The sequence below is a fragment of the Pseudobacillus wudalianchiensis genome, assembly GCF_001685015.1.
In the GTDB taxonomy this organism is placed as follows: domain Bacteria; phylum Bacillota; class Bacilli; order Bacillales; family Domibacillaceae; genus Pseudobacillus; species Pseudobacillus wudalianchiensis.
Window position 1 is genome coordinate 230,687 of record NZ_MAYT01000023.1, and the last position, 57,671, is coordinate 288,357.

Consider the following 57,671-nt stretch of genomic DNA (forward strand, 5'->3'; position numbering starts at 1 on the left):
ATGGCATGATCGCCGGCATCTCCACCTGTTGTATCACTTAATAGTTTTACTTTATCGATATACTTTGGCGTATGGAATAACTCAATTTCCTTTCTCGTTGCTGGTCTAGGGTCAATTTTTTGCAGTTTTTTCATTAATCCGCATCTTTCTAATAAATTGTTGACCCGTCTTTTTGTTGCTGGATCTTCAGAAAAAACATCTTTCTCCAAGTACCCTCCAGAAGGAAGGTAAAGTGTACCGCTCCCAGTATCATGCCAAAAATAGCTTTCGTCATAAATATAACCTGTCTTCATTTAGATTCCCCCTAATTCTTAACTTTAATTTGTGATACTATCTCATCCCTTTGATGCATCAACAAACTTCTCTGTCGGCTCTATAAATTCCTCTTCTGTTGGCTTGCTATATCGAGATCGTATCAGATAAGCGACAAGAATCACCCCAAAGCTAATCAAACTCAAAAACACTTGTGAACGTGTGCCTGGAATCCAAATCATAGCTGCAATGACGGCCAGCATCCAAACGATTGTTGCATAAGATAAATAAGGAAATAGCCACATTTTCAGCTTTAATTTTTCTGGTTCTTCCTGTTCTAATTTACGGCGTAAGCGGACTTGGGCAAAAGCCAAAATCAAATAGTAGAAAAGCATGACAGCTCCCGCGGAATTAATCAAGAACAGAAAAACAGTCTCTGGAAAAAAGTAATTTAAAACAACGCCTATATATCCGAAAACCGTTCCTGCAAGGATGGCTCTTACCGGAACACCTCTCCTGCTTAGTTTGACAAGAAATTTTGGTGCGTCGCCTTGTTTAGTTAAAGTGAATAAACTTCTAGATGTGATGTAGAGGCAAGAATTAAGTGAGCTAAGCACAGCGGTAAGGACGACCACTTCCATGAGCATCGGGGCAAAAGGAAGACCTAATCGCTCTAACGCAATAGCAAAGGGACTTTGAATCGCCACACCGGCAAATTCGAAGTTCCATGGCACGATGGCTACGATGAAGAAGACAGATACGACATAAAAGAAAAAGATTCGGTACATTACTTGATTTGTTGCTTTTGCAGCATATTTGGCAGGTTGATCCGATTCAGCAGCGGCAATGGTAGCAATTTCCGCTCCTCCCATCGAGAAAAGAACCGTTACACTTCCAATTAGAGCCGCCACGGTCCCATTAGGAAAAAAGCCGCCTGAGGTATAGAGATTTGATAGACCAGGTGATTCACCAGGCCATAATCCAAGAAGGTAGACCGCCCCAAAAGCGATAAAAAAGATAATCGCAAATATTTTAATCGAGGCGAACCAAAATTCAGTTTCAGCAAAAGATTTGACTGAATAAAGATTTGTTAAAGTGAGGACGACTAGCAGTACTAAGCATAAAAACCAAGCTGGGATATGGGGAAAGTAATTTACGAGAATACCAGCCCCCGCTACAGCTTCAATTGCAGCGACGATGACCCACATGTACCAATAGAGCCACCCTACACTAAAGCCAGCCCAGTTGCCTAATCCGGACCTTGCGTACTCAGAAATGGAACCCGCTGTTGGATTAGCTACCGCCATTTCACCAATCATTCGCATGACTAAAAACATCAAAGTCCCTGATAAAATATAACTCACGACAGCCGCTGGACCTGTTGAATTAATTACAGCCCCACTTCCGACAAAAAGTCCAGCTCCAATGATTCCTCCGAGAGCGATCATCGTAACATGACGGTTCTTTAATGTGTTTTGCAATTCTCCTTGCGTGGATGAGCCATGCTGCATGTGATCATTTGCCATAGTTCCACCTCTTTTTTTCTATAGTTATTTATCCTTTGGCCTTTGCTTATCTACAAGACATACGAACAGCTATTGGTGCATTCTCTTTCTCACGTGTTTATTAACAATTCCACACTCAAGCTTCCCTCGTCTTGCTATTTTTCGAATCCGCTTACATAAGGGAATGTTGTATGGATGCTCATCTTTTGCTTCTCTACTTGTACTTTTATAGATTAAAGATCCAAAAGGAATTTATCCCTAAATATTCCTTAATTAACTCTTTATTGAAAGAATACAATCTGTTTTTAAGCCTGTCAATAACATTTCTAAATATTTAGAATATTTAATCCGCATTATTAAGCCGCTCTCATCTTACGTTCTTTTCTTTAAAGTCCCGATTTTAAAATTTCGTAAACATTCCATATCAATGGGCTCTTTTCTGCGACTCAACCATCTTATTGGAAACTCTCAATTCTCTATTAGCCACATAGAAGCTGCTTTATCGCCAGACAAAAGAAGGAGCCCGTTTGCTTAAAAACCATCGGCCTCCTCCCGTCAGCAGCAATAAATAATCAAAATTATTTCACTCTAATAAAGTTCCATGATCTTGCCCGTTATTCATCTCCTTTTACTCCATAAGAAGGGGCAAGTTCAGGTTCAACGGCCCGAATTTTATAATCTTTTGCCTGCGGACCGTAAATTTCCCATACTTTTTTCAAATCAGCAAGTGGATCGTCGCTATAATCTACACGTAAATCAACATAAGCAAATGGAGCATCCGGATGATAGACTAGCAGGGCAATAGAATGCTCTTGATCAAGCTCCCCTCCCATATGAAACCCAAGCTCGATCGCTGAAATTAACCGTTCCGGCAAAGAAAGGTCCGTCCTTTCTAAGAAACGCTGCCCCATCGCTTCTGGAATAGCCCGATCACTTAATAGATTGCCGATACAGGCTACATTCTCTGCATAAAACTCTCCGTGTACACCAAGTGCTCTTTCACCAGTAAACACACCGGATTTTCCCTTCGCATCTACGACAGCCAGCTGTCTAAATTCAGGAAATTCAGAAGCTGCAATCATTGTCCGAATAGCTGATTGCGCATCATACCCTTTTTCTAGAGTGGATAACCCTATATCGGCAAGTCTTGGATCTGTCACATTCTGCGTCAGAATCACCCCTACATTCGACCTAACCCAAGGACACCGTGCACCAACGGACGGGCTGCTAGAAGTCACGACAGCTCCTAAAGCGCCCGTTGCTGCACATCGCCCTGCTACCGAAAATGTGTTTGTTATTTTCATATAAAATTCCTCCTTGAAAATAAGAAGCTGCAGACAGCATCAATGCCGCTCCGTTTACTCAATAAACCATATAAAAAGCTTATTCCTTTAACCACTCATCGATATATCTGCTGCATAGGATTGGAGCGATCGGAAAGAGTCTAGGCACTCCTCTCCCAGCAGCTCTTTCGCTCGGGAGTAGTGACCCTGCTGTAACAACTTTCGAATGCGGGTAGAAGAAATTTTTTCGCCTTCCTTACACATTAAAGGATTTACAATTCCTACGTAGAAATAACGGCGCAGCACTTCGATTGTCCCTTTTTTATTTTTACCAAATAAAAAGTCAGGACCTTCCCAAATTTCAATTGGGTTCATTTCCTGCAGCTCTGCAATAAAGTCTAGAACTTCCTTTTTCGTAAAGGCTTCATCAAAAGGCCCCACAATCACATGATCAGCTCCGATTCTTTCAAGTGCCTGTAGCTTCTCTTCTACCGACATTAACTGTTGACACCCTTTGAAAAAGACCTTGGGAGGAGGATCAAAGGTATAGACAACAAAAGGAACTTTAAGCTGATCAGCCCGCTCTTTTGCTTTTGATAGTAATGCCTGATGCCCCTTGTGAATGCCGTCAAGCGCACCAATCGTTAGAACAGATGCAGAAAGCTGTAAAGTACCTGGTGTATGAATATCCAATGAAACCTTCCCCTTTCTATTTTAAAAATTGGCTCTGTTGTACTTAGTTGTTGGTCTTCGCTGCATTCAGATGCCTTCTATAAAAACAACTTTCGCCTTTAACAGAGACTAAAAATTAAAGATTGGTAACTGGTACAGCTGGTTTTAAATCTGCTGCTTTTCGAACTAATTCTCGTTGAGCTTCTGCATTAAAGTTGTTAAAAACGGCCATTTGCTGAGCGAATGGCGGACTTTGAGCGAACAATTCAAACGTTGTACGATGGCCTGCATAAGAGGAATTCAAAAGATCTCTTGCGAAATAAAGCAGCTTTCCTCTTTCTTCGGCGCTCCACTCGCTAACAGAATAATATTTATCCATGTATTCTTGAATCGCTGGATCAGCCATCGTAGCAGAATCCGGCGTTACCGCTAATTGTCCTCCAACAAGCTCTCTCGTTAAATGAGCCATAGCTGGGAAATTAGATAAAGCAAAGACCCGTCCAGTGTAAAGCAGCGATTGATTTGGCATCATCAAGCCGCCCGGACTTATTTCTGCATTCGCAACAGCTGCGGTCAAATGAGCATTGATGCCTTCACGGTAATTAATGAGTTCAGATATTTTTTCTTTTACTGCTTGCAGCTGTGTGAGACCTGTTTGTTCAACGTTTAATAACGCCACTCCAATTAAATAATCCGCTCGACGCAGCATTCTAAGTGTATAGTTGAAGCCAGAATAACGATGAAGAGTAGAACGAATATAAGCAGCAGATTCTAAAGAGCGGTGAAATAAGACATTTTCCCATGGAATTAAAACGTTATCAAAGATAAGAAGAGTATCAATTTCTTCAAATTTAGTAGCAATTGGATAATCGGTTTCAGTTTTATTCGTTCCGAGAGAAGTACGGCAAATATGCTTTAATCCAGGTGAGCCCATATCACAGATAAAACCACAAGCGAACGGAGCCATTTTTTCTGAGCCGGCATTCCAATCTAAAATGGTCGGCTTCACAAACGCTTGGTGGGCATAAGCAGCAGCTGTTTCAAACTTTGCCCCCGTAACCACAATTCCTTTATCATTTTCTTCAACAACATGAAGCAATGTTCCGCCGTCTTTCCCGCTGAATAATTTGCTGCGGTCACCTTTTGGGTCCGTGTTAGCCGATACGTGGAATAAATCTTCTCGTGCGACACGATCGATATGATAATCAATATTTTTGGCGTAAGTAGGATCAATTTCCTTTAATCGATCTTTGGCATCATATAAGGACCACATTTCACCAATCGTTTCATCCCCAACGCGGTACACGACTCCGCCTAAATCATCAAGAACAGTTTCTACGTGCGTACGAATAGCCGTTAAGTCTTCTTTTGTTGTCGGTGCCTGATAGGCGCGGGAAACTCTTTCTCCATCTTCAAGTGTTGTCGTTAAGATGTCTTTGTACTGGTCTTCAAAAGCCATATCGTACATTCTAGCTTTTACATCTATAATCGGTTTAAAAGACGGATGCTCTGCCAAATTTGTTACTCTCTCGCCATCAATGTAAACTTCCCGACCATCATTCAATGATTCACGGTATTGCTTGCCCGTCATTAAAGCCATATTACTTCCTCCTTTTCATTTCCTGGTTTTTTGAAAGAGCTTACATATGATTAATTGGTTTTTACACTTTCCTTAAGATTGCTTAAACTGTCCAAATTTTCCTTTGAAGTACACGAGAGGATCTCCGCTTGCTGCTTCAGCTTTTTGAACTTCTGCAAGAAAAACGGAATGAGTACCGCCTGTTACCTCTTCGACCACCCGGCATTCAATCTGCGCAAGCGTATCATGTAACACAGGGTTCCCAAGCTCTCCATAAGACATATTGACATCTTTAAACTTTTCCGTGTTCGCTCTAGCAAATTGCAGGGCCAGTCCACCTTGATGTTCAGCAAGAATATTGACCGTAAAGGAACCAACTTTTGAAATAGTGTGGCATGTGCCTGTACTCTTGTTAGCGCAAACAAGAAGCATAGGCGGTTCCAGAGAAACAGAGCTTACAGCGCTGGCTGTAATACCGTAGTCAACGTCATCTTCTCTCACAGTAATAATGGACACGCCGCTCGTAAAGTGACTTATCACGTTCCTGAATTCTTCAGAACTTACTAACTTTGAAGAGTTATTTTCTTTAGAAGAAATCGTACTCATTTAACTCTCCTCCTTCTTCGTTTTTATTTAAGGATTTTTTCTTTAATTATTCCTTAAATAAACTATACAAACTTCTTTTCTAGAAGTCAACAAAATTTTCTAAAAATTCTTTTAATAGTTTTCTCCTTTTAAACTCTAAATAAAAAGCGGCACATTCAAAAATAGCCCTCTTATTTAAATAACAGAGCGCTGTCATTTAGATAAGAAGGCTATGATAGAAAGAGGTTAACATCATTATGAATGATTTGCTGTTATATTCAGTCCTACTCGATATATTTTTCTTGGTCGTCCTCTTGAGGTCGGGGCTTCTTCGCCTATCTCTTCGGCAATCCCTACTTTTGTTAAATCGGTTAATATACGGCGGGCGTTTCGCTGAGTCATTTTTAGCCACTCCGCAATTTCAGACGCCGTAATGGCATTTCTTCCGAGACTTTTTTGGACAGCCATAATTTTATTGAAGGTTGTGATCGAGACCCCGCTCTGCTTCAATTTATCTCCTATTTCTTTATTTTCATTTCTAAATCCAAAAGAGATACTTTGTTTGTCTTCAAGAGGACCTTTCACTACCCCATTGTTTTCCACGACGAATACCGAAAACTTCCCATAGTTTTGGGCGTGATGCAAAGCGAGGCGGGCATTTTCTTCAGCCGCTAAAGCGGTATCCCCATATCCAATGCCGATATTTGAAGGTAAATCGGTAATAAGAGCGATTTTTTCTAGCAATTGAACACTTTGTTCCCCAGCTTCTTGCAGTGAGCCTCTCGTGGAAAAAATAATATACGTTCCAATGCCAATGGCTACGAATGATCCGGCTATCGTTTCACTAAAATCTAAAATGGCTGATTGCAATTCGAGATTCAATCGATGGAGCTCGTATGATAAAACATGGGGACTTTCAATCTTTTCCATATTATCCATTTTGATGAGCATAACGGTAATTTGGGATTGCTTAAAATGAACAGTCTGCCAGTACTGAAGAGCTAAGCTGATCGTGGATCTTATATTGGCACGTGTGGGGGTACTGCGATACACAGGAATTCCTTTTACGCGAAGGTTCTCAAAAACATCACTTAAACATGTCACACACACAGAGACTTTTCCTTCATTAAATAAGTTAATGTGAAAATCACTAATCTCCTGAATCGGCGTGTACCCTTTATATTCATACCAGTAAATATTGTCATGTGTAATTTGCAAGTCTCCGTACGTTTCATAAATATCTTTTTCATCCAACATATCTATACTAATGTTATTTAAACACTTTTGGTCTTTGTAACCTGCTTCTAGAAGGGCCTTCATAAAGCTTGAACCATTTAACTTCAGGTAAAAGAAAGGTTGATTGGATGTGCTTTTTTTGGCCAAAGTGTATGGGGTAAGACCCGAAAAAAGCCAGATATCGACTAAATGCTGATTCTCTTCCACGATGCTGGTTGTTTCTTCTGCACGACTATACACAAATGGAACAAGATCTAATTGGTTTTCATACTCTTTTGCTACTTCTTTAATTAACTGGATAGAATCCCTTGGTCCCACCACTCCAACTCTTGTTTTCATTCTCACTCCTCCTTTTTATCAATTCAACTAACATGGAGAACGGAGCTAATTTCCATATTGACAACACAGCTGGCTAGTGTTTTGACTGCAATTGGCATAACTGCTTCATCAAAATCAAACTTTTCGTTATGATGGCCCGCAGCAAGCCTCGTGCCGAATACAACGTAAGCTGCCTGCCCGCCCAGTTCCTGAACACGCGCCATCATGTAAGTTGCATCTTCAGAACCACCTGATTGAAACGTATCTCTCACCGTATGTATTTCCTCAATATCATTTGCTTGATTACGCAGAAAACCGAGCAGTTCGTCACTTGATTGGCTTGTTTTTGCTTCACCGACAATTTCTACGCTTGACGTGACTCCGTACATATCTCCTGCTGATTGAATAATCTTAATTGCTTTTTCGTACATAAATTCATTGATCTCCGTTGTCTCACCACGGGTTTCTACTTTAAGGAATGCTTTGTTTGGAATAATATTTCTTCCACTGCCAGCCTGCAATACTCCTACATTGATCCTTGAATGGCCGCCACTGTGCGGAGAGATCGCATGCATATTTAACGAGGCCGTTGCCGCAGCCAAAAGCGCATTATTCCCCTGTTCAGGATTGGCACCGGCATGAGCTGCTTTACCCGAGAATGCTACGTCGAACTTTGTAGTAGCCAAAAAGCCTAAATCACTGCAAACAAACTCCCCTAGCTCAGCGCCCAGACCAATATGCAGAGCAATAAAAATATCCACATCGTCTACAACTCCGGCCTGGACCATCGACTTTGCTCCGCGCACTCCTTCTTCCGAAGGCTGGAAGATCAGCTTGAAACGGCCCTTTAATTGGTCTTTCATATTCGCTAGCACATAAGCGATCCCTAAACCAATCGCCATATGAGCATCATGGCCGCATGCGTGCATCATGTTCTCATTTACTGAAGCAAACCCTTCTCTCGCAGGACGATGGCCTCCATCGTAGGATTCTTGTATATCCAAAGCGTCAATATCAAAGCGCAGCCCGATTGTCGGTCCAGGGTGTCCCGTATCCAAAACTCCAACAACTCCTGTAAAACCTCCAGAAAACTGTTCAACCCAATTTAGGTCTGCCCCTTGGATAGACGCTCTTCTCTTTTGCCGCTCCAACGTTTCTGCATTAGGTACCCCCATCCGTGATTTCTCATCCACGACATCTTGCCCCGTTGCAAGTTCATACCCCCAGCTAGACAGCTTAGAAGCTATGATAGAAGCAGTCCGAAATTCTACCCATCCAGACTCCGGATGTCTATGAAAGTCTCGGCGCCATTCGACTAACGACTGACTAATTTCTTTCGTCAAACTTGAAACCCGACTCATCACGTTCCTCATCCCCCAATATGTATGATTTGATTAAACGGCTAGTAAGAGAATTTTACATGAGAACTTTAACAGATCTACTAAATAAGACAAAAAAGGAGAACGTTTTCGCACGCACTCCTTTTCTCTCTCTTTCATTATAATTCAGACTAGTTTGTCAAAACAAGTCTGTAAAAAAATGGACAAAGAATTCGAAATTAAGAGTTTATTTGTGTTATTAATTATTCTCTCCATGTAGATCGATCCGTTCTGGACATGTATAGACGTTCAAAGATCGATCACGGATGAATCCAACCGTTGTAATGTTTAATTCCTCCGCTAACTGTAGAGCAAGCTCTGTAGGAGCCGACTTCGTTAACACAATTTCACAGCCGATTTTGGCAACCTTCGATAAAATTTCTGAAGACAGGCGTCCACTGAATACGAGTACTTTATCGCTAATAGAAATGCTGTTTCTAATACAATATCCGTAAATTTTGTCAAGGGCATTATGACGGCCAATATCCATCCGACTCAGCATCATTCCATTTTTATCACATAAAGCAGCGTTGTGAACGCCGCCCGTCTCATGAAAAAGAGCAGCAGACTGCTGCATGTCATTCATTAGCCGAAAACAATCTTCCGGGGAAAGCTTAACATGAATTCCATCCATTTTTTTAGCTGTTAAGGCATCATTCACAAAAACAAACCCCTGCCTGCTCATCCCGCAGCAAGAGGTGATGTATCGTTTACTTTGAAAGCGCTGGGAGTAAGGGTTCAACTTACTCGTTTCCACGTAGACATAGCCTTCTTTTTCTTGTAAACGAATATCTTTAATATCTTCATAGCGGCGGACGATTCCTTCCGAAGCTAGGTAACCAATGACCATGTCTTCGATATATTCCGGCGTACAGACCATTGTGACAAACTCTTCGCCATTTATTTTAATCGTCACGGGGTATTCTGTTACGACGAGGTCTTCCGTATATTGAACCTTCCCGTTTGTAACACGAAGAATACTTCGCTTTACCTCTGTCTTATTCACTATGTTCACCTTCTAAACAATATTTTTATCGAAGACAAATACAGAAACAGCGATATCTTCTTCTACCTTAATATCTGAAAATAAATGAACCAGTTTCGCGCCAACAAGCTCTTCCAATCCTTCTGGAGGACTAGAGGCATACACCTCTTGAATGAGCCTTGTTCTAGCCGCATGCACCATTTCTTTTCCTTCTGGGGTTTTAGCGATAAACTTTTCGGTTGGAGTTAAATTGCCGTACAAAGTGGAAATAGCCATATTTTCTACGAATACGCTATGAATTCGCTCCGGACCTTTCCCGAGCAGATCCTTGCGAAGCTTGCGGATAATATCATTAAATGCATGAACTTTTTTGGACATACGTTTACTCTCCCTGCTGTTCACTTTTTTAGTAAAGGAATAATAACCAGCGTTTTTTCAATTATCCTAATATTCCTAATTAAACATTGTGTATCTTGTCTATTTTTTATCCAGACCTTATAATAGGGAAGAAGGACGCAAAATAATAGTCATTGTTTTGGCTCTTTCCTATTTTAACATTTAATTGGATTGGCTGTTTAGTAGGAATTGCTAAATAACTACTCCACCATGAGCATATTATGTCTAGTACCGAGGCATAGTTTCATGGTGGAGTTTTTTATTTTTTGGCGCTGTTATATTGGTTGTTGATTTTCGCTACAGGCGGACACTTTCCTCCGCTAGAATCAATTATCGGAAAACAATATTCATTTATTTTTTAGAAAGGGAGGCAACGATAATGGTGACCATTACAATTAATGAAAAAGAATACATAACTACGCCCGGCTCAACCATTCTAGAGGTTGTGAATGAGCAAAAGATCCCCCATCCACAAATTTGTTATGTCCCTGAAGTAGATCCTATTCAAACGTGCGATACGTGTATTGTGGAGGTAAATGGAGAACTCGTCCGCTCTTGCTCCACTATTGTACAAGACGGCATGAATGTTCAACTCTCCTCTTCTCTCGCAAAGAAGGCACAAACGGAAGCGATGGATCGCCTTCTCGAAAACCATTTACTTTATTGTACCGTATGTGACAACAATAATGGCAACTGTAAGCTTCATAACACGGTTCAGCAAATGGAAATTGAGCATCAAAAATATCCGTACAAGCCAAAAGCAGCTGCCTGTGAAGTCGATATGTCTCATCCATTCTACCGCTATGATCCTAATCAATGTATTGCTTGCGGACAATGCGTAGAAGTGTGCCAAAATTTACAGGTGAATGAAACGTTATCGATTGACTGGGAAGCGGAACGCCCTCGTGTTCTCTGGGATAAAGGCAGCCCGATTAATGATTCTTCCTGTGTCAGCTGCGGACAATGTGTCACCATTTGTCCATGCAACGCGTTAATGGAGAAGTCTATGCTTGGCGAAGCTGGCTTTATGACAGGAATGAAAGAGGAAATTCTTACACCAATGATTGACCTGGTGAAAGCTGTTGAACCAGGATATAGCGGTATTTTTGCCGTATCTGAAGTGGAAGCTGCTATGCGAGAAACCCGGACAAAGAAAACAAAAACGGTTTGTACTTTCTGCGGAGTCGGCTGCTCCTTTGAGGTTTGGACAAAAGGCCGCAAAATCCTGAAAGTTCAACCAACCTCAGAAGCACCTGTGAATGCCATTTCTACATGTGTAAAAGGAAAGTTCGGCTGGGATTTCGTCAATTCAGAAGAACGTCTCACTACCCCTTTAATCCGTAAAAATGGGGAGTTTGTCCAAGCAACCTGGAAAGAAGCGTTAAGCCTCGTTGCGAGTAAGCTTGGCTCTATCCAACAAGAACACGGTCCGGGCTCTGTCGGCTTTATTTCTTCTTCAAAAATTACAAATGAAGAAAACTATCTAATTCAGAAACTGGCACGGCAAGTATTTGAAACGAATGATGTCGATAACTGCTCCCGTTACTGCCAATCTCCGGCGACAGATGGGTTATTCCGAACAGTTGGCATGGGCGGTGACGCTGGAACTATTCGAGACATTGCGAAGGCTGGACTCGTCATCATCGTTGGCGCCAACCCTGCCGAGGGACATCCTGTTTTGGCTACCCGTGTCAAACGTGCCCACAAGCTGCATGGACAAAAGCTGATCGTAGCCGACGTACGCAAGCATGAAATGGCCGAGCGTTCCGATATCTTCATCAGTCCAAAACAAGGAACAGACCAAGTATGGTTAATGGCTGTTACGAAATATATGATCGATCAAGGATGGCATGATCAAGCATTCATTGAGGAGAACGTTCACTTCTTTGAAGAATTTAAAAGTGTACTAGAAAAATATACATTAGAATACGCTGAAACCGTCACCGGCATTGCTCAAGATACATTGATCCGGGTGGCTGAAATGATTCGCGATGCAGATGGGACTTGTATTCTTTGGGGAATGGGTGTCACACAAAACACCGGCGGCTCCGATACCTCTGCTGCAATTTCAAATTTACTGCTTGCCACAGGCAACTACCGTCGTCCAGGTGCTGGTGCTTATCCACTCCGGGGTCACAATAACGTTCAAGGCGCCTGTGATATGGGAACCCTGCCAGGCTGGCTTCCAGGCTATCAGCACGTGACCGACGATGCTGCCCGCCAAAAGTTTGAAAAAGCTTATGGCGTAAACATTTCTGCTGTGCCAGGTTTGGATAATATTCAAATGTTAAAGTCTATTGAAGCTGGTAACATGAAAGCCATGTATGTCGTAGGTGAAGACATGGCTCTCGTTGACTCTAATGCCAATCATGTTCATGAAATATTATCATCACTTGATTTCTTTGTTGTTCAGGATATGTTCTTTTCAAGGACGGCCCAGTATGCAGATGTTATTTTACCTGCCTCTCCATCTCTTGAAAAAGAAGGAACCTTTACGAATACAGAACGCCGCGTACAACGTTTGTATCCAGTTCTTCCTTCACTAGGCGATTCCAAGCCTGACTGGTGGATCGTCCAGGAAATCGCTAACCGCTTAGGCGCCGGATGGAATTACAGCGGTCCAAGTGATATTTTTAATGAAATGGCAAGCCTTGCTCCTCTATTTAGTCAGGCAAGCTACGAAAAATTGGAAGGCTGGAATAGTTTCCTTTGGGGAAGCCACGACGGAGCAAGTACTCCCCTTCTTTATACAGACGGGTTTAACTTCCCAGACAAAAAAGCGCGCTTTGCCTTGTCTGAATGGGTTCCGCCTGTTGAGTTTCCGGAAGAATTTGATCTGCACATTAACAATGGCCGGATGCTCGAGCATTTCCATGAAGGCAATATGACGAATAAATCGAGAGGCATCCAGGCAAAAGTTCCGGAAATCTTCGTTGAAGTATCTCCTGAACTAGCGGAAGAAAGAGGAATTCAAGACGGAGCACTCGTACGCCTAATTTCTCCGTATGGCGCCTTAAAGCTCCCTGTCTTAGTAACTAGCCGCGTTAAAGCGAATGAATTATTTTTACCTATGAACTCTGTCGATAAAGAATCCGCGATCAACTTTTTAACGGGGCCTGCTGTTGACCAGCGTACAAATACCCCTGCTTATAAACAGACAAAAGTGCGAATGGAAATACTCACGACTCAAGGGGAAAGACCGCTGCCAAAAGCGAACCCGCGCAATAAAAAGAGGCATCCGCAAAACGGCGTAGAAGTACAGCGTAAGTGGAAGCGTTCAGGATATGTACATTTAACTACTAAATAAGTAGAAAGGAGAGGAATTGAATGGCTGCACCGATTACTTCTATTCGAAAACATGAATATATCGGAGAAGAACAGGCACAGCAAAAGCTGACCGATCTGCAAAAACAGTTAGCAGAGCACGAAGAGGCTCTAAACAGCATTCTAACAATTGTTGGTGAATTAAATGACATGGGAGCACTTGAAGCCGCCAATTCTATGCTGCAGGCGAAAGAAAAAGTCGCTAGCATTGCTATTCACCAGGCATCCCGTGAGCCGATCACGAACCTGATCAATCACTTTTTAAGTGCAACGGATGCACTAGCTAATATGGACCCCAACATGATGAAAAAACTAACAGGAAGCATCACAGCCGGCGTAGAAGAAGCAAATGAACACCTTCATAGCGGCAAACCGCTTGGAATGATAGATCTCTTAAAAGTCCTAAAAGATCCTGACATCAATCGCGCTGTCCGATTTGGGGTTCACTTTCTAAAAGGAATGGGAAAAGAGTTAAAGAAAGAATAGAAAGCTTTAAAAAGGTTAATCAAACTTATTATTATTATGGGTGTTCCAAAGGAAAGGATGCGGAACACCCTTTTTTATTGTGAAGCAGGCATTTTGTCCTTTCTTAAGAATAGAGATAATTAAAAGAGGAAATTCTCCTGCAAACTATAAATATATAAATCAGAGTATAATAAAGGCACTCGCCTATTAAGATGAGAAACCGTTTTAAAAGCAGCTCGTTATAGGAGGATTTATACATGTTGAGGGAGAATAAAGTGATTGAGTTGGAAAATATTACTTGGAAGAGAGAAGAAAGAGAGATTCTAAATCATATTTCATGGAGTGTAGCGAAAGGAGAACACTGGGCGGTTCTTGGTTTAAATGGTTCAGGAAAAACTTCTCTTCTAAAAATCATTACGGGCTACCAATGGCCCACTAAAGGAAAAGTGTCGGTATTAGGCCAGCTTTTTGGCAAGACGAATATTCCTGAACTTCGTAAGAGCATTGGGTGGGTAGGCTCTTCGCTTGAAGAAAAGTTTCACACTCGTCCAAGTGACTCTGTCCTTGAAGTGGTGTTAAGCGGAAAAAATGCCTCGATTGGCCTATATGATGAAATCAGCCAAGAGGATGTTAAAAAAGCGGAGGAACTGCTTACACAGTTTAGAATTGACCATTTAGCCGATCAGACTTATTTTTCGCTTTCACAAGGAGAAAAAAGAAAAATGATGATTGCTAGAGCACTCATGCCCTCCCCGAAGCTGCTCATCTTAGACGAGCCTTGTAATGGGCTCGACCTATATTCAAAAGAAGAGCTGCTTTCTACCATTGAAAAGATGAGTTATTTACCAGAAGGGCCAACTTTATTGTACGTCACCCACCATATCGAAGAGCTCGTTCCCTCTATTACCCATGCCCTCTTAATAGCTAATGGGCGTACGGTGGCGGCTGGTCCAAAAAAAGACGTTTTAACGGAAGACGTACTTAGTCAAACTTTTCACCTGCCGATTTCATTAAACTGGGAAGATGATCGTCCCTGGATTCGTGTCAAATCAAGAAATTAAATTTTATTCCATGCAGCTAATGCGCATGATAACTATCTCTTCTACTCCGGATCATTTCCTAATAGCTCCGGAGTAAACAATGTTTATGTAAACGCTTAATAAAAATATGTTTCTTGTCTCGTTTATTACTGGTTTGATAGCTTCTATTTCATCTTTATTCCAAATAAAAATTCCTAGGTCGCAATCCATTAGTTTGTTTGTCGAAAAGAACATTTATAAAGGGAGGGTTTTTCTTGGAAAGAACAGCTTACCGCGGTGTCAGTTATGGAGAAGCTCAAAGGGTCGTTCTAAATCAAAAATATGAGCGTAATGAATTAAGAGAGTTTAATAACAGGGTAGCTGCCCGCTCTCTATTCGGACAAGGTATTTATCTCATTAATGATCCTGCCCTGGCAGCACAGTACGCATTTTGCCATGCCGAAGTTGAAGGTGATGAATCAGCGGTTGTATTAAGCCAAAAGATTTGTTTTCAAAACCCCTTTATTCTCAATTATCAATTTAGCGAAGCCCGCTTAAGGAAGGAAGCCCTTCGTTGGAAATATGCCGGTAAGCACTTTCCAGATCCTACAGATGACCAGAGCCCATTAGAACTTTTTAAACAAATAGGAAATACGATTAAAGAATTTCTTCTATCTCGCTCTAACGACGGTATCATTTACCATATAGATGATGAAATTATTTATTATGTTTTATACGACCAGGAAAAACAAATTAAAGATATTAAAGTCGAGTTAGTCTTTAAGATTCAGGACTCTCATCCAGGAAAAAGAATAAACGAACTCCACCTTTAGTCAGGCAGCTCCAACTAGCCCTGCACACGACAGGTGAACAAATAGGCACCCCGCCAAAATAACACATAAGATAGCAGACAAAAGATCTTTTCAATGTCTTCAGCATTATTTTAGCGGGGGAATCGTTCATTTTATTACGCCCTTATACTAGCTTTTTTTGATTAGCTATCAGTAAATTGGAAAAGTACTTCCGGGCATCTGCTGTTAGGATTTGAAGCTCTTTTCTTTGTTCTTTATTCTTTAAGTCTAATTTTGAACGCTCGAAAGTTAGAAAAGCTCCGCTTAAATCTTCTCGAACATGCGTGATCGTATAGCCATTTTCATATAGCTCATCAATTTTTTCTTTCTCTTTTAAAAACTCTTTATAAGATGACATCTTTTCTCCCCCTGCTAGCCAATAGGCTCTTTTATATAGTGGCTTGTTCCTTATCCGTCAGATTTTTCTCTTTCCCTTCACTGTCAATGACCCAATCACGTCCTGCGGTAATCCCCAAATAGCTCTCGTCATTGAGATCTTGCAATTCCGCCTGTTTATATTTCGCGAACCACCAATACTTAGCTAACACATAGTAACTGGCTGCAGAAAGCAGAAACCCGACGATGAAAGAGTACTCTGAAAAGATCACGGAAGCTCCTCCTCCGATTGACCAAGCGATCATTCCAGCCCAATTTACTCCCATATGATAACTGTATTGGCCAGCTTGCTCATACAGATCTGGCACATTGACCCTGCGTTTGCGTATAACATAATAGTCGGCGAACAAGATTCCGACGATTGCTGATAACAGGCCGCCGCTAATGAGCAGAAACGGCATTAATGCATCAAAGAGGCTCCACGGCTGCGTGACCATCCCAATAATCCCGGCTGCTACCACCCCTACGTAAAAAGGCACTTTCGGTCCGCCGATATTGGAAAAAACAGTAGCTGCCGGAACTAAATTGGCTGCCGTATTCGTTGACCATTGGGCAAACACAATCATAAGAAGCAATACTCCCAATACAATTCCGCCTGCCGCTTCCTGCAAAGCAACAATGGGATCGTAATTCCCCACGGCAATGTAGGCAACGCCTCCAATGGCTACAACAAAAGTTTGCGTTAACGGCATCGCTATGACGCTTCCCACTAAAGCCCCTTTGTTTCTCTTAAACCAGTTTTTCTCATATTTTGGAGCTTTAATATACCGGGAAATGGAAGAAATATCTGCACATAATGTCGACCAATACCCCATATTGCCTAATACGACCGTTAAGAAGGCAGCAGACAAGGCAGCACCTGATACAGGATGTTCAATCCATGTCCATACGTTCTTATCGGCGGCGCTTGCCCGATCAGCCAAAGTGTAATACATCCAGATAGAAATCAAAATAATAGTCGGAGCTGCTAGATTGGCAAACTTCTCTATTGCTTTAATTCCAATCGATGTATTGATCACCTGCGCCGTTACAAATACGAGCAGGCAAACAAACCAGTTATCGAACCCCGTCAGGATATTTAGAATTCCATTAATAGCAGCAGCTCCGAAATAAGAATTGATCCCGAACCAAATGGAAGCAGCAATTCCACGGAGAAGAGAGGGAAAATGAGTCCCTAGTGTACCAAAAGGGGCTCTTAAATAAATCGGAAATGAAATTCCGTGTTCTATGCCGATATCTGCGATCAGAGTGATCAAAAAACCAATCACGATACAACCAACAAAAGAGGCCAATAGAACCCATGTCAATGGCATAGACTGTACTCCCGCTCCGCCAATAGCAAATGCCGCCAGGACAACGGCCATCCCTATCCACATGACCGAGAATCCAAGCGTACCGATTTTTCTATCACGATGAGCAATTGGAAGAAGATCCGGCGACTTTAAATAGTCACTATTCTTTTTCATCACATATCTCCTCTATTCATTCTCTTAGTTTCACGAATAGCAGTGATGACAAATGAAAGGAAGGACCCCCTCCCTTTCATGAACAAAGCAGCATTCCACGGATAGCATACGTTCGGACGTCTTATTTACTCATTAACGTACTTGTTCAGCCGGCTTCTTTGCACTCCCAAAACGGTCTCGCTTCAAATATTGCCCCTTTCCTGGCTTCCCAACGAATTCTTTTTCACGGATAACGAATTCGCCGCGAGATAAAACGGAAATCGGTTCCCCGGTCACCTTCATGCCTTCAAAAGCGCTGTAGTCGACATTCATATGATGAGTTTCAGCTGATATCGTTCTTTCTTTATTTGGGTCAAAGATGACAATATCGGCATCACTGCCTACAGCAATCGTTCCTTTTCTTGGGAACAATCCAAATAGCTTAGCAATTCTCGTTGATACGATATCAACAAATTGATTAATGGAGATCCGTCCTTTTTTCACGCCTTCTGAAAATAGAATGCTGAATCGATCTTCGATGATTGGCCCGCCGTTCGGAATTTTAGTGAAGTCTCCTAATCCCAATTCTTTTTGGCCTTTAAAATTAAAGGAACACTGATCAGAGCCAAGCGTCTGTAATTGCCCGTTTTTCAAGGCGTTCCATAATACATCTTGATTCCACTTTTCACGAAGAGGCGGAGACCACACGTACTTGGCGCCTTCAAAATTCGGCTTTTCTAAATAAGACTGGTCTAGTACAAGGTACTGCGGGCACGTTTCTCCCCACACTTGATAGCCTTTCTTTCGGGCTTCTTCAATTTTTTCTACCGCCTCTGCACACGATACGTGAACGACATACAGCTGGGAATCTGCAAGGCCGGTTAATTGAGCAGCTCTTCCAGTCGCTTCTCCCTCTACCTCTGGCGGCCTCGTTAAAGCGTGGTAAATAGGATCGGTGTTGCCTTCTTTTAGCGCCTTGTTCACTAAAAAGTCAATCACATCCCCATTCTCCGCGTGCACCATTACGAGCGCCCCATGCTCTTTTGCTGTCAGCAAGGTGCGAAATAGCGTTTCATCATCTGCTTGGAATACGTTTTTATACGCCATAAAGACTTTAAATGACGTAATCCCTTCTTCCTCGATAATTTTAGGGATTTCTGCTAATACACTGTCATTAACCTCGCTAATCATAAGATGAAAACCATAGTCGATTACAGCTTTCTCTTTTGACTTTTCATGCCATGTTTGGATCGAATTCTTTAATGGTTCTCCTTTGCTCGTTAAGCAAAAATCGATCACCGTTGTTGTCCCCCCGTGAGCTGCAGCAATCGTTCCTGTTTCAAAATCATCACTCGTCACGGTGCCGCCGAATGGCATATCCAAGTGAGTATGAGGATCGACCCCTCCTGGGAATACGTAAGCCCCTTTCGCATCAATTACTTGAGCGGCGCTTTCATCTAAATTCCTGCCAATAGCAGCTATTTTTTCCCCTTCAATTAAAATATCTGCTTCATAAAGATCTGATGCGGTGACGATTGTTCCATTTTTTATTAATTTTTTCATTCATTCGTTCCCCCTCTTCATCTAAGAATTGCAGATTGGAAGCTTAATAGCTGCTTGACGCTCATTCCACGTCATCGGTTCACCGTTCGGAATTTCAACCATGTCGATCGCTCCGTCTACAGGGCAGACAATGGAACACAGATTACAGCCTACGCAGTCTTCCTCACGAACCTCAAGATAGGCATTTCCATTTTCCGATGTGAGCATATCAATACATTGATGAGATGTGTCCTCACAGGCGATATGGCACTTGTTGCAATTAATGCAAACGTCGTTATTAATGCGGGCAACAATCTTATAGTTAAGATCCAAATTCCCCCAATCAGAATACTTCTCTACTGATTGGCCAATAAGACCGTCAAGTGCAGCGATGCCTTTGCTGTCGAGATAGTTATTTAATCCATCTATCATGTCTTCAACGATACTGAAGCCATGATGCATAGCTGCCGTACAAACCTGGACGCTGCCTGCTCCCATTAACATAAACTCGACGGCATCCTTCCAAGTGGAGATGCCTCCTATTCCTGAAATCGGAACGTTAATTTCAGGGTGTCGTGCACACTCAGCCACCATATTCAAGGCAATCGGTTTCACAGCTGGTCCGCAGTAACCGCCATGCGCCCCTTTTCCTGCAACGTGCGGAATCGTGTTCCATGAATCAAGGTCAACGCCAGCCAAACTATTGATCGTATTAATCATGCTGATCGCGTCTGCTCCCCCTTGTACAGCTGCGTAAGCAGTCGCAGTGATATCCGTAATATTGGGTGTCAGTTTCACGATAACCGGTACTTTTGCTGCTTCTTTTGCCCAATATGTTTGCTTTTCGACTAGTTCTGGCACCTGTCCAGAGGCCGACCCCATTCCCCGTTCCGCCATGCCGTGCGGACAGCCAAAGTTTAATTCAAAACCGTCCACCCCAACGTCCTGGACTCGTTTCACGATCTCGTGCCATTTCTCTTGTTTCGGCTCTACCATTAGGGAGGCGATAACAGCATGGTTAGAAAATCTCTTTTTTGTTTCATAGATTTCTTTTAAATTCTCTTCAAGCGGCCTGTCAGTAATCAATTCAATGTTATTAAAGCCTGCCACACGCTGACCGTTAAAATGAGTGCCTGCAAAACGGGAGGAGACATTCAAAATTGGTTCCCCCAACGTTTTCCATACCGCGCCGCCCCATCCTGCTTCAAATGCCCTTTGCACTTGATAGCCCGAGTTTGTCGGCGGAGCTGAAGCCAGCCAAAAAGGATTAGGCGATTGAATGCCCGCAAAGTTAACACGTAAGTCTGCCATTTGTATTCCCCCAGTCTTCATTATGAATTTCTCAGGCCATTGGCAAACGCCCGCTTTCTTCGTTACTCGCCTGCCTGCGGTACTCATGACCCTGATAGTCACTCCGCCTCTCGCCAGTTTGCTCCTCGAAAGATAAACGTGTTCAATCAGCCTGATGGTATATAAAGCAGCCTTTGTCTACAGTCTCTTTCTTTACACACTTTCCAATGTGGCTTCATTTGTAATGAATTGCTTATGAATAGCATGGGCAGTCAATTTTCCTTGCTGGGCAGCCGTAACAACCATCGCCTCACCTTGGCCGTCTCCAAAAATAACGTCCCCGGCTGCATATACTTTTGGATTGGATGTTTGATGGGTAGCAGCATCAATTTTGACAATTCCTTTGTTGTGTTCCAACCCAAATTCTTCAATTAAATGAACATAGCGAGTCTGTCCAATAGCTTTAATGACGGCATCCACTTCCATTGTAAATTCCGATCCAGGGATTGGGGTTGGGCGGCGGCGTCCAGAATCATCGGGCTCTCCTAATTCCATTCGAATGCATTCCAAGGCTTTTACTTTACCAGCTTCATCTTGAATGATTCTCTTTGGCTGTGTCAGCCATCTAAATTCCACCCCATCTTGCTTAGCAAATTCGTATTCAAATTCATAAGCTGTCATTTCTTTTTCTGTACGGCGATAGATCATTTTTACATCCCCTGCCCCTAAACGAACCGAGCATGTAGCCGCATCAATAGCTGTATTCCCTGCTCCGATCACGACTACTTTTTTCCCGATAAATTCCTGATCAAGAGGCGGTGTTTTTGTTCCTTCCACGAACTCAATCGCATCTAATACCCCTTCTGCCTCTTCACCTTCAATGCCAAGCATCGGCACCTTTGACATTCCTATCGCTAAAACAACAGCGTCATAATTACTGATGATCTCTTCTGCTTTAATATCCTTTCCTACCTTTGTGTTCGTTTGAATCTTCACTCCTAGTTTTTCTACCTGCTCTACTTCCCATAACGAAATTTCCTGAGGAAGTCGGAATGAAACGATTCCATACGTATCGAGACCTCCTGCTTTATCTTTTGCTTCAAAAATGGTGACTTCATATCCGAGACGAGCCAGTTCACGAGCGGCTGATAATCCGGCAGGTCCTCCTCCGATGATCGCTACGCTTTTCCCGGTTGCTTCACCAGCTTGGAACAGCTGCTCGTTATTTTTGATCGCCCAGTTTGTGGCATGACGCTGTAAATTTCCGATCATGATAGGCAAAGAAGCGTTATTCAATACACAGGCTCCTTCACACAATTCTTCTGTTGGACAAACACGGGCACAACTCGCTCCTACTGGATTAGACTCCATGATGACACGAGCAGAGCCTTTTAAATTTCCAGAGGCAATTTTTTTAATAAATGATGGAATGTTGATGCTTGTCGGACAAGCTTTAATGCAAGGAGCATCATAGCAGTAAAGACAGCGATTAGATTCTTCGATCGCTTCTTTTGGCGTCAAATCTGGTTCAATTTCCTGAAAGTTCGTCCTTAAGTTGTCCAATGAAATGGTTTTGTTCTTTACTCTGTTTAAATTCATGCTTAATCCCCCCTCACTTATTTCCAAGCGGCTTCATGAATACTGTTTTTTATTTCACTTAAACGGTATTCACTTCATTCTCTACAGGTAAAATGATCAGAAGCATTGCTTTCTTGTTCACCTTAAGCCCCCCTTCAACATTCGGTTTATCCATTACATACTCCAGTCAATCAAACTATTTAATTATTCTAAATATTGTTAAAATAAATAGTATGATACTAAAAAATATTTGTCAACATATTGATTGCATTTTTACTTTTAATATAATGCATTCACTTTTAAATATATAACCTTTTAAAACTCATTTATTTCGTTTAATTTTTCATGCAACTTAATTTATTTATAGTATTAAAATAGTGTAAAATAAAAATATCTTTTGATTTATCTGACAGCATGGGATAGGAAGGCGGGAACATTTTTGAAAAGAGAAGAGTTAGAAGCGATGCTAAAGAAAACAGAAGAAAAAATAAAAGAGCAGCAGCTGCTTCTCAAAGACCTATCTGAGCGCCTAGAGGCGTTAAATAAGCAAGAAAAAGAACGAGAAAAATATATTTCTTCAAAAGAAATCGTTGAGCTGATTTTCAATAAAATCGGTAAAACCATTAATATGTCTACCATTAAACGCTGGGCAGATGAAGGATATTTAGGAGAAGTCATTGATGAAAAAGAAAAATTTTGGGCGCTGCAATCCAAACAAGGGAAGAAACGTTTTTTGTATCCTAAAACCAACACTTATGACTTTTTATATGAAAAGGGCTATTTGCTTCCTGAGTTTGAAGTATTGGACCGCGTGCTCGTAACGAATCAATCCAGTGAGCCCATTGTTGGCATCGTCATTGACTCACGTTTAATGAAAGGGCAATTCTTATACACTATTCAAATTGAAGGCTCTTTCGAAACGATTAAAAACGTCAAAGAGGATATTTTAAAAGAAGCCTCAGAGGAGCTGATCAATGAATGAAAGTAAAAATGAAGCTGCCCAATACTGTTGCCAATCAAGAAATAGCTCGAAAAATTAAACAGGCTAATCAAAAAGCGAACAACACTCTCGACATTTCATTTGAAAAAGATTTAACTACCATCTATTTTGAGGGAGATTGGATATTGATTCCTGACAAGTCCTGGTTTTCCGATCATATAATCGTAGAAGGACAGGCAAAAGAACTTAAAGATAGCTATGAAATTAGACCGAAGAACAGAGGAAAGACGATTAATCTTCATCTTGATGCCGAGTTAGTTGCTGAATTAAATGAAATTAAAAACCACGTAATGAGCAAAACACAGCATGACATCATCCTCGACTTGTTCAAAAAAGGGCTCGATCAATATAATAAAGAAAATCAGTAAAGAACCTATTTCATTTTATCCTTCTCCATATTGGCTGCTCCTGCTTAGTAGCATGCTATGCTTTATTCTGCTTTCAGCTGCAGCCTCTTCTTTCAATCAATCCTCTTACATCATCCTATCACCTCATTTCGAAGCTCATCTAAATGTCTACAAAGTTATATATTCACTTTCCCGCAAAAAAATCATTTTATAAAAGAGGAGAAATTAATATTTTATAGAATTATTCAATCAATCAAAGCATTATCTAGTTATTGATAACATTTTTTACTTTAACTACATAAGGAGGTATAGACAATTTGTATAAACAAAAGCTGGCAATTAACGGAGAGAGATTAAAAGACACGCTTGAACGTTTTGCTGATTTTGGCCGCACAGACCATAACGGTGTTACTCGGCTAGCTTTATCTGAAGAAGACCGCTTAGCAAGAGATTACTTTCGTTCCTGCTGCGAAGAATTGGGGATGACCGTTCAAATTGATGATATGGGAAATATGTATGCCACTTTGGCTGGTATTGAGAACAAACCGCCAATCGTAGTCGGTTCTCACATGGACACAGTAAAAAAGGGCGGACGGTTCGATGGAATTTTAGGCGTTGCGGCTGGCCTGGAGGTGGTTCGAACATTAGTAGACAACCAAATCAAACCACAAATTCCACTTACGATCGTTAACTTCACGAACGAAGAAGGTGCCCGCTTTGAACCGTCTATGATGTCCTCCGGTGTTCTGTCCGGAAAATTTGAGAAAGCGGCCATGCTGAAAAAAACAGATGTGAATGGAGTTACGTTTGAAGACGCCTTACATTCAATTGGGTATGCAGGCGATGCTGCCTCCCGTTTAAAAGAAGCGACAGCTTTTTTGGAATTGCATATTGAACAAGGCCCTATTCTTGAAAAAGAAACTTTAACCATTGGAGTAGTGGAATGCGTAGTTGGGATGGTATGCTATGAAATTGAAGTAACAGGAGAATCAGATCATGCGGGAACGACCCCTATGGATATGAGAAGAGATGCTCTCTTTGCTGCCAATGATCTCATAACGAAAGTACGCCAACAGCTGGGTGCGCTTCATTCTGATCTTGTCTTCACGATGGGAAGGATGAATGTATTCCCTAACATCCATACAGTGATTCCTAATAAAGTGGTCTTTTCATTAGAAGCAAGACATAAAGATCCTGCTGTTATAAAACAGGTAGAAGAAATCATTCAATCGCTGACGAAGCTCCCATCAGAACAGGGATGCATGATTAAATCCAAAAAACTGTGGGGACGGGATACCGTTTGGTTTAATGAAAACATCTGTCATGCACTTGAGCAATCTGTACAGTCACTGGGTTATCCATTTAAACGAATGGTAAGCGGCGCTGGTCATGATGCCCAATTCATTGCTAGTTATATCCCTACTGCCATGATATTCGTGCCAAGCATTAAGGGAAAAAGCCACTCCGAAGACGAATTAACTACATGGGAAGATTGTGAAAAAGGAGTTAATGTACTGCTCGAAACTGTGCTCTCCCTTCAATCTTAATAATTATGGTGAAATTTCGATGCCTCACTTTATCGAAATTTCACCTTTTTTGTTTGGATCTGTCCCTCAATATTTCCCGGGAAGGAACCGTCTATATTGATTTTATTAATGAGGAGGCTTCATTAAGTTAAATAAGCTGCGCAAAGCCAATAAGATGGACAAGCCAAATAGACACCTTTATAATTACCTGAGTAATTATCGAAAAAATAAAAACTCTTAAGAAAGGCGGCATACATATTGAACAAAAAATGGATTGTATACGTCGTTGCCTTTGCTGCTTTTTTCGGTCCCTTTACTCAGACTATTTATGCACCGCTCATCCCGGAGGTACAGCGGCAGTTTCATACTTCTGAGTTCGTTATCAACTTGACCATTTCCATCTTTACGCTCGTGCTTGCCCTTATGCAAATTGTCTACGGCCCCCTTGCAGATCGGTTAGGCAGACGAAAAATTATGCTTCCTGGAATTTTAATTTACATAGGAGCTTCCATTGGAGCAGCTCTTTCCCCTTCTATCCCGGTTCTTATTTTCTTTCGTGCTCTTCAAGCGGCCGGAATTGCTGTTGGTTCAGTTGTAGCCACTACTGTTATTGGTGATTTATTTACCGGAAAACAGCTCGGCAGATCAATGGGAACCTTTCAAATGATGGTTTCTCTTGGACCAGTTGTTGGCCCTGTAATTGGGGGAATTGTTGGAGAAATTTCAGGATTTCATGGTGTCTTTTGGGTGCTTGCCGCAACAGGAGTGATCATGTGGCTATTAACTTATAAGTTTTTGCCCGAAACAAAAACAGCAGACAGCGGGGGCTCCCGGATTTCCATTCGCGATTTTTATTTGATTCTTAAACATCCAGTTGGTTCATCCGTCATTTTGCTAGGGTTTGTTCAATACTTTACCTTTTATAACTTTTTAGTCTTCATGCCTCACCTGCTATCTGAATTCTATCACTTATCAGCTAGCGAGAAAGGAATTATTTTTCTCCCTATGTCATTGGGAGTTGTAATAGGGAGTTTTGCGGGCAGCCGGCTGCAAGAACATTTCAATTCGAAAAAGTTTCTTATTTTTAGCTCTTCCTTAAATGTGATCGCTACCCTTTTGTTTGTTATGATGTCATCTGTTTCATTAACGATGCTCATTGTCAGCATTTCATTATTCGGTCTTTGCCTCGGGCTTTCGCTTCCTGTCCAAACGACACTGCTCAGTCTGGCTTTTCTGCACAATCGGGCAACCGCAATCGGAACATATAACTTCTTCCGCTACCTCGGTATGGCAGCCGGCCCCATGATCGGCGCTATATTTTATAATCTAGGAAATCGGATTGAATTTATCTTTGCTGCATTTGTCTTCACACTGGTTGTTTTATTTGCTGCCCGTCAATTTGTCCGAACACGGCAAAATTTAACCACTTAATTCGTTCGTTCATTTATAGGCCCTCTTGGAAAGAATTTTTCTTTACAGAGAGCCTATTATAATTTTAAAGAGTAAATTTGCGGACTAAGCCGCTAAGATCCTCGGCCAATGTAGAAAGCTGAAGGGCATTTTCTGCAATCTCCTCCATCGAACTGCTCGTTTGCTGAATGGAAGCAGACGTTTCTTCAATTCCCGCAGCTGATTCTTCCGAAACCGAAGCAATATTTTCAATGGACCGATTCATTTGTTCGCTTCCGATAACTATTTCATTTAAATTCTCCGAAACCATCTGAATTCTCTCAGCCATTTCAGACACAGAACCATTAATCTTGTCAAACATGTCTCCAGTTGTCCTTATTTGTCCCATGCCTTTATCTACTTCCGTGTATCCTGTTTCTAAAGAAATAACGACTTCAGCTGATTCTTCTTGAATGCGTGTAACAATCTCCGTTATGTCTTTTACAGAAATAGACACTTGTTCGGCCAATTTGCGTACTTCATTCGCCACAACCCCAAATCCTTTTCCATGCTCTCCTGCCCTTGCTGCTTCAATCGCTGCATTTAATGCTAATAAGTTAGTCTTTTCGGCAATCTCATGAATCACGGCTACTAACGTGGAAATAGCCTTGGATTGGTGGTCAAGACCTCTTACTCTTTCAACTGCTGTTTGTACAATCTGATCAATTGTATTCATTTGATTAATAGAAGAGCCCATTAACTGGCTTCCTTCGTTTGTTAAGCTTAAAATAGCATTTGATGCTGTATGAATATGTTCTCCATTACTATTAGCCTCTTGAATCTTCCCAATATAATTGACCATCGCTTCTGAAAGCTCGTTCGTATCGTGCGCTTGGGATTCGGCCCCAGCGGATAGCTGCTGCATAGTAGCTGCTGCCTGCTGACTCCCTTCTCTTACTTCACTAGCTGACTGTGTCAGCTCTTCACTTTGACTCGTTACGGTTTCAGATGTAGCGATAATTTGCTCAATCATTCCTCTTAAACTCTCCATCATTTTGTTCATTGCCGTACTGAGCAAAGCAATTTCATCTTCCCCTTTATAATTGCTTTTTTCCACATTCAGATTTCCCGATGAAATATCTCCTGCCATTGCGATTACTTTATTTAAATGATGCCGTACGATGCGATTAATCATAAACACAATAGCAGAACCAATGAGGGCAGATAAGACGATAGAGAAAATTAACACCGTAACAGATTCATTTAAACTGCGTTCCGCCTCTTTAGCCGCTGACTGCCGCTGCTTATTAATCGAATCTTCGAGCTCAGCCAATTTTTCGACTGCCTCGCTTCTTAAAGCCTGAGTCCTCTGTCTAGCAAGCAATGCTCCTAAGCTATCTTTACTTTGAACAGCAGGAATGATTTTTTCATAAAAAAGTTTGTTTACCTCTTCATCATTCGCACTAATACGTGCAAAAAGCTCTGCTGCTTCTTCCATTTTGATGGCAGCTTCTAGTTCTTCCTTAAGAATATTGAAACTTTCCTTTCTTTCCTCAAATTCTTTAATAAACCGGTCATCCTCACTATTCATGTAATCCGCAATCCGAATGTCTTTTCCTCTAAATAAGGAGGCCATTTCCGTCGTTTTAATCGCCAGATCTCCTTTTCGCTCTAGATTGGCAATATCCTCTTTGACATCCGCCAGCTTTACATAAACAATTGTGGCAGACAAACAGAAAAGAAGCATCACCACTCCTAACGCCAGGGCATATTTTTTACCGATGTTTAAGTTTCTAAGCAGCTTTGACAGCAAGATTTCTCCCTCCCCTTAACCTTCTGCAGAAAAAAGTAAAAGAGCTCTTCCCATCAACGTAAAGACAAATCGTTTTACGCGGACGGCCAAAAGAGCTCTTCTAAAAAACAGTTCGGCAGCCCAGCCGTCATAGCACTGTTCATGCTTTAGACCCGTGGCTTTGCGTCCCCGGCTTTCACCGGGTTTGCCAATATTGATTTTTAGATAAATAGACTTACTTCCATCATACATATTTTCGCCAATTTAAGCAATTATAACTATTTTATATATTCTGCTTTTTTAGGAGGAATGTTATAATTTAGGTTATATATACTTTAGTCAGGAGGGGTGTTAATGGAAAACAGAGTAAATAAATCTATATTGCCTGTGGATCACACATTAGAGCAACTGCAAAGAGATATCATTCTAACAACTAAAAAGGGTTTTCCGATTTTACTGGCAGGGGCTATCGTCTTTTTGCTATTTGCTTTTCTGCCGTTTTTTCTTCCTATGGATACCATTTACTTAGTATGGGTGTGGGGGCTGAGTGTGATCTTTCCACTCGGAATTCTTATAGGCAAGCTAGTAAAGGTCAATTTATTAACACGTGATCATCCGTTAGGCATACTAGGCGGCATTATAGCAGCCCCCCAGGCTTTTTACATTCCTGTCTTCATTATCGTCTATATGCATATCCCCGAGTATCTTCCTTTTGCGATCGGTTTATTAGGAGGCTCTCACTTTTTACCTTATATGTGGATTTACAAAAGTAAAGCTTACTTATTTGTCACGTTGGGCACTTGTCTTTCCTCGCTCATTTTAGGGGGCTTTTGGATAAACCAGGCTTTTATTCTAGTCCCTCTCGCCATCTCCATTGTATACAGCACCGGTGTTCTATTAATTTTTAAAGAATTAAAACTTTTTAAGTAAGCTTCAAAAAGAAAAGATTCAGCCTATGACAACGTGGCTGAACCTTTTTTTTAGCAATTCCCTCTTCTATTTTGTTAAATAGAAAAATAATAAATGATTTCATACTATCCTCCAGATTTCTCTTTCATTCGCTCTGTTACTTCCATAAACCAGTCTTTTTGATTTAAATCAACTGTTAATCTCGCTAGATCAAAAAGCTCCTCTGCTGTTAACTCATCATTCATCAGCACTAACTGATGATAACTGTATCTGTGTTCCCCAACCGGCTTGCCGTTTCGAATAACAAAAACAACAGCGCCATGGTAGCTTGCTTCCAATACAAACCCGACTGCATTTCTATTTTTAATTTCTACCCAAACGCCTGCTTTATACAAGTGAATGCCCCCATATCCCGCCTTCCGCGAGTTTGTTTTCCCGTCTAATTCCCGCGACATGATGAGCAGCACAAACGAAAACATTGTTTACACTTATTATATTCAGCTAGCTCTCCCGATGACAACCTAGCTCATATATTTCCTATTCCCGTTGAGCAGTAAAGTTATTATAGGTTCTTTCTATCTTGAAGAAAATCTGTGCATTCAAAAAAATAATGGAGATGCATGCTAAAGCTGCATCTCCATAAAAATATTAGCTAGTGGCACCGAGAGGGTTTTCATTAGGATCGGCTGCCTTCTCATTTTTCTTTGCTCTATTTTCTAAATTCTCAATCCGCTCAAGTTCCAATGCTTTCGGAATCGAAATCCAATAGCAAAGAAGGATGGCTAGAACAGCACCGAGGAATTTACCAGCCATTACGGGAATAATGATCGTCGGCTGGAAATTTGCCGGGAAAGCTAATTGGTCACCGATCATCCATCCACCAGAAATAGCGTAGGCGATGGTTAATACTTTATCCTTCGCCGGCATGTCTTTAATGATTTTAAAAAGGGCCAGCGGGTTAGCTGTTGCCGCAATGACTCCAGCGCTGCCGATGCTGCTTAAACCAAGCAGCTTACCAAAAAATTGTAACGGCTTTGCCAAATACTTTTGAATTGCATAGACCATTGGAAAAGCACCTGCTAGCATAATTCCAATATACCCGGCAATTTCAAGCCCTCTAAATTGGTCCTTCGCATCGGCGATAATTGGATCGAATCCCCAATGACCGAATATGGCCGTAAATACACCTGTGAAATACTCGACGATTGTACAAGCTAGAACGAGCTTCATCGCTGTGCTCATAAACCAGCCGATTGCCATGAATCCTTTGATCATAAGATTAGGAAACATTCGCAAACCGACAGCAATAAAAATCCCAACTGCTGTTAAAGGAATCAAGTTAATTAAAATAGTGCCAATCGACATAGACAACTGATAAGTTGGCTCGGCTGTCGTACTAATCGTGTCCCGTATTTTTGTCTCTGTCAATGCTAGAATACTTGTCGTTATGAACACACTAATCGGCACAGTGAGAACACCCGACATCATACCAAGCGCCAAATATTTATGATCGCGTTTTTGCAGCATGGCTAGCGCTACCGGAATAGTAAAGATAATATGAGGCCCCATAATAATGCCATTCACTGTAGCGATAATCCAATTTTCACGATCACTGGCTAACACATCAGCAAGCTGATAACTTCCCATGTCACTTGAAATAAGCGTGGTTGCTGCCATCGCCGGATCAGCCCCGATCGCTGAAAAAAGCGGGCCAAAGGCAAATTCAATGAATTTAGATAAGTACGGAATTGACGCTAATGTGGCGGCAATCGGAATAAAGATCGGACCAATCGTATGAATCCCTTGGATAAACTCCTTCCCCATACCTTCTTCCTCATTACGGACAGCAGCAATGGCGCCTATCATAACAAAAGCCATAATAACATAAATAACATAAGTGCCTAAATGCTCCATAGACATCCTCCCTTTCACTCTAAGTTGGTTACGTGTAAACTCACATTCCTACGCATGTAAAATAGAAATTTTGACACCGATTTTAAAATATTTGCAATTTTTATGCCATTTTCACAAAAAAGACACTAATTTGTTAATTATTGTTTTATTTAGGATTTGCAGGGCTTTTGCTTGCTATAAACGGCCCTGTGAATTTAATAAATAAGGATCGGTTATTCAAGAATGAAATTTTCAAATGATAAATGAAATTTCATCTTGATCTGAATTTTTTATGAAAAATTGCATAAAAAATGCGCTATAACATAATTTTCTTTTACTCGCATTGTGCCGTTTACAAGATGATGTCCCCAAAGAGTTCGCCCGTTCAAAAACATAAAAAGACATGCTAGCATTTAGCACGTCTGAGATTGTAGACAAAGTCTACTTCATCTTCCATCAGGCTGATTGAAAACTTTGTCTTTCGAGGCGCTAAACCTGACGAGGAGCGGAGTGACCATGAGGGTCATGAGCACCGCAGTCAGGCGAGCAACGAAGAAAGCGCGCGTTTGTCAACAGCCTGAGACATGCTAGCATTTAGCACGTCTTCATTTATTCAGCCGCTCGATAAAGTCCTGCAGCTTATCCAGTGACGTTAAATTTTGATTGCATTTTTCACTGTCCTGGCAAATGTAGTTCCCTCTCTTTGTGAAAGTTCCTTTTTCTGTTCTTTTTCCTTTTACTTCTGCAATGAACATCCCAATTTCCTCATAGCCATTGCATAGGGCGCAAATTCCTTTTTGATTGGCACTAGTAAAGGTTCCTTGTACTCCTATAAGATTCTCATCAAAATACGTTACTAAATATTTTTTATTGGAGCCTTTATCGTGCCATCCAAGGTAGGAAGTCTCCTTTAAATCGATGCTTTCTAAGTCAGGCATTTTTAGTTTTTTGGCTTTTGGGAACAGTTTTTTAAGGCTCTGTTCTGTTATTTTCTTAAAAGGAATCACATAGGGTTTTAGGCTGGATAAGAATTTTTCTGCCTGTTCTTTGTTCTCAACTGTCGTGATCGGGCTGAGTAATTGCCGCTGTTCTTCATTTAATTCAGTAAATACTTCAGTTACATTTTCTTCTGCCATTGCCTTTAATGCCTTCAATACCCCTTCGTGTTGAGCCGCCGTATGCCCATTAACCAGGTTTTTAGCCTGCCTTTTAATTAAATTGTATTGGTCATTCCTTATAAAAGCTTCCATGTTTCTCACTCCTGTTCGTTCTTCCTCTTACGTTACTCGATTAAGCTGTTTCTTGAAAGGCAAAGAATGATTAGGAAACAAATTCGCCATAAAAAAGCGCTGATCCTCTTGAAAAGGTCATCAGCGCTGTCAGTTAATAGGCTATTTGGAATAGACGATTTTTTTAACCGTTTCGGTTGAGAGATAATACGTATCGGCCAACTGTTGAATCGGCTCACCGTTTCGAAAAGCTTCTCGAATCGCAGCATTGCGATCATCGATACTTTTTCTTCCTCCAGAACATGAACCCCACTTTTGATGCGCCTCTTTCGGTTTCGGAATGTAAATCGTCTCTCCTTGCACATATTTTTGAATCTCGATAATTAATGTTTCTGGTAAAACAGCGGTTGCTTTTACATATTTCACTTTTGCCAGCTCCTTATTTTTTTGAATATCAAATAAGGTGCAAAGCCAAAGGATAGGGCAACTCACTTAGGCGATGATTTTAACGAATCACCCCATGCAAAGTATCGCCTTTCTAACCCCAGGCTTTGCATGAGACGCTGCAAACTTTGGCAATCTGCTCTCAATCGCCATACCATCACCTCCCCACTAATTTATTGTACTTTCTTTCGATAGTTAGATGCCAGTTTTTCTTTTAAGTTTTAGCTCTGTTGTATTTGATTGTTGATTTTCGCTGCAGGCGGACTCTTTCTGCGGGCGGTCCGTAATCCTTCTCGTCGCATACGCTTCCGCGGAATCTTCCCTGGAGTCGCCGCCTTTCGCTTTAATCAATTATTGAAAAAACAACCTTCACCTTTAACAAAGCATCCTTTTAATAAGCACTCCAGCCAGCATCTGCTGCAATGGCTACTCCATTAATATAGGCTGATTCATCAGAAGCCAGGAATAACGCAATATTAGCAATATCTTGTGTTGTTCCGGCTTTCGGCATTAAATTCACACCACGTGTGGCGATTTTCATGCCAAACTCATCGACATTCGTCATGCTTGCGGCAAAGTTCGTTTGAACATGCGCCGGGGCAATGGCATTACAGCGGATATTTTGCGGGCCATATTGAGAAGCGATATTTTTGGTTATCCCTACTACTGCATGCTTAGCAGCTGTATAAGCTAATCCACCGCGGCCGCCAGTTAAGCCGGCGATAGAGGCCATATTGACGATCGTTCCGCCTCCGTTTTCGATAAACACTGGAATCACTTTTCGAAGGGCACGCATTACACCGGTTACGTTAATGTTCATGACACGCTCCCATGTTTCATCTTTTACGTTAGCTGCTGCCTGCATATTGTCACCGACGCCAGCATTATTCACTAAAATATCAACCTTGCCGAAAGCCTTTACGGTGTCCTCTACCATTATTGAAATATCTTCTTCATTCGCTATGTTCACCTTTACACCGATCGCTTCTTTTCCTAATTCCTTTAATTCTTTTACCGTTTGCTGCAGTGCTTCCTCGTTAAAATCAGCAATTACCACTTTTGCTCCCTCTTTCGCATAAGAAAAAGCAATTTCCTTTCCGATACCGGCTGCACTGCCAGTTACGATCGCTACTTTATTTTCAAGACGTCCCAATATCATCACCTCATCCGCTTTTTTGATTTATGGATTCTCCACAAAATTCCAATCCAATCACTACAGATAAAGTATAGGTTATCATTTACGTTGAATCAAAGATTGCGATTCGTTAAGCATTCAGTAAACTAAAAAGGCAAACCGGCCACTTCGACAAGCGAAGCGCCAGTTTGCCTTCCTTTAATCCAGCCATCCTTTTTTCTTCATAAACATAAATCCCGCTATAGACAGACCAGCAGTCGCAATCCAGCCTGTTTTGCCTTTTTTTTGCTGCTTTTTCTCTGTTTCCGCGACTCCTTTTAAAAAAGAGAGCAAGAATAGCAGCGTTTCTTTCCAATTTGTCTTTCCAAGAATCTGAGCGAGGGAGCGGTCCCCTTCACTCCATTGCGCAACCTGATCAAGGCCGCTATTCATTCTTTCGATGACAGGTCCAAGTTTTTCGACGTCCAACTGGCCGAGTGTTCCTACTAAAAGCAGGCCATTTTTCAATGTTTTCGCGGCCCCTGGGTTGTCTACTGCTTTGACAAGCACATCAAGCACTCGGTCGCCTTGGTCGAATAGGCCAACCGCTAAATCCATGCCGCCGCTTTTATACACTTTGTCCAACACATTCATAAGGGCTTGAAGGGATTCTTTATGTTCGATCAACATCGCTTCGATTTCTTGTAAATCCCGCTGCCGCTGCTCTTCTTCACTTAGTTCCATTCGCCGAACTTGAGTAATTGCTTTAGCCACGCTTTAACGCCCCTTTCTTTACAAGATCACCAGGGAATATATAATCGGGACGTGCCCACTTCTTCTCTACTTGTACACCAATCTGCGGGTTCGGATTGCCTCGTCTGTGGTTAATACGCGGAAGTGGGTCTTCACCTGTTTGTTGTATGATCTCCATTTTCGCTTTCACTTCTTTATATGCTGGCGTGTCTGTATCCTTATCGGCACGGCTGCTCGTTAAGTAGTTAATGGCTCCTTCTCCTGAGTCATTCATTGGAAGGTATACCTCTTTTCCTTTCACCCGGTCGGTGATATGACAAGGGACCTTCACACTTCCATATGGTGATGTGAGGCGGACGACTGTTCCATCCTCAAGTCCTCGTTCTTTAGCCAGCTCTGGTGATACTTCCAAAAAGACGCTTGGCGTTTTGGACGTAATCCCTTTTGATTTATACGTTAGGTTTCCTTCATGGAAATGCTCAAGGAGACGGCCATTATTCACTTGAATATCATATTCTTCTTCATATTCCATCGGCTTCGTCCATTGCACAGGGAACAATCTCGCCTTTCCATCCGGGAATGGGAACTCTTCTTCAAAAAGAAGCGGCGTATCTGTTCCATCAGGAGCTACTGGCCATTGCAGTGTATTGTATCCTTCCAATCGTTCGTACGTCACTCCCGCGTAAAGCGGCATCAAGCTTGCGGCTTCTGCCATAATTTCGCTTGGGTGCTCGTACTCCCAACCAGCGCCGAGGTGATTCGCAATTTCCATAATAATCTGCCAATCCGGCTTTGATTCACCAAGCGGCTCGAAGATTTGGTACAACCGCTGAATACGGCGTTCTGTATTTGTAAAGGTGCCTTCTTTTTCAAAAGAAGGGGCCGCCGGGAGTACTACATCTGCAAATTGCGCTGTCTTAGAGAGGAAAATATCTTGAACGACGAAGAAATCTAACTTCTCAAACGCTTCATGAACGTGGTTAATATTAGAATCCACCATCGCCATTTCCTCACCTTTTATATACATGACCTTTACGTTTCCGTTATGAATCCCTTCCACCATTTCATGATTGTTCAAGCCTGGCTTTGCCGACAGCTTTACGCCCCAGCCTTTTTCATATTTGGCACGCACGTCATCGTCCTCTACCTTTTCATAGCCTGGGAATCTATCGGGCATGCTGCCGAAGTCACTCGCTCCTTGCACGTTATTATGGCCGCGTAAAGGATAGCTCCCTGCTCCTGGCTTTCCGTAGTTGCCCGTTACAAGCAATAAATTTGAGATGGCTGTACTCGTATCACTTCCGCCAAGATGCTGAGTGACCCCCATTGCCCACAAGATACAGGTAGAAGAAGCTTCATGAACCGCTTTCGCAATTTCGATAATCTGCCTTTTCGGCACACCGGTGATCTTTTCGGCATATTCCATGGTGTACGGTTTGAGACTTTCCACATACTCTTTAAAACCATTGACACGTTTTCTGATAAACTCTTTGTCTGCCCAGCCCTTATCAATGATATATTTCGTAACAGCTGAAAGCCAAACGAGGTCCGTCCCGGCTTTTGGCTGAATGAATAAATCCGAACGCTCAGCCATTTCGTGCTCACGCAAGTCGGCTACGATTAATTTTTGGCCTTTTAACTTATGAGACCGTTTGACTCTCGTCGCGAGCACTGGATGCGATTCAGACGTGTTTGATCCAACGATGAGAACAAGGCCGGCTCTCTCGATATCCTTAATGGACCCTGAGTCCCCGCCGTAGCCAACTGTGCGGAAAAGTCCCATCGTTGCTGGCGTTTGACAGTAACGTGAGCAATTATCAATGTTATTTGTGCCGATAACCCCGCGCCCGAGCTTTTGCATTAAATAAGACTCTTCATTTGTACATTTAGATGAGGTGATAAAAGCAAGAGAATCCGGTCCGTATGTTTCTTTCGCTTCAGTAAACTTTTTCTTAATTAAATTAAGCGCTTCCTCCCAATCGGCTTCACGGAACGTGTCCCCTTCCCGAATAAGCGGCTTCGTAAGGCGTTCTTTACTGTTCACAAAATCCCAGCCGAATTTGCCCTTTACACATGTGGAAATGCCATTAGCCGGCGCTTCTACTTGTGGTTCTACTTTTAATATTTTACGGCCTTTCGTCCAGACATCGAAACTGCAGCCGACTCCGCAGTACGTACAAACGGTTTTTGTTTTCTTTACACGCGCTTCTCTCATGGCAGATTCCATGTCCGAAACAGGCATAATCCAGCTATAGCTTGTTTCTACATTTTTCGTCAGTTCAATCATCGGACGCAGCGTATCCTTCGATAAGCCTGTTAAATAGCCCGCCTCTCCCACCATTCCTTTTTCCATCATGGCGTTACAAGGACACACAGTGGAACAGTGTCCACATGATACACAGGATGACTCATTGATGCTGACACCGTGATCCCAAATGACACGTGGACGTTTGAGACTCCAGTCAATAGATAATGTTTCTGTTACTTGGACATCTTGGCATGCTTCTACACATCGCCCACATAAGATACACTGATCTGGATCATACCGGTAAAAAGGGTGTGAATTATCTTCTTCATACGGCTTTGGTGTAAATGGCTCGCTCTGATGCTCAATTTTCATTTGTTTTACGGTGTTATGTACTTCGCAGCGGCCATTATTATAATCACATACTGTGCAATATAATTCGTGGTTATATAAAATACGGTCCATCGCAATGTCTTGTGCCTTTTTTACCTCTTCGGAAGCGGTATTAATGACATCCCCGTTATGGATAAAAGTCGAGCACGACCGCACAAATTCTCCATTTACTTGTACGATACACGTATCACACGTTTCAATCGGCCCTAGTGAAGGATGATAACAAACAGCCGGTATATCAATCGATTGTTCCTTGAGCGCCTGCATAACAGTGATGTCTCCTGGCATGCTCATGTTCTGGCCATTAAGCGTAATATTTACCTGCTTTGACACAGCAAAAACCCCCTCTTTTTTACTGACATGGCTAAAGAACAGGTCTATCATGAGAAAACAAATGATCCGAACGAATATTCTGTCTTTTGCCTATGCTTTTTTTAAAACTACCCTTTTTTGTCAGGCATAAACAAAAAAAACAGCAACCGATGGGCTTCTTGAAAAAGCCTGTCAGTTGCTGTCTCATTTAGATGAATCTATGAAGCGGAAGCTTTTAAATCTGCTCTGCCTTCAAATCTGCTCATTTTTCCCTCTAGTTTGGCAAAGATAATTTCACAAGCTAAACAAAGAGCCCAATAGATAATAGAAGCCACAAGATACATTTCTAAGAAACGATAGCCGTCGTTCGCAATAATTCTCGAAATGGCTAGAATCTCCATTACTTTCACTGCAAAAGCCAAAGACGTCGCCTTAATTAAATTGATAAATAAATTTCCTAAATTCGGCAAAGCAATTAGAAAAGCCTGCGGCAGAATGATTCTGTATAAGCCTTGTGCTGTCGTCATTCCTACTGAATAAGCCGCTTCCATTTGCCCGGCGCTTGTCGCGTTAATCGCTCCCCGGAAAATTTCTGCTTGATAAGCTGCCGTATTGATTGAGTAAGCAATCAACGCATAAATAAGCGGGGAAATATTATCTGCATTTAACTCCCAGCCAAAGCGGGGATTTAAGTAATCAAACAATACTGGAACACCATAGAAAAAAACATACAACTGGACAATTAACGGGGTTCCCCGGATAAAGGAGATGTAGAGGATCGACAGCTGATTCAGCAAAGGGACTTTATAGATCCTGACCAAAGCAATCAGCAAACCGAACAGCAGACCAACTATCATGGCAATAATGGCTATTGTTAATGTCCATGGCACCCCTTTTAAGACTGCGGGCACTTGTTCTAACGCAAATTTAAAGTCGATAATAGCCACAAATCATCACTTTCCTTAGCAAAATTATTACTTGGATAAACCAACGTGTCCTTTTTTAAACACTTTTTCGGCGTAGCTGACCACCGCTTCAATCACCATACAAGCTCCCCAGTATACAAGGGAAATCACAATGTACACCTCGAACATGCCCATTCCGTGATTATTCCCCAAAATGATCCGTACCTGCCCCATGATATCGATAATGCCAATTGTAAAAGCAAGGGATGTATCCTTTAACAATTCAATAATGTTATTGCCTAGGTTTGGCAAGGCAATGACAAATGCCTGAGGCAGGATGATCCTTCTTAATGCCTGTGGATAACTCATGCCCACACTGTAGGCTGCCTCTAATTGCGCCTCGCCAACAGCTAGATAAGCAGAACGAATGACTTCTGATAAGTAGGCGGCAGTGTGAAGGGAAAAGGCGATAATCGCGAAGATGAGACGATCCCAGCTATTGATATCAATACTAAAGACTAATAACAATTGCGGAAGCCCAAAATAAACAAGAAATAACTGAACTAAAAGGGGTGTACACCGGGTAAATGACAAGTAAAAAGTAGCCGTTTGATAGAGAATCGGCTGCTTTTGTATCCGAATAATAGCGATTAAAACACCTAAAATTAAAGCAAAAAACAAGGAAGCTCCCATCATAAATAAAGTTAAAGGAAGCTTATCCAATACTTTAGTAAACAAATCGATCCACTCTTGCAAGCTTGTACTCATCCTTCTCTCCACCTAAACAGATCAGTTAAAATAAAACCTAAAGTCAAAGTTTGCTAGGTTAAGTGCAGATCACCCAACCTAGCCATCATTATTTCTTATACTCGAATCCTTTTTCGTTAATGTACTCAAGATCTTGGAAAATATCGATGCCAAACCATTTTTCAGCCAGCTTCGGAAGGGTACCATCTTCGATCAATTCTGTTGTCACTTTATCCATTTTCTCAGCCAGCTCTTTATGTTCTGAATCAAACACGACATAAATTGGCTCTTTTGAGATGACGCCTGCAACTTTTAAGTCTAAATTAAGATCTTTCTGCACAGCATCGAACGTTGTTTTGTTCAAAAACACAGCATCAGCTTTTCCAGCTGCCACACGCTTTAAGTTATCCGCGTTTGAAGGATGGTCCATACTTTCGATTGTAATTTGGCGATCCGGATGGCTTTTATTGTAACCATTTAAGATAGAACGCAAGCCCCCGCTTGGAGACATCGGAGCCAGCTTTTTGCCAACCATGTCATCTAATGTCTTAATGTCATTTCTATCTTTCTTTGTAATGAGTGTTGTAAGAGAGTAGCCATACTCATTCTGTGGATACAAAAATTTCTGCTCTCTTTCTGGGTTTTTGAAAAACCAGTTAATGGCGAAATCAAATTTTCCTGTGTCAACACCGACTAAATTAGATTCTTCCTCGCCGAATGTGTATTCAAATTTATATTCCGGAAGCTTTTTCTCAACCTCTGCTAAATAGTCCATATCATAGCCGATTGGATTATTTTGATCATCCGTATATAAAAACGGCGGATTCACTTCATCACTTAATGCTACTTTAATAATTTGTTTCCCATCTTTTGTTTTTGCGTCTTCGCTGTTAGAGCAGCCCGCAATCAAGAAAATAGAAACCATTGTTAGAAAAACAGTAAGCCAAATGCGTTTCATTGCTATGTATCCCCCTATTAAATTTCATATTCAGGCTCTCTAACAAGCCTTTTTAAAAATTGTTTTGTCCGCTCATGCTTTGGATGAGCTAATACCTCATCAGGTGTGCCTTGTTCTACAATGACCCCGTCAGCCATAAAGACAACACGATCAGCTACTTCTCTGGCAAAATCAATTTCATGAGTGACAACTACCATCGTCATTCCCTCTCTGGCAATCTTTTTCATAATAGCCAGCACTTCACCGACCATCTCCGGGTCAAGGGCAGATGTTGGTTCATCAAACAAGATAACGGAAGGATTTAAGGCAAGCGCCCGGGCAATGCCAACACGCTGCTGTTGACCTCCAGAAAGCTGGGCAGGATAATCGTTGATTTTCTCGCTCAAGCCTACTTTTTGAAGCAGGTCTACACTAAGAGCACGAGCTTCTGCTGCTTTCATTTTTTGAGCAACAATTAAGCCCTCCATTACATTTTCCAGAACAGTTTTATTTTTGAATAAATTATAGTGCTGAAAAACCATGGCCGTCTTGCGTCTTAGCGCCAAAATGTCTTTTCGTGAAGCATTTTTTCCTTCAATTGAAAATCCTTCAACAGAAATCGTTCCTTCATCGGGTCTTTCCAAATAATTGATACAGCGGAGCAGTGTCGTTTTTCCTGATCCACTGGGACCAACGATCACGAGTACTTCCCCTTTTTTCACTTGCAGATCAATCCCTTTTAAAACCTCATTCTTTTTAAAACTCTTTGTAATGTTCGTTAATTCAATCAATCTAGCTCCCTCTCTATCGGCCAATAAATATACCCAAACATTAACATAATAATTCCTAGTTGTAAAGTGGGTTTTTTAACTCTATAATAGAAATTATAGAAGCATTTGGTATTTAAGTACTTGACTAATAGAACAACTATGGATTGAATGGAAAGTAACTGAAGCTAACTGATTTTATTAAGGAAGTGTAGAAGGTGTCCAAAGATTTATTTATTAAAACAAGTATGCAAAAAGAATGGCTGGAAAAACTGGCCAAACATGAAGAAGATTTCAAGAAAGACTCAGAGAAAAATGACAAAGACTCATCTTTTCCAAAAGAGAATATTAAGAAGCTGATTGAGATGGGTTACACGAGGCTGACTTTACCGACCGAATATGGCGGTAGCGGCATTACGGTATCCGACATGGTTCTTTTCCAAGAAACGATCGCTAGCATGGACGATGTAACAGGGTTAGCAATCGGCTGGCATCAGGGGGTCGTCGGTGAGCTGTATGAGAAAAAGCTCTGGAAGGAAGAGAAGCTGCAGTCTTTTGCAAAAGAAGTCCTAAATGGCGCTTTAGTGAACAGAGCTGTCAGTGAGGCTCAAACGGGCAGTCCAACCCGCGGCGGCCGTCCTGGAACCTGCGCTGTGAAAAAAGGAGATAAATGGGTGATTTCCGGACGAAAGAACTTTACGACGATGTCACCTGTCTTAACTCATTTTCTCGTTTCAGCATGGGTAGAAGAAAAACAAGGGATTGGCTTTTTCTTAATTGATAGAGATTCTAAAGGGTTATCCATCGAGGAGACTTGGGACGTAATCGCTATGAGAGGAACAGAAAGTCATGATCTCGTACTTGACCATGTGGAAGTAGCCGAAGAAGATTTTGTAGAATTAAATCATGGACCAAGAGGCGATAAAGTGAATGGGTGGATTTTACATATTCCATCCTGCTATTTAGGTATTGCTCAATCAGCTCGTGACTATGCCGTAAAGTTTGCTGTGGAACATTCCCCTAATAGCATTAGCGGGTCTATTAGCCAACTGCCAAACGTACAAAGTTTAATTGGCCGTATTGACTTGGAATTAATGAAAGCCCGTCATTTCCTTTACAGTGTAGCCGAAGCTTATGATGATGTTGAACGCCGGCCATACATCACAAATGAATTAGCGGCCGCAAAACATATTGTCACCAATTCAGCTATTAAAATCGTTGATTTGGCTATGAGGCTAGTCGGAGCTAAAAGTTTACAAATGTCTAATCCTCTTCAACGTTATTATCGTGATGTCAGAGCTGGGCTTCATAACCCGCCGATGGACGATATGACGATCTCTAAACTGGCACAAACAGCTATTAAGGAAGCAGAGAAAAAATAAGCAAAGCTTTTTCAGGCAGCTTGCATCTTATCAGACAGGCTGCCTTGTTTTTTCATAATGATACATAGAAAATAATCTATTATGCCTTTTCTCTGGACAATGATTGATCCTTCTTTAAAGTGATTGCGTGGATCATCTTGAGAATCGGCCGAATGAGTAATTGTGCACTGCCGATGATAAATAAAATGGTACCTGCTAATTTTGTTGTTTCCCAGAGAAAGAGAATACTGCCTGCTAGGAACCAAATACCGAGCATGATCTCATTCACTATAGAAATAAAATGATAGTGCTTATTAAAAAACAGGCCGTATTTTCCAATCTTCAATTCCACAAATTTTTTTTGCTTCTTTACTTTCGGCATATGTTTCCCCTGCCTTTCACCCATTTTCTCTTCCCTTTGCTTCCTTCTTTAAACGTTCCATTTCCTTTCATTCCACCGTATTTATATATCTTCGATGTAAAAAGCTTTGACATCTGATCAAAAATAATGTAAATTACCCATTGGGCGAACATTTTTTGCGTCCAAAAACACTAATATTCGTTTTTAGGAGTGTTGACCATGGAAAATGTATTTGATTACGAAGATATACAATTGATTCCCGCAAAATGTGTAGTAAACAGCCGTTCAGAATGCGATACAACTGTCACTCTAGGAGGACGTACATTTAGACTGCCTGTTGTGCCGGCTAATATGCAGACAATTATAGATGAAAAGATTGCTATTTACTTAGCCGAAAACGGTTACTTTTATATTATGCATCGCTTCAAGCCTGAAGAGCGTACAGATTTTATTAAAGACATGCATGCACGCGGCCTATTCGCCTCCATTAGTGTGGGTGTTAAAGAAGAAGAGTACAGCTTTGTTCAACAATTGGCAGAAGAGCAGCTTTCTCCAGAATATATTACAATAGATATTGCTCACGGCCATTCAAATGCTGTGATAAACATGATCCAGCACATTAAAAAGCACTTGCCTAATAGTTTTGTCATTGCAGGAAATGTTGGCACTCCGGAAGCTGTAAGAGAGCTGGAGAATGCTGGAGCAGATGCAACAAAAGTAGGCATTGGGCCAGGAAAAGTATGCATCACGAAAATTAAAACTGGATTTGGAACAGGCGGTTGGCAATTGGCAGCATTGCGCTGGTGTGCAAAGGCTGCAAGCAAGCCGATTATTGCTGATGGCGGAATTCGCACCCACGGCGACATTGCTAAATCAATTCGATTTGGTGCATCTATGGTGATGGTTGGTTCATTGTTTGCCGGCCACGAAGAATCTCCGGGAGAGCTTTTTGAGAAAGACGGCAAAATTTATAAAGAGTACTTTGGTTCAGCGTCAGAATTCCAAAAAGGTGAAAAGAAAAATGTAGAAGGCAAAAAAATGTTCGTAGAATATAAAGGGCCTTTACAAGATACGTTGACTGAGATGGAGCAAGACCTTCAATCTTCTATCTCCTACGCAGGAGGAACGAAATTAGATGCCATCCGTAACGTCGATTATGTAGTCGTGAAAAATTCTATCTTTAATGGTGACAAAGTTTATTAATCATAAAAAGGATCCCTTTCCAAGAAAGGGATCCTTTTTAGTTAGGACTGTTGAATATTTTTAATGATAAATCGACTGTTGGGGAGAGCTGGAATTCTCCCCATCTCATACGTTAGATCCTGAGTGGGCACATCATAAGTAATTTCCTTCGTCAAAAACTCTAGACTCTCCTTCATGACTAAAACCGTCACCCACTCGCCTGCACAGCGATGTCCCATATAATGGTCTCCCCCGCCTTGGGGAATAAAGGAAAATGGGCTCTCTTTCCAATCTTTAAATCGTTCCGGTCTAAACTCTTCAGGATGTTCCCAAAGGTCCGGATGGTGATTTGTGCCATAAATATCAAGCAGCACTAAGGTTCCTTTTTTAAACTCGTAATCTCTCCATGTAAAATCCTCTCTCACTCTCGCTCCTGTAAAAGGCCCGAACGGATAAAAACGACGAACTTCCTGAACAAACAGCTGGCTGTAGCCACCTTGATCATCTTTTACTTTTTCTCGTTCTTCCGGATAATCACGCAAAGCGAGCGCTCCAAAAGTGACAAAACGACCGATCGCGACAATGGGTCTTAATATGTTGATCAATTCAATCGCCGCCATTCGATCATCGAGCAGCTTCCCCTTTAAATCCCGATGCCAGGCAATAATGTAAGCAGCTGTATTTTCCAAAGGGTGCAACTTTTTCGCACGGATCTGCTTAATGATTTTTTCAATCCATTCTTCCGATCGGGACCGCGCCTTCTTTCCTTCACGGTATCTTTCTCCAACAGAAGCGAACGTATCGATCATCGTTCCAAAATCAATCGCCCGTTGTTTTACTTCCACTTCTGTAATGGGTACGCCCGCCCATTGACAAGCAATCCGACACATGATTTCCTCTGCTTCATGAAATAAGACTATTTCGTCTCTCTGTTCCCACTCAGGGATCTTCGCCCGCCATTGCTCCCTGGTAATTTTCGCAAGTTCATCTAGGCGGCCTGGTGTCATCATAGATAGAAACATCCGCTTACGCTGCTTATGCTCTTCTCCATCTAACGTTTGGATAGCGTTTTCTCCAAACAATGTTTTTTGTACCCTCTTTGGCGCTGCTCCTTTACGGGTAAATAGGTTCTCATCATAAAAAACAGACGCTGCTTCTTCACCAGCTATACAAATTGCCTTCTGCCCGAGAATGCGTGTTTGAAAAATATCTGACTGCAGCTCGCTGCGTCTTTCCGGTATAAAGTTATATCCTTCTTTTAATAAGGCAAGTGTATGGTCGAGCCCTTTCTCCTTAGGGATTGAACGGCCGGATGTCACAAAGATCAGCTCCTTAAAAATGTTGTATGTATTTTTTAATAAAAAGAAAATCTTGATTCACGACAACAATCCTGCTAAAAAACTGCTTAAGCCTTATGTTACCCTGATAGCCTTCTACTAAAACGGTTCTCCCTTAGAATCAAAAAAGTACTGAGAGCTTAACTCTCAGTACCCTTTGTAAGCATATAAAGCGTTCTTAATGAGCTTTTTTGATCTCATACATCCCGCCAAATAGTTCAAATGAGCTGCTGTTTACTGGACTAGAAAGACTCACTTGAAACGGCCTTTCTCCTCTTTGCCGAAGAACGCTTGCAACGATTCCATCCCCCACCGGGCTGCTAAAAACAAACCGGCCGCCTTTCAGCTCTAGAGATTGGCATTGTGCCTGAAGCGTTTCATCGAAAAACTTCTCTCCAACCTCCAGACCAAACCACTCAGACCATTGGCGAACGGTTTTCTCTAAATCACGCACCGCAAATGTGACATGGGAAAAGACAGTTTTCGAAGGATGAGGCTGAATAACCTTGCTCTCGGTTAATTCCTGCCTTCTCTCCTCATCCTTCTCTTTCCATTGAATAATAAAAGGGAGTTCCAGCTCGCCATTTAGCTGCCCTATATAAAGAAGCTGCCACTCAACTAAACTGCCGTCCGGTCGCTTGCGGCTAAAAGATTCAGGACCGTTGACCATTAACCCCTTCTCACGAAAGTGACGCGCTGCTCCTTCTATATCAGTCGTTCTAATCGCCACACGTGAAAATCCTTCAGTGAATTGCTCTTTTGCGACGGTTTCTAGAAAGCTATGTCTAGGATGCTGTGTCTGCTTTACTAACTCTTTGTCATATGTACTTAACAGTTCAATGTAACTTAAATCAAAATAACTGACTGCATTATAGGTTCCCCGATTTTCATGGACACCACCTTCAACCGCAGCAATCCCTTTTTCTTTTAAAAAGGCTATGGCTTTTTCCGGGTCTTCCACAAAATGAACGACATGATCAAACATAAAATCCAATCAAATTCCTCCCTTTCTTATCCATATAGGAGCTTTCTTTTATTATAACGAGCAAACAGGCTTATTCCTATAAAAGAGATCTATTAGTTTATTTTGTACTTATACACAAAAAAATCGCTCCATTTAACTTGGGCGATCGGTCGATTCGTTCTATCTTAAAATATTTTATTTATAAATTTGAGAACCTATCAGAAGCAAACAAGAAGAGCATTGGTCTTCAATGCCTGTGCATGTTGCAATAACATCCTTTTTCTCTGAGACCTGACCAGTGTACGATAATTCTTGATTGACAAACCGCCCGACGCACGGACAATACGATGTCCAACGTTTTATTTTATAGTTCCTCGTCATCCATGATCTCCCACTTTCCCTGTTATCCCTTTAACCCTCAGCAGCATTATTTTCTCCCCATCCCCTACTTCTACCCTTTATTTTCTCTATCTAAACAACGGAATGTTTTTCCATTATTTTAATCTCTTCATACTCTATATTAGACAATAAGAACTAGCTTATGTCTAGTCAAAATCCTCTAGCTTTTTTTACAAATAATTGATGGATATACTAGTAAAACAATGAAAACCGCAAAGCCCGATAAAAGGGCTTTGCGGTTTTCATTACTGCTTATTCTCTTTGTTTCTAATCCACATGGCTGTTAATAAAATAATAACTAAAAGCACGGCTTGAGGAATCATAGTTTCCCAGGTCGGATAAAAGCCGATCCAGCTAATAATTGGCAAGCTGTGAATTTGTGTTGTACTAATGTGGTCCGTCAACTGCAACGCATGAATACTCACACCGAGTATTTTAAACGCTAAGAAATAAATTAAAATGGTCGCAATTTTAAAGAAAGGACCGACAGAAATTTTTGCACTGTATCGGATAAATAAAAAGGCAAATACCGTTAAAATAACAAGGGATAGGACAATACCAGCAATCAATTTGCCTGTACTAATCGACGGAGCCATTCCCATATAGAAAATAATCGTTTCTGCTCCTTCTCTAAAAATCGATAAAAAGCTGACAAACGCCATAGAAACGATACTGCCGGTTGAAAGAGCCGTTCCCATTTGTTTTTGAATGTAACGGTTCCAGGATTTCATGTTCGATTTCTGATGCAGCCAGACACCTACGCCAATCATCATCACAACGGCTATGATTCCCGTTACACCCTCAATCGCTTCACGATTCGCTCCTGCCGTTGCCGCTGAAAAGGCCATGTTAATAAAGATCGCTGCCACGATACTCATCAGAATTCCCGCTAGAGCACCGAACCAAATCCATTTTTGATGCTGGGAGGCGTTTGCTTTTCGCAAGAAGGCAATTAAGGCCGCTACGATCAACAGCGCTTCTAAGCCTTCACGAAGCATAATTAGAGCTGCATCCCACATCGTATAACTCTTTTTTGCTTGCAGCAACTCAATGGATTGCCTATATTCATTTATCTTCTCTTGCTGCTCTTTTACGTCAGTGCCTGAAGAAAGTTTTCCTGCAATAACAGGAATGTCACTCTCTAGTTTCGTATACAAACCGCCATTTCGTGTCCGTACGTCTCCCTCAACAGACGGCCAAACAGTTAAAAATTCTTGCAAGAAAGGAACTGCTTTTTTAGGCTGATTGTTATCAACCGATTCGTTCGCTTTTCCTAACAAATCAATTAATGTTTGCAAAGAGTAATGGTCGTTGCTTGCTTTTATTTCCTTACCAGAAACAAAACCGTTCACAGCGCCAGCTAGCTCGTTATAGATGCCCTGAATTTGATCAAAATCTTTCTCTTCTTGTAATAGTGCAATGCGAAGAAAGCCCATTTGCGTCTCGATTTTTCCATAGTACCCAATGCTTTGTTCCCGCACGATGCTTTCGTTCCGGTTCCACGTCGTTAAAAACTTTTGATATTGAGTATAAGCTGATTTCGCGTCTTTGTTTTCAATGGCTGTTTTTAAATCAGCTAAAACGGGTGTAAAGGCCGACTTGACTTGAAGTCGCTGCTCTTCTTCATCAACTGGATTCTGCTCTTTCTCAAAACTAACAAGTGCATGTGACAGATTAGAGAGAGCCGTAAGCATCGGCTCTTTCTCCTGCTTGTCTAATGCTTTATTTACTTCTAAAAGTGTTTTATCTACTTTCTTTGCTTCTTTACTCTTCGCTTGATCCACTTGCTCCCAATCTTCATTTAGTTGAGCAACTAGTGTTTCTACCGCTTTCCAGTCGTCCGCTTTTGTCTTCATCATCGCGTCGCCAACTGAAATGAATAAATTACCATAGTCTTCCTCAGCCTGTACGGGTTGTATAGGAGATAACACATACAACAGTAAGCCAAAGAGAATGATAAGCTTTTTCATCTAATCCTCTCCTTACCCAAACAACTCCGCTCCAAGGTAGCTGCCTTTTTTCACACCTGGAAAGCAGGCGAATAACGCACTGCCACGATGCGTGATATATTCATTTAATTTATCCACTCGCCCGAAGCTATTTTGGATATTAATGAATTGTTTCGGGTGCTTTTGGAACGAGATAAATAGCAATCCTGCATCGAACGCTCCAGTAGTCGGATTAATGCCGTCTGAGTAAGAAAATGAACGCCGCAATATACGATCCTTCACTTGTCTTGCCAAATGGAGATGGGAATTAACAGGTATCACTGGCTGGTCATTTTCTTTTCGGTCAAGCCCAACGTCGTCGAATTCGCCCTTTTTTCCAAGCGGGGCACCAGTGTCACGGTGCCGGCCAAACGTTGCCTCTTGTGCCGATAATGCTGTACGGTCCCATGTTTCCAAATGCATTTGAATTCGTCTTGCTACCAAATACGTACCGCCTGTTAGCCAGCTTTTAGATTCGCCGGGTTGTACCCAAACAACCTCATTCATTTCTTTCTCATTATCTACATTTGGATTTCCTGTGCCATCTTTAAAAGCAAATAAGTTGCGCGGTGTTAGCTTTTTCTTATTTTTTACTTCATAAGAATTAAAGCCCGTCTGCGACCAGCTCATCGTTACCTTTCCTCTTGCTGCACGCACTAAATTACGCACTGCATGGAAAGCAACTTGTGGATCATCCGCACAGGCTTGAATACAAATATCGCCACCGACATAATTAGGATCTAATTGATCTTTTGGAAAATGAGGTAGATCAGCCAGCTCTTTCGGCTTCATATGCTGTAATCCAAGCTCTTTTTTCTCAAATAAACTTGGTCCCACTCCAAATGTTAGTGTCAAATGGGAAGCATCTAGCCCTTCGGCCTCGCCTGTATCCGCTGTAGGAAGCAGCTTATTTGCTGTGTAAGGCTCGACTAATTGACCATTCATTAATTGAGCACTGTAATTTGTCCACAGTTGAAACAGTTCTTTTAACTCTTTTTTAGATTTCGCTATACAATTTAACGCAACAAAGTACACGTGCTCAGGGTTCTTCGTTAAAATTCCTGATTGATGCTTACCGTAAAATTTAACTTTATTCACTGCTGTTTGATCATCATCGATAAACGGGTTCGCTCCGAAAGCTGTTAACGCACCGGTTAAGCCGGAAGCACCGAGAATGACCCCGGCTCCTCCAATTCCTGCGAACTTTAATACATCACGCCGAGAAACTTCTTTTTGCAAGATGGACTTTTCCTCTTGATTGCTCATTTATTCTCACTCCACAACGATTGCCATTTGGCTTAAAGGTTCCCCTAAATGATCGACAGCTTCTGATAATGCTTTCGTATCTTCTTTCGTTAATGTTTCGTAAGACACATAACCGCCTTTTCCATCCTCGTACTTAGCTAGTAATTCATTTAATGTTCCAAAGTTTTCTTCTAATGTTTTAGCAAGCTCAGCATCTTTCTCTTGTAATGTCGGCTTGAAAATCTCGAAAATTTTCTCTGCGCCTTCAACGTTTGCTTTAAAGTCGTACAAGTCTGTATGGGAATAAATTTCCTCTTCCCCTGTAATCTTTGATGTAGAGACTTCGTTTAATAAATCAACTGCCCCTGTAATCATTAAATCTGGCGTTACTTCGACTGTTTCAACTTTAGCCCGCAGTTCTTTTACATCTTTCAAGAGTTGATCAGCAACTGCCTCATATCCTTTTGTCGTACCATCAACCCACAGGCCTTTTTCAATTTTATGATAGCCAGACCACTCTTCCTCTCCTTGTCCTTCTTCTTTGACGTCTGCTAAACGAGCATCAATACGCGGATCAAGGTCTCCAAAGCTCTCTGCAATTGGTTCAGAACGTTCAAAATACATCCGGGCAGGTGCATAAAGCTCTTTTGCCTTTTCGACATCTCCTGCTTTCACTGCCCCTACAAATGCTTCTGTCTCAATGACAAACTGATCGAGCTGTTCTGAAGCGAATTCCTTGTATGCTTTAGCCTCTTTATCTAATTTGTTTGCCTGCTCTGTCTCTGAGCTTGGCGCTGTTTCTTTACTGTCTGTATCCTTTGATGCAGTATTTCCGCATCCAACTAAAAGACTACTTGATAATAACAAAAACCCTACATTTCGGATCACTTGATTCATTATTGAAACCCCTAACCTCTTAATTTTATATTCTACTAATGATTATTAATGATAATCATTGTCAATTACATTGTCAATGTCGTTTTTACCCTTTGTTATATGGAATATTTTCCTTCTTTACTTGGTCTATATATTTTTCTTCTAACGACAAGCGCTAATAAATTTAGAAGTGATTAAAAAATTAACAATATAAAGACCCCAAAGTCTCAACCTTGGGGTCTCTTCTACTTTTTATTTTTCTGTTAAAAAGTATTTCTCGATATCATCTAAGAATAAGTTAGCTGCCAATACGCCGCCAGCCGTGTTCCAGATGGCATCATCTACTTTATGAATATTGTTGTTTTTCACGACATTGAGATTCTTAAATAGCGGATCATTAATCCACTCGTCCTCTAACTTCGGACCTTCTCCTTTAGTTTCTGCTGGATCGTAGGTGAAGTAGAAAAGAATATCACCGTCCATCGCTGGAATACGCTCTTTCGTTACATTTTTCTCAGCAAAGTCCGGCTGATCTTGTCCCTCTGGGCGTGCAAACCCTAATTGATCGAGGATCACACCAGAGAACGTATCTTTATGATAAATCCGTACTTCTCCAGGCATGAAACGAACGATCGATACTTTTTCGTTTAATTTATCGCCCAGCTTGCCTTTTAACTCTTCCACGCGCTTATCAAAATCAGCGATTACTTTGTTTCCTTCTTCTTCCTTGTTTACAGCTTTGGCATAAAGTTCAAAGTTTTCTTTCCAATCACCGCGTAACGTTTCGGCAAACACAGTTGGAGCGATGGCACTTAACTGTTCATAGATTTTTTCGTGACGCATTTTATTTCCGATAATCAGGTCCGGCTTTAAGGAAGCAATCGTTTCTACACTTGGTTCGCCTTCATTTCCAACGCTTTTAACGTCCTTCATTTTATCTTTAATATGGTTATACCAAGGATCTCCCGTCCAAGACTGTACAGCGCCTACTGGTGTCACACCTAATGCTAGAAGGGCTTCTGTTCCTTCATTTGTTAAAATAACGACGCGCTTCGGGTCTCCTTTAATTTCCGTTTTCCCCATTGCATGTTCTACCGTGTAAGGCTTGCTTTCGGTTTTATTTGCCTCATTAGAAGCATTATTTTTTTGAGACGTTTGCTTTTCTTCCTGGCCGCATCCAGCTAGTGCAAAGACAATGACTAACAGGAAAGCTACCAATAGCGTTGAAAAGCTCTTTCGCTTAGAGTATGTCCCCATATGTATTCTTCTCCTCTACTTGAAAATGATTTTCATTTACAGTTAGATATTATTGGATAAAAAGACAATTGTCAATACTCAAATGAAAATGATTATCAGAATCATTGACAGTGCTTTTTTCATCTTTTACACTTAAAAGAAAATAGGAATATTGGGAGAGAGAAATAGATGTTGCTTAAACATACGAAGGGAAAAGCCTTCGGACTAATGATTAGCGGAGTTATTTTGCTCATTTGTACCGTGCTGAGTATTACTCTTGGTTATACCGATACAAATATAAAAATAGCTATTCAAGCCTTTCAGCATTTTGACGGTTCTAACGAACATATTATTATTCAAGACATGCGTCTTCCCCGCGCCTTAATTGCTGCGGCAATCGGAAGCAGCTTAGCTATAGCAGGTGCACTCATGCAAGCCTTGATGAAAAACCCGCTTGCTTCTCCTGATATTATCGGCATTAATGCAGGCGCAGGCTTTTTTATTGTCGTCGCGATGATGGTGTTTTCTGTTAACTCCTTACACGCTTTTACGTGGATCGCCTTTGCAGGAGCTGCAACAGCTGCTTTTATCGTTTATTTTTTTAGCGGAACAGGCGGCGGAGGTCTCACTCCGCTACGGTTAACACTTGCCGGTGCAGCCATTGCGGCTCTCTTTTCCTCTTTAACCCAAGGGTTATTAGTCATGGATGAATCGGCGCTTGAGCAAGCTTTATTTTGGCTTGCCGGATCCGTTCAAGGTAGGAAGCTGGAGATTCTTCTTTCTGTTCTTCCTTATCTTGTAATAGCCACTATTATCGCTTTCTTATTAGCACAAAAAATCAACATCTTAACAATGGGTGAAGATATCGCAAAAGGGCTTGGTCAGCAGACAGGCGTCGTTAAATTAATGATTGCCGTCTCCTTTGTCCTGCTTGCCGGCGGCTCTGTCGCTGTCGCTGGTCCAATCGGATTCATCGGTATTATCGTTCCTCATATCGTTCGATCGTTAGTGGGGAATGACTATCGCTGGGTATTGCCTTACTGCAGTGTACTAGGGGGCATTTTACTATTATTGGCCGACATTGGCGCCCGCTATATCATCATGCCGGAGGAAGTGCCAGTCGGGGTCATGACTGCTTTTATTGGCACGCCCTTTTTTATTTACATTGCACGTAAAGGAGGCTACGCCTCATGAAGAAATATCTATCACTGCGTCTTGGCAAAGGAACAATCTCGTTTTTACTTGACCGAAAAGCTATTTGGATCAATGCTGCTTTTATTTTCTTGCTTCTGTCTGTATTTCTTATAGGGACGGGAATGGGAGAGCAGTTTCTCTACCCGTGGCGCGTTTTAACGATCCTATTAGGGCAAGGAGACGCGTTTGAACAACTGATTGTCAACTCGTTTCGCATGCCAAGGATTCTCATCGCCCTTCTGGTAGGCATGAGCCTTGCTGCAGCAGGAGCCATTTTACAAGCGGTCGTGCGCAATCCCTTAGCCTCCCCCGATATTATTGGAGTCACTGGTGGCGCGTCTGTAGCGGTTGTGTTGTTTTTAGTCGTTTTCACTGATCGGAGCAATGCCCTCACCGTCAGCATTCATTGGCTGCCGTTAAGTGCTTTTATCGGAGCCTCTATTGTCACTTTGCTGCTCTATTTACTAGCTTGGAAAGATGGATTATCCCCTATTCGTCTTGTGTTAATAGGAGTCGGCATGTGGGCGCTGATGAAATCGTTAACGACATTATTCATGATTTTAGGCCCCATTCATCAAGCCAGTCAGGCAAATGTTTGGATTACTGGCTCTGTTTACGGATCGAGTTGGAAAAACGTCTGGATTCTAGCACCTACTACGGTCACCCTGCTCATCATTGTGCTTGTGATGATCCGGCATATTAATATTCAAGAGCTTGGAGAAGGAATTGCTACAGGAGTCGGATCCTATGTGCAGAAGCAGCGTTTTCTTTTATTGCTGATTAGCTCAGCTTTAACGGGGAGCGCGGTCGCATTTGGAGGCGGCATTGGATTTGTTGGGTTAATGGCCCCGCATATTGCCAGACGGCTTGTCGGCTCCTCATTTGGAGCGCTGCTTCCGTTATCTGCTATTATTGGCGCCATTTTAGTTGTAACAGCCGACTCAATCGGGAGAACCTTTTTCCTTCCGGTTGAAGTTCCGGCAGGCGTTTTTACAGCCGCCCTTGGAGCCCCCTATTTTATCTATCTTTTATACAGGCAGCGTAATGCTTAACAAAGGAGCGAAGAGTATATGCCAGCATTAGAAACAAAGTCGTTAACACTGTCCTATGGAGACACGATTATTATTGATGAATTGGATTTACACATTCCTAAAGGAGAAATTACAGTTTTTATTGGCAGCAATGGTTGCGGAAAGTCTACGCTCCTTCGCTCATTAGCCCGCTTGTTAAAACCAAAATCCGGCTCTATTTTAATTGATGGTGAAATGGTATCAAGTCTTCCTACGAAAGAAGTGGCTAAGCGGCTGGCTATCCTGCCCCAAGGCCCCATTGCACCTGAAGGCTTGACGGTTTTACAGCTTGTTAAACAAGGACGCTATCCTTATCAAAAGTGGTACCGGCAATGGTCTGAAGAAGACGAGAGAGTCATCCATCATGCACTTCGGGCGACTGGCATGGAAGAGTTAGCGAATCGGCTGGTAGACTCGTTATCGGGCGGCCAAAGACAACGGGCTTGGATTGCGATGACGTTAGCGCAGGATACCGATATTATTTTACTGGATGAACCCACTACTTATTTAGATATGACGCATCAAATCGAAATTTTAGATCTTTTATTTGAGCTCAATGAACAAGAAGGACGAACGATTGTAATGGTCCTCCACGACTTAAATTTAGCTTGCCGTTACGCTCATCATCTTATCGCTGTAAAGGACAAGAAAGTCTATGCCCATGGAAAGCCTGAACACGTGATGAGTCCTGAGTTAGTCAAAGCCGTCTTCAACATGAATTGTAATGTAACAGTCGATCCGCTCTTTGGTACCCCCATGTGCATTCCTCATGGAAAAGGGAGATACGTTACAAATGAGGTGAAAAAAGAGCATGAACTCATTTACAAATGAAGAAATGGCTGCTTTAGAAGAAAGATATCGATTCACGAAGCAAGCCGCTCCTTCCTCTTTATCGATTCAAACAGCCGATTTGCTCGAAGATCAACGGCTGTATGCTTATTTAATCCAGGTAAAAGAAAAAATTAAAGCAGCCAACACGACGGTAGCTGCCTCTCTTTTTATTAAGCGCTACAGTTTTGCCGTACTCATCGCTCTTTATTCCATGAGTGCACTCAATAAGAAGCTGGATTTTTCCGTTAAGAATGTATGTATTGAAACATTGAATGAAGCGGACAAATTGTGGCTGCCTTCCTTTCGATTTAATGATTTATCTGTTGAAAAAGCGAGTAGTCTAAACCGTTCTGAATGGAGAGAAGAAATCGTTCAACAAGTGTTTAGCGGTCATGTCGACGTATTGTTTACCCACTTAAAAAAGCATAGCAAACTTTCGAAATTAATCTTGTGGGAGAATCTCTATACGTACATTCGCTGGATGTATCAAAATTTATTGGATGACCCTGAACAAAGCACTCAACATGATCTGATTGCGGAGGATTTTCACTATATTGTTAAAGAAGGAGCAAGCTCTTTGTTTGGCTCCTATCATCAAAACCCATTTTTTAGATACGAGGATCAAAAAGAGCTAATTGAAAAAGATGGAAAGCTCATTCAAAAACGTAAAACTTGCTGCCTCTCTTATTTAGCTGGTTCTAAAGGAAAACATTGCAGCATCTGTCCTATTGTTTGCAAAAGATCGCCAACGTAAAAAAGCTAGTTCATTTACATTGCTTCATGAACTAGCTTTTTATCTTGTCGCATGAACAGATAAAATACCCGTTCACTACTTTTCGCCGAATTTAATAAACATCATTTCATCTTCAATTAAGTTGCAAGCCGCGCATTGCACTCTCCGCTCTGGGCCATTGTAAGCTGCATGAAAAGGACCAGGATCACTCGAGCCTTCGAACCGTTCAAGGACTTCCCCTGTCTGAGGATCTAGTTTCACTGCATGAGCCACCTGTTCAACAATATTGAAGCGGGATCGATTCGTCTTGCAATTTGGACAGCGATATCGTGTACTCATAAGAGCCCTCCTATGCCTAATCTGTTCATTATCCTGCCCAAAATCGCCCTTCCTATTCATTAAATGCCTTTCCTTAAACCAAACAAAGGAGCACTTGATTAAGTGCTCCTTTTCAGGCTGGTTGAAATAGAATTCATTTTATTTGGCTACAGCTCTTCATTAATTTGTTTTAATCGATTCTTTACGTCTTCTTCCGTGAGCCCATGCTCTTTTACATAGAGATTATCTGGATGTATTCTGCATTCATGTGTACAGCCGCGCAAGTACTTGTGTTCATTTTCTTCCGAACAGAAAATCCGCTTATCACACTCAGGATTTGCACAGTTTACGTAGCGTTCACAAGGTTCATCAGTAAAGTAATCTCGTCCTACAACCACATGCTCTACGCGGTTAATCGGAACACCAATCCGGTCATCAAACACGTAACACTGGCCATCCCAGAGTCTGCCTTGGACTTCTGGATCTTTTCCATATGTCACAATGCCGCCGTGAAGCTGATTGACATCTTCAAATCCTTCTTTCTTCAACCAGCCGGAAAATTTCTCACAGCGGATGCCGCCGGTACAGTAAGTTAAGATCTTTTTGCCTTCCAGCTCTTCTTTATGTTCACGGATCCAGTCAGGAAGCTCACGAAATGCCTCGATATCCGGACGCACTGCTCCCCGAAAGTGGCCTAAATCATATTCATAATCATTTCTTGCATCAATAATCACTGTATCCTCTTCTTGCATCGCTTCAAAAAACTCTTTCGGGCTTAAATAATTACCCGTCATTTCCCGTGGATTAATGTCCTCCTCAAGCTGAAGCGTCACTACTTCTTTTCTTGGCCGAACATGCATTTTTTTAAAAGCATGGCCTTCTGCTTCATCGACTTTAAACACCATCTCGGCAAAACGAGGGTCTTCCTTCATTACCTTCATATATTGGTCTGTTTGCTCAACCGTACCGGAAACCGTTCCATTAATTCCTTCAGCTGCCACCAGAATTCGTCCTTTAAGACCGAGCTGTTGGCAAAATTTCAAATGCTGCTTTGCAAACTCCTCGGGATTCTCAATAGGAACATACATGTAATACAGCAATACTCTATATGGTTTAACAATAGTCATCTTATTTTTGCCACCTATCTATTTATATTTGCAGAATATAAATACATTAAGCAATATACTCCTTCCTTATTCTGATTGCAAGCAAAGGGGTCAGTCCCCCTAGCGCTTTAAAGCACTATGAGTACTGACCTCTTTAACTCTAAAAATTCATTTTCGATTGTCCGCCGTCTACATTGATACTGGCGCCTACGATCCAGGAGGATTTGTCGGAAGCAAGAAACGCCACAACATTTGCGACTTCTTCTGGAGTGCCAAAACGCCCTGCTGGAATGTCATTTTTCACAAATTCTTGAATGCGCTCCGGATTCTCTTCAAGCCGCCGCTTCCAGTTCCCTGTTTCATGTAAAATGCTCCCCGGCGCCACACTGTTTACACGGATCCCATTAGCTATCACTTCATCAGCAAAAGCCTTTGTAAAACTAATTAAAGCTGATTTAGCATTGTTATACGTCACTTTGCCGCCGCTCTCTCTTCCGTATACGGACGTAATATTAATGATGGCTCCGCCTTTTTCTTCTCTCATATGACCGGCAGCAAGCTTACTTAAATGAACAGCCGAAAAGTAGTTCAGCTCCAACGCCTCATAAAATAATTCCATCTCTGTTTCCATAACCTTGCCGCCATGGCTGCCGCCAGCGTTATTGATA

At 41.7% G+C, this 57,671-nt stretch carries 53 protein-coding genes and 1 riboswitch (2 of these 54 running past the window's edge); of the genes, 15 read left to right on the plus strand and 38 right to left on the minus strand.

All coding sequences use genetic code 11. The features are described 5' to 3' along the window. The 10 genes from A8F95_RS11650 to A8F95_RS11695 all read right to left on the minus strand — a co-directional run. Nucleotides 1–293, minus strand: the start of a protein-coding gene (locus A8F95_RS11650; RefSeq protein WP_065410654.1) for a class II histone deacetylase. Its footprint begins 826 nt before the window's first position; 293 of the gene's 1,119 nt are visible here — the first part of the coding sequence; its start codon is at nucleotides 291–293; the stop codon falls past the left edge of the window. Nucleotides 294–335: 42 nt separating this feature from the next. After that, nucleotides 336–1,778: an amino acid permease gene (locus A8F95_RS11655; RefSeq protein WP_245671278.1), complete on the minus strand. Its 1,443-nt coding sequence runs from the start codon at nucleotides 1,776–1,778 to the stop codon at nucleotides 336–338. Nucleotides 1,779–2,371: 593 nt separating this feature from the next. Then, the gene (locus A8F95_RS11660; protein WP_065410655.1) at nucleotides 2,372–3,061 is read right to left on the minus strand and encodes a DUF1028 domain-containing protein; all 690 of its coding nucleotides are present in this window, start codon (nucleotides 3,059–3,061) and stop codon (nucleotides 2,372–2,374) included. Between the two features lie 87 nt (nucleotides 3,062–3,148). Beyond that, nucleotides 3,149–3,733: an FAD synthetase family protein gene (locus tag A8F95_RS11665; protein ID WP_065410656.1), complete on the minus strand. Its 585-nt coding sequence runs from the start codon at nucleotides 3,731–3,733 to the stop codon at nucleotides 3,149–3,151. 115 nt (nucleotides 3,734–3,848) lie between these two features. Further along, nucleotides 3,849–5,312: a 4-hydroxyphenylacetate 3-hydroxylase family protein gene (locus A8F95_RS11670; protein WP_065410657.1), complete on the minus strand. Its 1,464-nt coding sequence runs from the start codon at nucleotides 5,310–5,312 to the stop codon at nucleotides 3,849–3,851. Nucleotides 5,313–5,384: 72 nt separating this feature from the next. Next, nucleotides 5,385–5,897: a flavin reductase family protein gene (locus tag A8F95_RS11675; protein ID WP_065410658.1), complete on the minus strand. Its 513-nt coding sequence runs from the start codon at nucleotides 5,895–5,897 to the stop codon at nucleotides 5,385–5,387. Between the two features lie 234 nt (nucleotides 5,898–6,131). Then, the gene (locus tag A8F95_RS11680) at nucleotides 6,132–7,451 is read right to left on the minus strand and encodes a helix-turn-helix domain-containing protein (protein WP_065410659.1); all 1,320 of its coding nucleotides are present in this window, start codon (nucleotides 7,449–7,451) and stop codon (nucleotides 6,132–6,134) included. Nucleotides 7,452–7,474: 23 nt separating this feature from the next. Next, complete coding sequence (locus tag A8F95_RS11685; protein WP_245671309.1) at nucleotides 7,475–8,791, minus strand: amidohydrolase; 1,317 nt, start codon at nucleotides 8,789–8,791, stop codon at nucleotides 7,475–7,477. 217 nt (nucleotides 8,792–9,008) lie between these two features. Continuing rightward, the gene (fdhD, locus tag A8F95_RS11690; RefSeq protein ID WP_065410661.1) at nucleotides 9,009–9,815 is read right to left on the minus strand and encodes a formate dehydrogenase accessory sulfurtransferase FdhD; all 807 of its coding nucleotides are present in this window, start codon (nucleotides 9,813–9,815) and stop codon (nucleotides 9,009–9,011) included. 12 nt (nucleotides 9,816–9,827) lie between these two features. After that, complete coding sequence (locus A8F95_RS11695; protein ID WP_049660893.1) at nucleotides 9,828–10,172, minus strand: Na-translocating system protein MpsC family protein; 345 nt, start codon at nucleotides 10,170–10,172, stop codon at nucleotides 9,828–9,830. A 397-nt stretch (nucleotides 10,173–10,569) separates the two neighbouring features. On the opposite strand from A8F95_RS11695, the gene fdhF (A8F95_RS11700) reads away from it, so the two are divergent. The 4 genes from fdhF (A8F95_RS11700) to A8F95_RS11715 all read left to right on the plus strand — a co-directional run bounded on the left by fdhF (A8F95_RS11700) (nucleotide 10,570) and on the right by A8F95_RS11715 (nucleotide 15,831). Beyond that, complete coding sequence (gene fdhF, locus A8F95_RS11700; RefSeq protein WP_065410662.1) at nucleotides 10,570–13,497, plus strand: formate dehydrogenase subunit alpha; 2,928 nt, start codon at nucleotides 10,570–10,572, stop codon at nucleotides 13,495–13,497. A 20-nt stretch (nucleotides 13,498–13,517) separates the two neighbouring features. Beyond that, nucleotides 13,518–14,000, plus strand: coding sequence for a helical membrane plugin domain-containing protein (locus A8F95_RS11705; protein ID WP_065410663.1), 483 nt, complete (start codon nucleotides 13,518–13,520; stop codon nucleotides 13,998–14,000). Nucleotides 14,001–14,236: 236 nt separating this feature from the next. Next, on the plus strand, nucleotides 14,237–15,040 hold the full coding sequence (locus tag A8F95_RS11710; protein WP_065410664.1) for an ABC transporter ATP-binding protein: 804 nt from the start codon (nucleotides 14,237–14,239) through the stop codon (nucleotides 15,038–15,040). A 233-nt stretch (nucleotides 15,041–15,273) separates the two neighbouring features. Beyond that, nucleotides 15,274–15,831, plus strand: a complete 558-nt coding sequence (locus A8F95_RS11715; RefSeq protein WP_065410665.1) for a hypothetical protein — start codon at nucleotides 15,274–15,276, stop codon at nucleotides 15,829–15,831. Nucleotides 15,832–15,973: 142 nt separating this feature from the next. Here the strand turns inward: A8F95_RS11715 and A8F95_RS11720 are convergent, their stop codons facing one another. From A8F95_RS11720 to A8F95_RS11740, 5 genes are all read right to left on the minus strand, one after another. Then, nucleotides 15,974–16,207, minus strand: a complete 234-nt coding sequence (locus A8F95_RS11720; RefSeq protein WP_065410666.1) for a hypothetical protein — start codon at nucleotides 16,205–16,207, stop codon at nucleotides 15,974–15,976. A gap of 31 nt (nucleotides 16,208–16,238) precedes the next feature. Further along, on the minus strand, nucleotides 16,239–17,711 hold the full coding sequence (locus tag A8F95_RS11725; RefSeq protein WP_065410667.1) for an NCS1 family transporter: 1,473 nt from the start codon (nucleotides 17,709–17,711) through the stop codon (nucleotides 16,239–16,241). Nucleotides 17,712–17,843: 132 nt separating this feature from the next. After that, entirely contained in the window at nucleotides 17,844–19,253 is a 1,410-nt protein-coding gene (hydA, locus tag A8F95_RS11730; protein WP_065410668.1) for a dihydropyrimidinase, read from the minus strand. 21 nt (nucleotides 19,254–19,274) lie between these two features. Then, on the minus strand, nucleotides 19,275–20,543 hold the full coding sequence (gene preA, locus A8F95_RS11735; protein WP_065410669.1) for an NAD-dependent dihydropyrimidine dehydrogenase subunit PreA: 1,269 nt from the start codon (nucleotides 20,541–20,543) through the stop codon (nucleotides 19,275–19,277). Between the two features lie 192 nt (nucleotides 20,544–20,735). Then, nucleotides 20,736–22,121, minus strand: a complete 1,386-nt coding sequence (locus A8F95_RS11740) for an NAD(P)-dependent oxidoreductase (protein WP_065410670.1) — start codon at nucleotides 22,119–22,121, stop codon at nucleotides 20,736–20,738. A 418-nt stretch (nucleotides 22,122–22,539) separates the two neighbouring features. Here A8F95_RS11740 and A8F95_RS11745 point away from each other — a divergent pair, with 418 nt between their 5' ends. The 4 genes from A8F95_RS11745 to A8F95_RS11760 all read left to right on the plus strand — a co-directional run bounded on the left by A8F95_RS11745 (nucleotide 22,540) and on the right by A8F95_RS11760 (nucleotide 26,404). After that, nucleotides 22,540–23,082 (plus strand): hypothetical protein, encoded by a 543-nt coding sequence (locus A8F95_RS11745; protein WP_065410671.1) that lies wholly within the window; start codon nucleotides 22,540–22,542, stop codon nucleotides 23,080–23,082. After that, entirely contained in the window at nucleotides 23,079–23,468 is a 390-nt protein-coding gene (locus A8F95_RS11750; RefSeq protein ID WP_065410672.1) for a hypothetical protein, read from the plus strand. The genes A8F95_RS11745 and A8F95_RS11750 overlap by 4 nt, the downstream gene beginning before the upstream one ends. A gap of 296 nt (nucleotides 23,469–23,764) precedes the next feature. Beyond that, nucleotides 23,765–24,994 (plus strand): Zn-dependent hydrolase, encoded by a 1,230-nt coding sequence (locus A8F95_RS11755; RefSeq protein ID WP_065410673.1) that lies wholly within the window; start codon nucleotides 23,765–23,767, stop codon nucleotides 24,992–24,994. 237 nt (nucleotides 24,995–25,231) lie between these two features. After that, entirely contained in the window at nucleotides 25,232–26,404 is a 1,173-nt protein-coding gene (locus A8F95_RS11760) for an MFS transporter (RefSeq protein WP_065410674.1), read from the plus strand. Between the two features lie 64 nt (nucleotides 26,405–26,468). On the opposite strand, the gene A8F95_RS11765 is transcribed toward A8F95_RS11760, so the two are convergent. Further along, nucleotides 26,469–28,175 carry a methyl-accepting chemotaxis protein gene (locus tag A8F95_RS11765; protein ID WP_077247337.1) on the minus strand — a complete coding sequence of 569 codons (1,707 nt, stop codon included), beginning with the start codon at nucleotides 28,173–28,175 and terminating at the stop codon, nucleotides 26,469–26,471. Nucleotides 28,176–28,286: 111 nt separating this feature from the next. After that, a riboswitch (cyclic di-GMP riboswitch) is annotated at nucleotides 28,287–28,374 on the minus strand. 134 nt (nucleotides 28,375–28,508) lie between these two features. Between A8F95_RS11765 and A8F95_RS11770 the strand changes: the two genes are divergently transcribed. After that, nucleotides 28,509–29,084, plus strand: a complete 576-nt coding sequence (locus A8F95_RS11770) for a DUF7010 family protein (protein WP_245671281.1) — start codon at nucleotides 28,509–28,511, stop codon at nucleotides 29,082–29,084. A gap of 104 nt (nucleotides 29,085–29,188) precedes the next feature. On the opposite strand, the gene A8F95_RS11775 is transcribed toward A8F95_RS11770, so the two are convergent. From A8F95_RS11775 to A8F95_RS11825, 12 genes are all read right to left on the minus strand, one after another. Beyond that, complete coding sequence (locus A8F95_RS11775) at nucleotides 29,189–29,542, minus strand: hypothetical protein (RefSeq protein ID WP_065410675.1); 354 nt, start codon at nucleotides 29,540–29,542, stop codon at nucleotides 29,189–29,191. A gap of 169 nt (nucleotides 29,543–29,711) precedes the next feature. Continuing rightward, nucleotides 29,712–30,977: an ethanolamine utilization protein EutH gene (gene eutH, locus A8F95_RS11780; RefSeq protein ID WP_065410676.1), complete on the minus strand. Its 1,266-nt coding sequence runs from the start codon at nucleotides 30,975–30,977 to the stop codon at nucleotides 29,712–29,714. A 584-nt stretch (nucleotides 30,978–31,561) separates the two neighbouring features. Next, nucleotides 31,562–32,206, minus strand: a complete 645-nt coding sequence (locus A8F95_RS11785; RefSeq protein WP_065410677.1) for a FusB/FusC family EF-G-binding protein — start codon at nucleotides 32,204–32,206, stop codon at nucleotides 31,562–31,564. 141 nt (nucleotides 32,207–32,347) lie between these two features. After that, entirely contained in the window at nucleotides 32,348–32,611 is a 264-nt protein-coding gene (locus A8F95_RS11790) for a CD3324 family protein (protein ID WP_065410678.1), read from the minus strand. A 213-nt stretch (nucleotides 32,612–32,824) separates the two neighbouring features. Further along, entirely contained in the window at nucleotides 32,825–32,980 is a 156-nt protein-coding gene (locus A8F95_RS22480; protein ID WP_176713677.1) for a hypothetical protein, read from the minus strand. Nucleotides 32,981–33,020: 40 nt separating this feature from the next. Beyond that, a complete protein-coding gene (locus tag A8F95_RS11795) occupies nucleotides 33,021–33,788 on the minus strand; it encodes a glucose 1-dehydrogenase (RefSeq protein ID WP_065410679.1) in 768 nt (255 codons plus the stop codon). Nucleotides 33,789–33,962: 174 nt separating this feature from the next. After that, entirely contained in the window at nucleotides 33,963–34,517 is a 555-nt protein-coding gene (locus tag A8F95_RS11800) for a helical membrane plugin domain-containing protein (RefSeq protein ID WP_065410680.1), read from the minus strand. After that, the gene (gene fdhF, locus A8F95_RS11805) at nucleotides 34,510–37,467 is read right to left on the minus strand and encodes a formate dehydrogenase subunit alpha (protein ID WP_065410681.1); all 2,958 of its coding nucleotides are present in this window, start codon (nucleotides 37,465–37,467) and stop codon (nucleotides 34,510–34,512) included. Before fdhF (A8F95_RS11805) ends, A8F95_RS11800 begins: the two co-directional genes overlap by 8 nt. Nucleotides 37,468–37,664: 197 nt before the next feature. Then, nucleotides 37,665–38,393 carry an amino acid ABC transporter permease gene (locus tag A8F95_RS11810; protein WP_065410682.1) on the minus strand — a complete coding sequence of 243 codons (729 nt, stop codon included), beginning with the start codon at nucleotides 38,391–38,393 and terminating at the stop codon, nucleotides 37,665–37,667. Nucleotides 38,394–38,420: 27 nt separating this feature from the next. Then, on the minus strand, nucleotides 38,421–39,119 hold the full coding sequence (locus A8F95_RS11815; protein ID WP_065410683.1) for an amino acid ABC transporter permease: 699 nt from the start codon (nucleotides 39,117–39,119) through the stop codon (nucleotides 38,421–38,423). Nucleotides 39,120–39,207: 88 nt separating this feature from the next. Beyond that, nucleotides 39,208–40,056 carry a transporter substrate-binding domain-containing protein gene (locus A8F95_RS11820; protein ID WP_065410684.1) on the minus strand — a complete coding sequence of 283 codons (849 nt, stop codon included), beginning with the start codon at nucleotides 40,054–40,056 and terminating at the stop codon, nucleotides 39,208–39,210. A gap of 17 nt (nucleotides 40,057–40,073) precedes the next feature. Then, a complete protein-coding gene (locus A8F95_RS11825; protein WP_049660845.1) occupies nucleotides 40,074–40,826 on the minus strand; it encodes an amino acid ABC transporter ATP-binding protein in 753 nt (250 codons plus the stop codon). 194 nt (nucleotides 40,827–41,020) lie between these two features. Between A8F95_RS11825 and A8F95_RS11830 the strand changes: the two genes are divergently transcribed. After that, complete coding sequence (locus tag A8F95_RS11830; protein WP_065410685.1) at nucleotides 41,021–42,184, plus strand: acyl-CoA dehydrogenase family protein; 1,164 nt, start codon at nucleotides 41,021–41,023, stop codon at nucleotides 42,182–42,184. Nucleotides 42,185–42,263: 79 nt separating this feature from the next. Here the strand turns inward: A8F95_RS11830 and A8F95_RS11835 are convergent, their stop codons facing one another. Further along, nucleotides 42,264–42,545, minus strand: a complete 282-nt coding sequence (locus A8F95_RS11835; RefSeq protein ID WP_065410686.1) for a YrhK family protein — start codon at nucleotides 42,543–42,545, stop codon at nucleotides 42,264–42,266. A 198-nt stretch (nucleotides 42,546–42,743) separates the two neighbouring features. On the opposite strand from A8F95_RS11835, the gene guaC reads away from it, so the two are divergent. After that, nucleotides 42,744–43,727 carry a GMP reductase gene (gene guaC / locus A8F95_RS11840; RefSeq protein ID WP_065410687.1) on the plus strand — a complete coding sequence of 328 codons (984 nt, stop codon included), beginning with the start codon at nucleotides 42,744–42,746 and terminating at the stop codon, nucleotides 43,725–43,727. 41 nt (nucleotides 43,728–43,768) lie between these two features. Here guaC and cypC read toward each other — a convergent pair whose 3' ends face one another. From cypC to A8F95_RS11870, 6 genes are all read right to left on the minus strand, one after another. Then, nucleotides 43,769–45,025 (minus strand): CYP152 family fatty-acid peroxygenase CypC, encoded by a 1,257-nt coding sequence (cypC, locus tag A8F95_RS11845; RefSeq protein WP_065410688.1) that lies wholly within the window; start codon nucleotides 45,023–45,025, stop codon nucleotides 43,769–43,771. 196 nt (nucleotides 45,026–45,221) lie between these two features. Further along, nucleotides 45,222–46,028 (minus strand): VOC family protein, encoded by an 807-nt coding sequence (locus A8F95_RS11850; protein WP_245671310.1) that lies wholly within the window; start codon nucleotides 46,026–46,028, stop codon nucleotides 45,222–45,224. Nucleotides 46,029–46,651: 623 nt separating this feature from the next. Then, complete coding sequence (locus A8F95_RS11855; RefSeq protein WP_065410690.1) at nucleotides 46,652–48,376, minus strand: FTR1 family iron permease; 1,725 nt, start codon at nucleotides 48,374–48,376, stop codon at nucleotides 46,652–46,654. A 12-nt stretch (nucleotides 48,377–48,388) separates the two neighbouring features. Continuing rightward, nucleotides 48,389–49,660: an iron uptake transporter deferrochelatase/peroxidase subunit gene (efeB, locus tag A8F95_RS11860; protein ID WP_065410691.1), complete on the minus strand. Its 1,272-nt coding sequence runs from the start codon at nucleotides 49,658–49,660 to the stop codon at nucleotides 48,389–48,391. Nucleotides 49,661–49,666: 6 nt separating this feature from the next. Further along, entirely contained in the window at nucleotides 49,667–50,536 is an 870-nt protein-coding gene (efeO, locus tag A8F95_RS11865; RefSeq protein ID WP_065410692.1) for an iron uptake system protein EfeO, read from the minus strand. A gap of 231 nt (nucleotides 50,537–50,767) precedes the next feature. After that, nucleotides 50,768–51,772: an ABC transporter substrate-binding protein gene (locus A8F95_RS11870; RefSeq protein WP_065410693.1), complete on the minus strand. Its 1,005-nt coding sequence runs from the start codon at nucleotides 51,770–51,772 to the stop codon at nucleotides 50,768–50,770. A 168-nt stretch (nucleotides 51,773–51,940) separates the two neighbouring features. Here A8F95_RS11870 and A8F95_RS11875 point away from each other — a divergent pair, with 168 nt between their 5' ends. The 4 genes from A8F95_RS11875 to A8F95_RS11890 are packed head-to-tail and all read left to right on the plus strand — an operon-like array spanning nucleotide 51,941 to nucleotide 55,600. Next, nucleotides 51,941–52,945 (plus strand): FecCD family ABC transporter permease, encoded by a 1,005-nt coding sequence (locus A8F95_RS11875; protein WP_065410694.1) that lies wholly within the window; start codon nucleotides 51,941–51,943, stop codon nucleotides 52,943–52,945. Beyond that, nucleotides 52,942–53,997, plus strand: a complete 1,056-nt coding sequence (locus tag A8F95_RS11880) for a FecCD family ABC transporter permease (RefSeq protein WP_065410695.1) — start codon at nucleotides 52,942–52,944, stop codon at nucleotides 53,995–53,997. The genes A8F95_RS11875 and A8F95_RS11880 overlap by 4 nt, the downstream gene beginning before the upstream one ends. 18 nt (nucleotides 53,998–54,015) lie before the next feature. After that, nucleotides 54,016–54,846: an ABC transporter ATP-binding protein gene (locus A8F95_RS11885; RefSeq protein ID WP_065410696.1), complete on the plus strand. Its 831-nt coding sequence runs from the start codon at nucleotides 54,016–54,018 to the stop codon at nucleotides 54,844–54,846. Further along, nucleotides 54,827–55,600: an IucA/IucC family C-terminal-domain containing protein gene (locus A8F95_RS11890; protein WP_065410697.1), complete on the plus strand. Its 774-nt coding sequence runs from the start codon at nucleotides 54,827–54,829 to the stop codon at nucleotides 55,598–55,600. Before A8F95_RS11885 ends, A8F95_RS11890 begins: the two co-directional genes overlap by 20 nt. Before the next feature lie 75 nt (nucleotides 55,601–55,675). On the opposite strand, the gene A8F95_RS11895 is transcribed toward A8F95_RS11890, so the two are convergent. The 3 genes from A8F95_RS11895 to A8F95_RS11905 form a co-directional block, all read right to left on the minus strand. Next, the gene (locus A8F95_RS11895) at nucleotides 55,676–55,918 is read right to left on the minus strand and encodes a hypothetical protein (RefSeq protein ID WP_049660822.1); all 243 of its coding nucleotides are present in this window, start codon (nucleotides 55,916–55,918) and stop codon (nucleotides 55,676–55,678) included. A gap of 146 nt (nucleotides 55,919–56,064) precedes the next feature. Next, entirely contained in the window at nucleotides 56,065–57,024 is a 960-nt protein-coding gene (trhO, locus tag A8F95_RS11900; RefSeq protein ID WP_065410698.1) for an oxygen-dependent tRNA uridine(34) hydroxylase TrhO, read from the minus strand. A gap of 139 nt (nucleotides 57,025–57,163) precedes the next feature. After that, a protein-coding gene (locus A8F95_RS11905) for an SDR family NAD(P)-dependent oxidoreductase (RefSeq protein WP_065410699.1) crosses the window boundary here: on the minus strand, nucleotides 57,164–57,671 show its 3' portion. 254 nt of this gene lie beyond the right edge of the window; the window shows 508 of its 762 coding nt (coding positions 255–762); its start codon lies beyond the right edge, outside the window; it ends in the stop codon at nucleotides 57,164–57,166.

Bases quoted from the DNA above. Each gene is read 5' to 3' on its own strand.
- A8F95_RS11655 (WP_245671278.1), bottom strand. From the start codon at position 1,778: ATGGCAAATGATCACATGCAGCATGGCTCATCCACGCAAGGAGAATTG.
- A8F95_RS11660 (WP_065410655.1), bottom strand. From the start codon at position 3,061: ATGAAAATAACAAACACATTTTCGGTAGCAGGGCGATGTGCAGCAACG.
- A8F95_RS11670 (WP_065410657.1), bottom strand. From the start codon at position 5,312: ATGGCTTTAATGACGGGCAAGCAATACCGTGAATCATTGAATGATGGT.
- A8F95_RS11675 (WP_065410658.1), bottom strand. From the start codon at position 5,897: ATGAGTACGATTTCTTCTAAAGAAAATAACTCTTCAAAGTTAGTAAGT.
- A8F95_RS11680 (WP_065410659.1), bottom strand. From the start codon at position 7,451: ATGAAAACAAGAGTTGGAGTGGTGGGACCAAGGGATTCTATCCAGTTA.
- A8F95_RS11685 (WP_245671309.1), bottom strand. From the start codon at position 8,791: ATGAGTCGGGTTTCAAGTTTGACGAAAGAAATTAGTCAGTCGTTAGTC.
- A8F95_RS11695 (WP_049660893.1), bottom strand. From the start codon at position 10,172: ATGTCCAAAAAAGTTCATGCATTTAATGATATTATCCGCAAGCTTCGC.
- fdhF (WP_065410662.1), top strand. From the start codon at position 10,570: ATGGTGACCATTACAATTAATGAAAAAGAATACATAACTACGCCCGGC.
- A8F95_RS11705 (WP_065410663.1), top strand. From the start codon at position 13,518: ATGGCTGCACCGATTACTTCTATTCGAAAACATGAATATATCGGAGAA.
- A8F95_RS11710 (WP_065410664.1), top strand. From the start codon at position 14,237: ATGTTGAGGGAGAATAAAGTGATTGAGTTGGAAAATATTACTTGGAAG.
- A8F95_RS11720 (WP_065410666.1), bottom strand. From the start codon at position 16,207: ATGTCATCTTATAAAGAGTTTTTAAAAGAGAAAGAAAAAATTGATGAG.
- A8F95_RS11725 (WP_065410667.1), bottom strand. From the start codon at position 17,711: ATGAAAAAGAATAGTGACTATTTAAAGTCGCCGGATCTTCTTCCAATT.
- hydA (WP_065410668.1), bottom strand. From the start codon at position 19,253: ATGAAAAAATTAATAAAAAATGGAACAATCGTCACCGCATCAGATCTT.
- preA (WP_065410669.1), bottom strand. From the start codon at position 20,543: ATGGCAGACTTACGTGTTAACTTTGCGGGCATTCAATCGCCTAATCCT.
- A8F95_RS11740 (WP_065410670.1), bottom strand. From the start codon at position 22,121: ATGAATTTAAACAGAGTAAAGAACAAAACCATTTCATTGGACAACTTA.
- A8F95_RS11750 (WP_065410672.1), top strand. From the start codon at position 23,079: ATGAAAGTAAAAATGAAGCTGCCCAATACTGTTGCCAATCAAGAAATA.
- A8F95_RS11770 (WP_245671281.1), top strand. From the start codon at position 28,509: ATGGAAAACAGAGTAAATAAATCTATATTGCCTGTGGATCACACATTA.
- A8F95_RS11775 (WP_065410675.1), bottom strand. From the start codon at position 29,542: ATGTTTTCGTTTGTGCTGCTCATCATGTCGCGGGAATTAGACGGGAAA.
- eutH (WP_065410676.1), bottom strand. From the start codon at position 30,977: ATGGAGCATTTAGGCACTTATGTTATTTATGTTATTATGGCTTTTGTT.
- A8F95_RS11785 (WP_065410677.1), bottom strand. From the start codon at position 32,206: ATGGAAGCTTTTATAAGGAATGACCAATACAATTTAATTAAAAGGCAG.
- A8F95_RS11795 (WP_065410679.1), bottom strand. From the start codon at position 33,788: ATGATATTGGGACGTCTTGAAAATAAAGTAGCGATCGTAACTGGCAGT.
- A8F95_RS11815 (WP_065410683.1), bottom strand. From the start codon at position 39,119: ATGAGTACAAGCTTGCAAGAGTGGATCGATTTGTTTACTAAAGTATTG.
- A8F95_RS11820 (WP_065410684.1), bottom strand. From the start codon at position 40,056: ATGAAACGCATTTGGCTTACTGTTTTTCTAACAATGGTTTCTATTTTC.
- A8F95_RS11835 (WP_065410686.1), bottom strand. From the start codon at position 42,545: ATGCCGAAAGTAAAGAAGCAAAAAAAATTTGTGGAATTGAAGATTGGA.
- guaC (WP_065410687.1), top strand. From the start codon at position 42,744: ATGGAAAATGTATTTGATTACGAAGATATACAATTGATTCCCGCAAAA.
- A8F95_RS11850 (WP_245671310.1), bottom strand. From the start codon at position 46,028: ATGTTTGATCATGTCGTTCATTTTGTGGAAGACCCGGAAAAAGCCATA.
- A8F95_RS11855 (WP_065410690.1), bottom strand. From the start codon at position 48,376: ATGAAAAAGCTTATCATTCTCTTTGGCTTACTGTTGTATGTGTTATCT.
- efeB (WP_065410691.1), bottom strand. From the start codon at position 49,660: ATGAGCAATCAAGAGGAAAAGTCCATCTTGCAAAAAGAAGTTTCTCGG.
- efeO (WP_065410692.1), bottom strand. From the start codon at position 50,536: ATGAATCAAGTGATCCGAAATGTAGGGTTTTTGTTATTATCAAGTAGT.
- A8F95_RS11870 (WP_065410693.1), bottom strand. From the start codon at position 51,772: ATGGGGACATACTCTAAGCGAAAGAGCTTTTCAACGCTATTGGTAGCT.
- A8F95_RS11875 (WP_065410694.1), top strand. From the start codon at position 51,941: ATGTTGCTTAAACATACGAAGGGAAAAGCCTTCGGACTAATGATTAGC.
- A8F95_RS11880 (WP_065410695.1), top strand. From the start codon at position 52,942: ATGAAGAAATATCTATCACTGCGTCTTGGCAAAGGAACAATCTCGTTT.
- A8F95_RS11885 (WP_065410696.1), top strand. From the start codon at position 54,016: ATGCCAGCATTAGAAACAAAGTCGTTAACACTGTCCTATGGAGACACG.
- A8F95_RS11890 (WP_065410697.1), top strand. From the start codon at position 54,827: ATGAACTCATTTACAAATGAAGAAATGGCTGCTTTAGAAGAAAGATAT.
- A8F95_RS11895 (WP_049660822.1), bottom strand. From the start codon at position 55,918: ATGAGTACACGATATCGCTGTCCAAATTGCAAGACGAATCGATCCCGC.
- trhO (WP_065410698.1), bottom strand. From the start codon at position 57,024: ATGACTATTGTTAAACCATATAGAGTATTGCTGTATTACATGTATGTT.